This window comes from Paraburkholderia diazotrophica (assembly GCF_038900755.1).
Taxonomy (GTDB): domain Bacteria; phylum Pseudomonadota; class Gammaproteobacteria; order Burkholderiales; family Burkholderiaceae; genus Paraburkholderia; species Paraburkholderia diazotrophica_A.
Genome location: NZ_JBBPEN010000002.1, coordinates 908,880 through 966,550 on the forward strand (window position 1 = coordinate 908,880; position 57,671 = coordinate 966,550).

48 protein-coding genes (1 of these 48 only partly in view) are annotated in these 57,671 nt (G+C 61.3%); 32 read left to right on the plus strand and 16 right to left on the minus strand.

All coding sequences use genetic code 11. The features are described from left to right. Positions 1-330 precede the first annotated feature (330 nt). Positions 331-588 (plus strand): helix-turn-helix transcriptional regulator, encoded by a 258-nt coding sequence (locus AABE10_RS09450; RefSeq protein WP_342932977.1) that lies wholly within the window; start codon positions 331-333, stop codon positions 586-588. An 11-nt stretch (positions 589-599) separates the two neighbouring features. Beyond that, the gene (locus AABE10_RS09455; protein WP_342932978.1) at positions 600-1,175 is read left to right on the plus strand and encodes a hypothetical protein; all 576 of its coding nucleotides are present in this window, start codon (positions 600-602) and stop codon (positions 1,173-1,175) included. A 171-nt stretch (positions 1,176-1,346) separates the two neighbouring features. Here AABE10_RS09455 and AABE10_RS09460 read toward each other — a convergent pair whose 3' ends face one another. Beyond that, a complete protein-coding gene (locus tag AABE10_RS09460; RefSeq protein WP_342932979.1) occupies positions 1,347-1,757 on the minus strand; it encodes a hypothetical protein in 411 nt (136 codons plus the stop codon). Positions 1,758-2,017: 260 nt separating this feature from the next. After that, positions 2,018-2,182: a hypothetical protein gene (locus tag AABE10_RS09465; RefSeq protein WP_342932980.1), complete on the minus strand. Its 165-nt coding sequence runs from the start codon at positions 2,180-2,182 to the stop codon at positions 2,018-2,020. On the opposite strand from AABE10_RS09465, the gene AABE10_RS09470 reads away from it, so the two are divergent. The 10 genes from AABE10_RS09470 (at position 2,181) to AABE10_RS09515 (ending at position 13,305) form a co-directional block, all read left to right on the plus strand. Continuing rightward, positions 2,181-4,103, plus strand: coding sequence for a type VI secretion system Vgr family protein (locus tag AABE10_RS09470; protein ID WP_428983281.1), 1,923 nt, complete (start codon positions 2,181-2,183; stop codon positions 4,101-4,103). The genes AABE10_RS09465 and AABE10_RS09470 overlap by 2 nt on opposite strands. Positions 4,104-4,345: 242 nt before the next feature. Continuing rightward, on the plus strand, positions 4,346-5,266 hold the full coding sequence (locus AABE10_RS09475) for a hypothetical protein (RefSeq protein ID WP_342932981.1): 921 nt from the start codon (positions 4,346-4,348) through the stop codon (positions 5,264-5,266). 13 nt (positions 5,267-5,279) lie between these two features. Further along, complete coding sequence (locus AABE10_RS09480) at positions 5,280-8,453, plus strand: T6SS effector BTH_I2691 family protein (protein WP_342932982.1); 3,174 nt, start codon at positions 5,280-5,282, stop codon at positions 8,451-8,453. Positions 8,454-8,455: 2 nt separating this feature from the next. Next, positions 8,456-9,235 (plus strand): DUF6708 domain-containing protein, encoded by a 780-nt coding sequence (locus AABE10_RS09485; RefSeq protein ID WP_342932983.1) that lies wholly within the window; start codon positions 8,456-8,458, stop codon positions 9,233-9,235. Positions 9,236-9,436: 201 nt separating this feature from the next. After that, positions 9,437-10,117: a DUF6708 domain-containing protein gene (locus AABE10_RS09490; RefSeq protein WP_342932984.1), complete on the plus strand. Its 681-nt coding sequence runs from the start codon at positions 9,437-9,439 to the stop codon at positions 10,115-10,117. A gap of 102 nt (positions 10,118-10,219) precedes the next feature. Continuing rightward, a complete protein-coding gene (locus AABE10_RS09495; RefSeq protein ID WP_342932985.1) occupies positions 10,220-10,999 on the plus strand; it encodes a DUF6708 domain-containing protein in 780 nt (259 codons plus the stop codon). Beyond that, positions 10,974-11,102: a hypothetical protein gene (locus AABE10_RS09500; protein WP_342932986.1), complete on the plus strand. Its 129-nt coding sequence runs from the start codon at positions 10,974-10,976 to the stop codon at positions 11,100-11,102. The genes AABE10_RS09495 and AABE10_RS09500 overlap by 26 nt, the downstream gene beginning before the upstream one ends. Further along, entirely contained in the window at positions 11,102-11,926 is an 825-nt protein-coding gene (locus tag AABE10_RS09505) for a DUF6708 domain-containing protein (RefSeq protein WP_342932987.1), read from the plus strand. The genes AABE10_RS09500 and AABE10_RS09505 overlap by 1 nt, the downstream gene beginning before the upstream one ends. A gap of 67 nt (positions 11,927-11,993) precedes the next feature. Beyond that, positions 11,994-12,251, plus strand: a complete 258-nt coding sequence (locus tag AABE10_RS09510; RefSeq protein ID WP_342932988.1) for a PAAR domain-containing protein — start codon at positions 11,994-11,996, stop codon at positions 12,249-12,251. Positions 12,252-13,014: 763 nt separating this feature from the next. Beyond that, positions 13,015-13,305 (plus strand): hypothetical protein, encoded by a 291-nt coding sequence (locus tag AABE10_RS09515; protein WP_342932989.1) that lies wholly within the window; start codon positions 13,015-13,017, stop codon positions 13,303-13,305. 1,129 nt (positions 13,306-14,434) lie between these two features. Here the strand turns inward: AABE10_RS09515 and AABE10_RS09520 are convergent. The 12 genes from AABE10_RS09520 to tssH form a co-directional block, all read right to left on the minus strand. After that, a complete protein-coding gene (locus AABE10_RS09520) occupies positions 14,435-15,370 on the minus strand; it encodes a hypothetical protein (protein ID WP_342932990.1) in 936 nt (311 codons plus the stop codon). Between the two features lie 698 nt (positions 15,371-16,068). After that, the gene (tssM, locus tag AABE10_RS09525) at positions 16,069-20,070 is read right to left on the minus strand and encodes a type VI secretion system membrane subunit TssM (protein WP_342932991.1); all 4,002 of its coding nucleotides are present in this window, start codon (positions 20,068-20,070) and stop codon (positions 16,069-16,071) included. 29 nt (positions 20,071-20,099) lie between these two features. Continuing rightward, on the minus strand, positions 20,100-21,347 hold the full coding sequence (gene tssL / locus AABE10_RS09530; protein ID WP_342932992.1) for a type VI secretion system protein TssL, long form: 1,248 nt from the start codon (positions 21,345-21,347) through the stop codon (positions 20,100-20,102). A 148-nt stretch (positions 21,348-21,495) separates the two neighbouring features. After that, entirely contained in the window at positions 21,496-22,842 is a 1,347-nt protein-coding gene (gene tssK / locus AABE10_RS09535; protein WP_342932993.1) for a type VI secretion system baseplate subunit TssK, read from the minus strand. Positions 22,843-22,854: 12 nt separating this feature from the next. Further along, entirely contained in the window at positions 22,855-23,367 is a 513-nt protein-coding gene (gene tssJ, locus AABE10_RS09540) for a type VI secretion system lipoprotein TssJ (RefSeq protein WP_342932994.1), read from the minus strand. Between the two features lie 72 nt (positions 23,368-23,439). Continuing rightward, positions 23,440-23,922 (minus strand): Hcp family type VI secretion system effector, encoded by a 483-nt coding sequence (locus AABE10_RS09545; protein WP_342932995.1) that lies wholly within the window; start codon positions 23,920-23,922, stop codon positions 23,440-23,442. Positions 23,923-24,007: 85 nt separating this feature from the next. Continuing rightward, a complete protein-coding gene (locus AABE10_RS09550; RefSeq protein WP_342932996.1) occupies positions 24,008-24,520 on the minus strand; it encodes a hypothetical protein in 513 nt (170 codons plus the stop codon). After that, positions 24,517-24,978 (minus strand): hypothetical protein, encoded by a 462-nt coding sequence (locus tag AABE10_RS09555; protein WP_342932997.1) that lies wholly within the window; start codon positions 24,976-24,978, stop codon positions 24,517-24,519. Before AABE10_RS09555 ends, AABE10_RS09550 begins: the two co-directional genes overlap by 4 nt. Continuing rightward, positions 24,971-25,435 (minus strand): hypothetical protein, encoded by a 465-nt coding sequence (locus AABE10_RS09560; RefSeq protein WP_342932998.1) that lies wholly within the window; start codon positions 25,433-25,435, stop codon positions 24,971-24,973. Before AABE10_RS09560 ends, AABE10_RS09555 begins: the two co-directional genes overlap by 8 nt. Positions 25,436-25,644: 209 nt before the next feature. Further along, positions 25,645-27,138, minus strand: coding sequence for a type VI secretion system contractile sheath large subunit (tssC, locus tag AABE10_RS09565; protein WP_342932999.1), 1,494 nt, complete (start codon positions 27,136-27,138; stop codon positions 25,645-25,647). Positions 27,139-27,199: 61 nt separating this feature from the next. Continuing rightward, complete coding sequence (gene tssB, locus AABE10_RS09570; RefSeq protein WP_342933000.1) at positions 27,200-27,733, minus strand: type VI secretion system contractile sheath small subunit; 534 nt, start codon at positions 27,731-27,733, stop codon at positions 27,200-27,202. Between the two features lie 37 nt (positions 27,734-27,770). Further along, the gene (gene tssH, locus AABE10_RS09575; protein ID WP_342933001.1) at positions 27,771-30,491 is read right to left on the minus strand and encodes a type VI secretion system ATPase TssH; all 2,721 of its coding nucleotides are present in this window, start codon (positions 30,489-30,491) and stop codon (positions 27,771-27,773) included. A gap of 679 nt (positions 30,492-31,170) precedes the next feature. Between tssH and AABE10_RS09580 the strand changes: the two genes are divergently transcribed. The 14 genes from AABE10_RS09580 to AABE10_RS09640 all read left to right on the plus strand — a co-directional run bounded on the left by AABE10_RS09580 (position 31,171) and on the right by AABE10_RS09640 (position 46,933). Beyond that, positions 31,171-31,734 (plus strand): TagK domain-containing protein, encoded by a 564-nt coding sequence (locus AABE10_RS09580; RefSeq protein WP_342933002.1) that lies wholly within the window; start codon positions 31,171-31,173, stop codon positions 31,732-31,734. After that, complete coding sequence (locus AABE10_RS09585) at positions 31,731-32,600, plus strand: type VI secretion system accessory protein TagJ (protein ID WP_342933003.1); 870 nt, start codon at positions 31,731-31,733, stop codon at positions 32,598-32,600. The genes AABE10_RS09580 and AABE10_RS09585 overlap by 4 nt, the downstream gene beginning before the upstream one ends. Next, the gene (gene tssE / locus AABE10_RS09590; protein ID WP_342933004.1) at positions 32,597-33,133 is read left to right on the plus strand and encodes a type VI secretion system baseplate subunit TssE; all 537 of its coding nucleotides are present in this window, start codon (positions 32,597-32,599) and stop codon (positions 33,131-33,133) included. Before AABE10_RS09585 ends, tssE begins: the two co-directional genes overlap by 4 nt. Before the next feature lie 16 nt (positions 33,134-33,149). Continuing rightward, a complete protein-coding gene (tssF, locus tag AABE10_RS09595) occupies positions 33,150-35,039 on the plus strand; it encodes a type VI secretion system baseplate subunit TssF (protein ID WP_342933005.1) in 1,890 nt (629 codons plus the stop codon). After that, positions 35,039-36,160, plus strand: a complete 1,122-nt coding sequence (tssG, locus tag AABE10_RS09600; RefSeq protein WP_342933006.1) for a type VI secretion system baseplate subunit TssG — start codon at positions 35,039-35,041, stop codon at positions 36,158-36,160. The genes tssF and tssG overlap by 1 nt, the downstream gene beginning before the upstream one ends. Next, on the plus strand, positions 36,153-37,253 hold the full coding sequence (gene tssA, locus AABE10_RS09605; protein ID WP_342933007.1) for a type VI secretion system protein TssA: 1,101 nt from the start codon (positions 36,153-36,155) through the stop codon (positions 37,251-37,253). Before tssG ends, tssA begins: the two co-directional genes overlap by 8 nt. A 59-nt stretch (positions 37,254-37,312) precedes the next feature. Next, the gene (locus tag AABE10_RS09610) at positions 37,313-37,726 is read left to right on the plus strand and encodes a DUF3592 domain-containing protein (RefSeq protein WP_342933008.1); all 414 of its coding nucleotides are present in this window, start codon (positions 37,313-37,315) and stop codon (positions 37,724-37,726) included. A 60-nt stretch (positions 37,727-37,786) separates the two neighbouring features. Continuing rightward, on the plus strand, positions 37,787-38,287 hold the full coding sequence (locus tag AABE10_RS09615; protein WP_342933009.1) for a glycoside hydrolase family protein: 501 nt from the start codon (positions 37,787-37,789) through the stop codon (positions 38,285-38,287). A gap of 56 nt (positions 38,288-38,343) precedes the next feature. Continuing rightward, on the plus strand, positions 38,344-38,703 hold the full coding sequence (locus tag AABE10_RS09620) for a lysozyme inhibitor LprI family protein (RefSeq protein ID WP_342933010.1): 360 nt from the start codon (positions 38,344-38,346) through the stop codon (positions 38,701-38,703). Positions 38,704-38,866: 163 nt separating this feature from the next. Continuing rightward, positions 38,867-39,307 carry a contractile injection system protein, VgrG/Pvc8 family gene (locus tag AABE10_RS36395; protein WP_428983292.1) on the plus strand — a complete coding sequence of 147 codons (441 nt, stop codon included), beginning with the start codon at positions 38,867-38,869 and terminating at the stop codon, positions 39,305-39,307. After that, complete coding sequence (locus AABE10_RS09625) at positions 39,283-40,788, plus strand: type VI secretion system Vgr family protein (RefSeq protein WP_428983282.1); 1,506 nt, start codon at positions 39,283-39,285, stop codon at positions 40,786-40,788. Before AABE10_RS36395 ends, AABE10_RS09625 begins: the two co-directional genes overlap by 25 nt. A gap of 74 nt (positions 40,789-40,862) precedes the next feature. Beyond that, positions 40,863-41,291 (plus strand): DUF1795 domain-containing protein, encoded by a 429-nt coding sequence (locus AABE10_RS09630; protein WP_342933011.1) that lies wholly within the window; start codon positions 40,863-40,865, stop codon positions 41,289-41,291. 57 nt (positions 41,292-41,348) lie between these two features. Beyond that, entirely contained in the window at positions 41,349-46,055 is a 4,707-nt protein-coding gene (locus AABE10_RS09635) for an RHS repeat-associated core domain-containing protein (RefSeq protein WP_342933012.1), read from the plus strand. Positions 46,056-46,669: 614 nt separating this feature from the next. Then, positions 46,670-46,933: a hypothetical protein gene (locus AABE10_RS09640; protein ID WP_342933013.1), complete on the plus strand. Its 264-nt coding sequence runs from the start codon at positions 46,670-46,672 to the stop codon at positions 46,931-46,933. A gap of 93 nt (positions 46,934-47,026) precedes the next feature. On the opposite strand, the gene AABE10_RS36400 is transcribed toward AABE10_RS09640, so the two are convergent. After that, a complete protein-coding gene (locus AABE10_RS36400) occupies positions 47,027-47,131 on the minus strand; it encodes a SymE family type I addiction module toxin (protein WP_428983283.1) in 105 nt (34 codons plus the stop codon). A 469-nt stretch (positions 47,132-47,600) separates the two neighbouring features. Between AABE10_RS36400 and AABE10_RS09645 the strand changes: the two genes are divergently transcribed. From AABE10_RS09645 to hutG, 5 genes are all read left to right on the plus strand, one after another. After that, positions 47,601-48,353: an IclR family transcriptional regulator gene (locus AABE10_RS09645; RefSeq protein WP_342933014.1), complete on the plus strand. Its 753-nt coding sequence runs from the start codon at positions 47,601-47,603 to the stop codon at positions 48,351-48,353. A 107-nt stretch (positions 48,354-48,460) separates the two neighbouring features. Next, positions 48,461-49,216 carry a transporter substrate-binding domain-containing protein gene (locus tag AABE10_RS09650; RefSeq protein ID WP_342933015.1) on the plus strand — a complete coding sequence of 252 codons (756 nt, stop codon included), beginning with the start codon at positions 48,461-48,463 and terminating at the stop codon, positions 49,214-49,216. A gap of 15 nt (positions 49,217-49,231) precedes the next feature. Next, complete coding sequence (locus AABE10_RS09655; RefSeq protein ID WP_342933016.1) at positions 49,232-49,900, plus strand: amino acid ABC transporter permease; 669 nt, start codon at positions 49,232-49,234, stop codon at positions 49,898-49,900. Continuing rightward, positions 49,897-50,664: an amino acid ABC transporter ATP-binding protein gene (locus AABE10_RS09660; RefSeq protein WP_342933017.1), complete on the plus strand. Its 768-nt coding sequence runs from the start codon at positions 49,897-49,899 to the stop codon at positions 50,662-50,664. Before AABE10_RS09655 ends, AABE10_RS09660 begins: the two co-directional genes overlap by 4 nt. Continuing rightward, entirely contained in the window at positions 50,661-51,599 is a 939-nt protein-coding gene (hutG, locus tag AABE10_RS09665) for a formimidoylglutamase (protein WP_342933018.1), read from the plus strand. The genes AABE10_RS09660 and hutG overlap by 4 nt, the downstream gene beginning before the upstream one ends. A gap of 834 nt (positions 51,600-52,433) precedes the next feature. Here the strand turns inward: hutG and AABE10_RS09670 are convergent. Further along, positions 52,434-52,724, minus strand: coding sequence for a DUF3303 domain-containing protein (locus AABE10_RS09670; protein ID WP_342933019.1), 291 nt, complete (start codon positions 52,722-52,724; stop codon positions 52,434-52,436). A gap of 804 nt (positions 52,725-53,528) precedes the next feature. On the opposite strand from AABE10_RS09670, the gene uvrA reads away from it, so the two are divergent. Beyond that, positions 53,529-57,671, plus strand: partial view of an excinuclease ABC subunit UvrA gene (gene uvrA / locus AABE10_RS09675; protein WP_342933020.1) — the 5' portion only. 1,782 nt of this gene lie beyond the right edge of the window; the window shows 4,143 of its 5,925 coding nt (coding positions 1-4,143); its start codon is at positions 53,529-53,531; the stop codon falls past the right edge of the window.

Genomic DNA, 57,671 nt, shown 5'->3' on the forward strand with positions numbered 1-57,671 from the left:
CTTTCGCGCCACTTCACCAAAATCTGTTGTTCTGTGCACCATCGACCACGATCTGGTCATGCAACTAGTCCTTTGCCTGTTCATAAAAAGCAATCTTTCAGTGGCAGGCGGCTGAGGTGAGCAATGTTTCTCCATACCGGTGGGGCGCTTAGTCCGTCGTTATCCGCACAGAGTTGCATTCAGTCGCATGGGGTTGCATGAACCTGCCCCGCTTGCGGGGCGCTTGCATTTTATTGCGCGTGGAGCGTTTGTCATCGTTGCGAGCAGTGCCGTAAATTCCAACTAAGCCCCGCGAAACGCCCGGGGATCGTGATCGTCTTAGGGGGCGATATGGAAGAACGTCTGCTTTCGATGGTTGAGGTGCGCGTCGACGCGCTTGGTCAATCGACAATTTACCGGCTCATCGGCATGGGCCGGTTTCCCACGCCCGTCTCGTTGGGTGTAGGCGCACGGGTCGCATGGAAGCAAAGCGACATTGAATGTTGGATCGCAGAACGTATCGCTGCTGCCCAGGCAACTGACCAACGCAGCGCGCATGGACATCCGAAAGCTCGCCCCGCGGTCAAACAAGATGCAGACCCGGTGTAATGAGGGCCACTATGAGCGTTCCCGCGTTTCCTGAAACGTTCGCAGAAGCTACTTACAAGGAGAAGAGCGACTCAAATCGTAAGTCGCGATTCTCTTCACCGCATGCCTTCGAGTGGTTCGAAATGCGTATCAAGCGCGAGCTCACGCGCCGCGAAGGTCCGATGACGCCTGAAGAATGGTCCGAATGTCGCGACTTCATAGAAGAACACGCACGCGCATGTCTGCGCGCGGGGCAATCGAACTGTTTGCCGCTCGGGGGCTGCTGTGACTGGCGAAACGGATGTGCAGGGTTCTGTGGCCCCTCGTGGTATGCCGACCTGATCGAGCGCAATGCTACGCGCCGCGAACAGCGAGTACAGGCTGAACAGCGCGCGGCGAAGGCCGTCGCGAAGGCGAACGACCATGTCGCCGATGTCTCAGGCAAGGGCGTAAAGCTATGGGAGCCGGCGATAATCATGACCGAAGCGCTGATTGCGACGCCACCAGAGCGGCCGAAATTCGTAATCGATGGCATATTGCCGACGGACGTTGTCTTCCTTGCAGGTCGTCCGAAAGGTGGCAAGAGCCTGCGCGCAGCTTGTGCGTGAACTTAGTGCTGTGTCGACTCCTGCCGCCGACCGGGCAGCACGCAAGGCGCTCGATAGCGCCCACACTTCGCCGCATGGACCAGGAACAGACCGACGCGACGCTCGGCGCCTGCGTCCGTGCGATGGTCGTGACGCCGACGGTAACACCATCAACGTATGTCGCATGGTCGTTCACGAACGCGCTGTCATCGTTGCACTCGACGACGGCATACGCGGTACGCTCCAGGCGCGAATCACGGTCCCGATTGAGAGGACATTGTGCGGTTTCGGCGGCGTGCGTGCATGGTGGCGATGTCCGCTATGCGGTCGACGTGCGGCGATCCTGTATTTGGCGGGTGCTGTCGGCTGTCGCCGCTGTTTCGCTTTGAAGTACTCCTCGCAAAGCGAAAGTTCGATGACGCGAACATGGCGGCGGCAACAGAAGATCGAGCGCCGACTTTCCGGCAATACCGGCCAATGGAATGGCTTGGACAGACCGAAGGGGATGCATTCGGCGACTTTCGGTATGCTTTGTGAACAGCTTGAGGCAATCGAGGCTAAACCTGCGCTGCTTTGCACCCATTGCGCTGCGGACTTGTCCATGGAGGCCACAACACCTCCTCTAGCAGTCGGTGCAGGATCACGCAAACCCGAGAACGCACGCGCTGATGATTCGTGCAATATCGATCCAATACCATGCCTTGAAAAGTACGTCCATTTCCTCGCGAACCTGTGCCGCGACTAGGCGAAGTTTCGAACTTCCCCGATACCGCGGCGGGTACCCTATTGAATCCAATAGGTATCCTGATCGGGTCAGATGTCCAAACCGGATCGGGTGTACATGTCCGCTTCTGTTTGAGTCGTCAGATGCGTTTCGGCCAGCCCCCCATTGACCATCTTCGCTCTGCATCAAGGTCGTAGGGTTGACAGAAAAATCCCGCGCAGATTTCGAACTCGCCTGATAGCGCGCCGCGACGGATTGTGCTCCAATCGGCAAGATTTGGATTACCAAGGTCGTCGTTAGTCATGCTGAAGTTTCCGCAAAAACGAACCATCACAATAAGCGGTCCTGCTCTTCCCCTGTTGCCCGATGGCACGCCGGCCTTAATGTTGAGCGCGATCAGGGGTGAAGAATCACTCTCCACGATCTACAGGTACGAGCTGTCCCTGACCACCCCGCTGGACATGCCCGATGCCGAGGCGTCCGCAATCGATCTCAAGGCGCTGGCGGGCACTGAACTCACCGTCACCATGCAGCTTGACGGGATGGGAACGTTCGTTGAGGGTAGCGAAGGACTGGCGGGCACAGCGAACATCGGTGCGGGTACGCGTGAAATCAGCGGCCTTGTGATGGAAGCGGGCTTCGTCGGCCAGCTGAACCGGCAGTATCGCTACCGTGTGCTCCTGCAACCTTGGATAGCGCTCTTGGGCCTGCGTTCGGACTTCCGGATTTTCCAGCGCAAGACGGTGGTGGAAATCCTCGAAGCGGTCTTCGGAGCGTATATGTACTCGTACGACCTGCGTCTGAGCGGCACGTATCCGGTGCTTGACTATCAGGTCCAGTATGGCGAGACGGACCTCCATTTCGTCCAGCGCCTGATGGCCGAGCACGGCATCTATTGGTTCATCGAGCACTCGGACACCTTCCACCGGATGGTGCTGGTGGACCATCTCGGTGCGCACAAGCCCGTCGGGAGCGCCGCCTACCAGACCCTGTGGTACTACCCGCCGGGCCATAAGATCGACCGTGAGTACATCGATCACTTCGACACCACCGAGCGCATCCAGACGGGCATCTGGACCACGAACGACTACCACTTCAAGAAGCCGAACGCGCAGCTTCAGGCGCAGAACGAACTGCCGCAGGACACCGCGCACAACCAGCTCGAACGCTACGAGTGGCCAGGCGACTACACGGAACCGGCCGACGGCGAACAGTTCGCGCGCGTGCGCATGGAGGAACTGTACGCTCAGGGCGAGCGGGCCTCGGGCAAGGGCAACGTGCGCGATGTCGTATGCGGCACGACGTTCACGCTCGCGGGCCACCCGCAGGCGAGCGCGAACTGCGAATACCTGGTGCTGCGCTCAGCACTGGAGGCCGAAGAAGTTGGTGAGTCCAGCGGCGCCGCGGCACACTACCGCATCGCCACGACGTTCGACGTGCAGCCCGCCACCATCGTATTCCGGCCCGAACGGAAGTTCGCGAAGCCGCGCACCACCGGCCCGCAGACGGCCATCGTCACAGGCGCGCCGGGCAGTGAAATCTGGACCGACCAGTACGGGCGCGTGAAACTCGCGTTCCACTGGGACCGGAACGGGTCGAAGGACCACAACTCGTCGTGCTGGATACGCGTGTCGTATCCGTGGGCGGGCAGCAACTTCGGCGGCGTCCAGATTCCGCGCGTGGGCACCGAAGTGATCGTCGACTTCGAGAACGGTGATCCGGACCGGCCGATCGTGATCGGGCGCGTCTACAACGCGATGACGATGCCACCGTGGGACCTGCCCGGCAACGCGACGCAGAGCGGCATCCTCACGCGTTCGTCGAAGGATGGCGGCTACGGCAACGCAAACGCGATCCGCTTCGAGGACAAAAAGGGCGCGGAGGAAGTGTGGATCCACGCAGAAAAGGACATGCGCGTGGAGGTGGAGCACGACGAGTCGCACACGGTTGAGCATGACCGGATGAAGACCGTCGAGAACGATGAAAGCACCACCATCGGCCACGACCGCACGGAGACCGTGGGCAATAATGAGCAGGTCGACATCAACGAAAACCGTCGCCACAACATCGGACGCAACGCATTCCTGACCGTCGGTCGCAACTATGCAAGTCAGATCGCCAAAGACCGCATCGACGAAGTCGGCAACCACCGGCATGACAAGACAGGTGCGAACCACATTGTCGAGACAGGCGGCAATGTCGAGCAGACGGTGCAAGGGCAGTAGAGACTGCAGGCGGGGCAAGGCATCCAGCACAAGACGCGCACGTTCGAACTGGACGCGGCGGAGCGCATGGTGATCAGGGGGCCGGGAGGCACGATTACGATTGACGCAAGTGGTGTCACGATCGAGGGGGCCGCGATCCGCCTGAAAGGCGCGGTTTCGCAGTCCAGCGGAAGCGGTAATTCACTGGGCATCAGCGGTGCGCCGTCGATCGGAGAACTGGTCAGTTGCGTGGAGCGTGCACGATGAGCGCGACGTCTGCGCAAAACAGGCTGGCTGACATCCACAATCCCGCTGAATACTTCTACCTGCTGGTTGATCCGCTCGCCGGATATGACGAACACGCGAGGATCGGCATACCGGGTCTTCAGGCAACACTCGGTGATGACGCGCTGGCTATTGTTCGGCGCGCCGATCTGGCTCACGAGCCGGACCTGTGTCCGCGCCTCGTGGTGCTGGCCGCGCCGGGCACGTCGCCCGATCCGGATCTCGTCGATGCGTCGATACGTCATGCGGAGCGGGAGGCGGAATATGACCGGCGCTACGTCTGCGGGTGGCTGAGCAGCGCCACTCAGCCCGACCGGCTCGCTTCCGGCATTGCAGAACGCTGCATCGTTGAAGCCGGCGCAGAGAGCCGCTACGTCCCGTTCTATGAGCCGGTGCGCGCGGAGCTGCTTGCCTCGACGTCTATCGAGGATGCGAACGTCTGGCGAGGGCCGGTGAGTGACTGGCTCTATCCCGATGCGAGCGGCGTCGTGACGCGCTTGCCGCGCGCGAAGACCAGCGCGCAGCGTATCTCGGACTACGGCGTGTCCGTGCAGGCTGGCGTGCCCTGGGTCGTGCGCCTGCTTGCCGCGTGGCGTACGGCCCAGATGGATGACCTTTCCTACGCACCAGCGCGATGGCGGGGCGCCCACCTGCTGCCGCCCGATGCCGCCGCACAGGCATACGGACAACTGCTCGATGCGAGCCATCTTGGCCTGAGCGACCTGACGGATCAGCTTGTCTTCGCCTTGCATCGGCTCTTCATTCATCCCCGCCTCGATACGCATCCGCAGGTACGCAACGCAATCGCACGCACAGCGACTGGCGAGACGTCTCTCGCAGAGCAGTTCGACAAATTCAGCGACGCCATGTGGGCGCAGATCGTCGCGACCCTGACATAAGGAAGCATCCTCCGTGGCCGACTCCCAGAAACTGAACCAGACCGCGCAACAGACCGCACAATGCCAGCCAGGGCAATGCAAGGCATGTGAGCGCCAGGGCATCCCGGTGCTGCCGTTGCGCTATGCGCCAACACCTGCCATCGGTGCAAAGTACAACAAGGGCATTGAAGCGCAGTTCCAGGACAACAACCTGCGCGTGTTGCGCCAGGGTTATGTGTATGTACTATTCGATCGCAAGGTGTGGCAGGCGTACCAGGTGACGCCCGAAGGCGCATTGCGTCAGTTCGATCCGTTGCAACCGCCGCCGGGCCCGGCCCAGCCGCTGTCGAAGGCCTGTATCAGCGAAGACCATGACATACCGGCATCGTTCATCAACCTCGATAGCCGGTATTCAGTCGCGCAGATCGCGTTTGCCAATGACCCCTGGCCAAAGAAGGTGCTGGATGACTACCGCACGGGCAAGTCGCCGGCGACACGCTTTTCGACGTACAACATTGCACAGTTCAGGACGGACCCCTCGAAGGCGGGTGTCGCGAAGACGGATGAGGCGATGGGCCTGACCGACACGCAGCAACTGGCAAAAAAGGTGTGGGAATACGCGCCGGGCACGCAGGATTTCCAGAGCGTGCATGGTTTCTATTCGCGTGCGCGGCGCCTGGCTGCGATGCAGGCGTTTGTGAAGGCGGGCATCACGAAGTACCAGCTGAAACAGGGTGTGCCCGTCGTGCTGCTGCCCGACCCGATCGGCACGGTGCAGGAGTACAACTCGCTGCGCAACCTGTGCGTGCAGGAACGCAACGTCTGGGCGTCCGAGCCGATGCGCCGGTATCAGTACTTCACCTCGCAGGCGCTACTGGGTCTGAAGGACCAGGAGGCCAGGATGGCCGCCCAGGAAGCGGCTTCGGCGGTCAAGGCAGAAGTCGAAAGCCGCAAGCGCTGGAACGAGAACCCGTATCTCGCGGCTAAAGCCCCCTTGCCGTCCGTAGACGTCAAGGATGCCACCGCGCGCGAGACTGCGAGCATGACGAAGGACATGCACGGTCGCCTCGAAGAACACTACCATGAAAACGATCGCAGGAAGTTTCAGGACGGGTACGACGGGACGATGGCGTCGTACCAGAAGCGCATCGACCGGTTTGGAAAAAGCTGGGCGCAGTGGTGTGACTCCCCAGGCTGGCCTGAGGTGTGCGAGCACGACTACGACGGCGATAACGTGAAGTCGGGCTCGGGCCGTGCGTACACGGGCATGATGTCGTTGTGCCTGGCAGGCGGTCCGAGCGAAGCGCCCGAACCGTCGGACCCGAAAAAGGACCAGCCCCCACCACTGAAGGGACCCACGCGCATCCTGTGGAGCAAATGGCTGAAGGATAAAAACAGCCCGCCGTACAAGGCGCTGCTGGCGAAGAACACGAACTTCCTTGCAGGGCTTGCGCCGAGCTTCGATGAAAATAGCAAGCTGACCCTGAACGACTCGAGCAAGCTGTACGAAGCCTTCAAGACAGTGCTGACGAGCAAGGACGCGGGCGAAGCGTACATGCAGCCAGCTTTGCAGCAGTCGGTGGGGGTGCTGCTGATGGCGGTGAACAGCGCGGCGGGCAGTCTGCATGCTCACATCGGCGATGGTGTGAAGCACGCGCAAAGGCATCTGAATATGGGAGTGGCGTGGCTGTACCAGCGCCAGCACGTTACCCTGGTGACCGTCCAGTTGACGGTGTCGGAGTACATGCAATTGCTCAGCGGGCAGTTGCATGACGCGATGGGTCAGGCCGGCAGGAAGGTGCGGGCGCTGATTCTTGGGGGCATGGTTTCGCTGCCCAACGCCGCGGTAAGAAACAAAACAATTTCCATCAGGCTGTGGGCACTGGAGAGCGCGGAGTCGGTGAAAAAGCGGCTGCTGGAGGCACAGGGCACCGCGTCACAGGGTATCCACGACGCGTTCGGCCGGATGGTCGTGGGCGTGGAGACGCTGGAGCCGGGCGCCATCAGGGTATTGAAGAGCGTCGAGGTGGGTTCGCGCACGGCGTATACCTTCGCCAGGGCAACGGCGAACAACCTGCGCATGGCGGCCGGGGGAAAGGAGGTGCTGCTGGCATTCGTGTCGCTGTACGGCCAGTGGGACAGCCTGCAAACGAACATGAACACGCTGAAGACAACAGTGGGCGCGGCGTATACGGAGACACTGATCGGGGTGTGGTCGGCTTCGGTGGGGGTGTTCGCATCGGCTGCGGAACTGACGGGCAAGTCGGCTAGAGCATTCGCTGACGGTGCGAAGGTCGCGGCGGAGCAGGCGGGCAAGACCGCGGCGGCAGGTGTGCTGGAGAGCGCGGCGGGTGTTGCGAAGTTTGTGGGTGAAAAGGCCGGGGTCGTGGCGGCGGCGTCCAGTTTTGTCGATGCCGCGCAGGATGGGTTTATGGCGGCGAGGGCATCGAAGCAGGGAGATGCTGCGGCTGAGCACCGCTATATTGGAGCAGGCGTGCTTTCAACACTTGCTGGAGTGGCTGGCGTGTTTGGAGCCGCTGCTCCTGAGGCGATACTGCTTGGCCCGTTAGGCCTCGCGGTGGTGCTGGGTCTCGCTGCCTATGCGGTTGTGCAATGGGCCAAGGATGCCGAGTCAACGCCCATGGAAATGTGGGCGCGTCGCTGCTTTTTCGGCGATCACAAGGGCGCCTCGGTTGCCTGGACCAAAGCCGAAGATGCTGACGAGGCGATTGCCGCTCTCAACGCTGTACTGCTGGGGATGAGCGTGGATGTGGGCTTCGAGGCTTCGCTGCGCCCCATGACGGGTACGGCGGCGCTGGGCGACGGCATGGCCTTCGATCTGGGACACACGCTGGCCTACCGCATCGTGCTGCCAGACTACAAACCGGCTATTTCAGCCTACGCATTTGCGCTAAGTGTGACCCGGCATGGCGGGCGAACCCAGGTGCTGGTGGCCCGACAGGAGAACACGTCGTCACTCGGTACCGCACAACCTGCACCGAAGGGAAAGGTTGACTATGATGCCGCGACACTTGCGCCAGCGGTATTCACGAAGGATGCACCTCAGGTCATCAGCGGCGCGATTGTCCTTAACAGCGGGGATGAAGGCGGTCACGACGTCGAGATGGCGTCGGTACATGTGAAGTACTACCCCGACCGGCTGGATGAGTACGGTTTTGCGGAACTGACGGTACAGGAGAAACTGTGATCGTGAGCAAACAACCGCTGCTCAATCCCCCCGCGCGCGGGTGGCGACGTGACCTGCCCGAACCGAACGACCGGCCGGACGCAACGCCGGGGCTGTTCATGTGCGCGCCGAATCACGTTGATGATATTTATTTGGAGCTGCCGCGGTCCTATCTGGACATGCGTGGGCTCCTCGTATGGCTTGTCTTGATTACGGCCACGTATCCTCTCGCATTGGTATGTCTTCTGTACGACAAGTCTAATAGCGTAACAGTTGAAGACGTACTGTTATTCACCGTAATCGCAGCACTTGGTATCTGGATTTGTTCCGGAGCACTTCGTGCTGATATTTCTCCTCCGCGCGATCTCCCGCTTCGTTTCAATCGTGTCCGTCGGAAGGTCTACGCGTACGAGTTCAAGGCGATCTGGTGGAACCCGTTCACGCGCTGGCCGGTGCGAGCAGTTGCATATAACTGGGACGACGTTCGTGCCGAAGCGTGGTCTCAGGGCGGCATGGCGGGTAGCGGCGTCTATTTCTCGAAGTCTGGCGTGGTGCTGTCGGTGGTCAAACCAGGCACCAACGAAGTAGTGGACCGTTTTCAACTACGAGCCAAAGCCAATGACGAGAAAGCATGGGCGTACATCTGTACGTACATGCAGCAGGGGCCACAGGCCTTACCACCATCAAAATGGAAGCCGCGTGACTGGAACAACGAGCCTACGATGAATCTCGCACGCCTTCTGGCGCCGAAGGTGAAGTGGCCGGAGGAGATGGACGTTGAGTCGAGAACGGCCACGTCATGAAGGCGGTCACGACGTCGAGATGGCGTCGGTACATGTGAAGTACTACCCCGACCGGCTAGACGAGTATGGTTTTGCGGAACTGACGGTTCAGGAGAAATTGTGATCGCGAGCAAACAACCCCTGCTCAATCCCCCCGCGCGCGGGTGGCAAAGTGACCTGCCCGGACCAAATGACACGACAGATGCGACGCCGGGACTGTTCATGTCCACACCGAACCATGTGGACGACGTCTATCTCGAGTTGCCACGGTCATATCTGGATTTACGTGGCTTGGTAATATGGTTCGCTCCCCTCTCCGTCGTCCTTCCTTTTTTAGCATCGTTGCTTATATTCGATGCATTTAGTGGAGTACTAGAGTTCCTCGCATATATGTCGGGTTTTGAATTGCTGGGTATTTTCTCTGCATTCTTATTTTTTAGACTTGATGCTTCCGCTCCCCGAGATCTCCCTCTCCGCTTCAATCGGCTTCGTCGAAGAATGTATGCGTACGAGTTTAAACCGATCTTGTGGAACCCCTTTGCGCGCTGGCCAGTCAGGGCTGCCGCCTATGACTGGGACGATGTTCGTGCCGAGGCATGGTCTCAGGGAGGCATGGCGGGCAGCGGTGTCTATTTCTCGAAGTCTGGCGTGGTGCTGTCGGTGGTCAAACCAGGCACGAACGAAGTAGTGGACCGTTTTCAACTACGAGCCAAAGCTAATGACGAGAAGGCATGGGCGTACATCTGCACGTACATGCAGCAGGGACCGCAGGCCTTACCACCGTCAAAATGGAAGCCGCGTGACTGGAACAACGAGCCGACGATGAATCTGGCACGCCTGCTGGCGCCAAAGGTCAAGTGGCCAGAGGAGATGGACGTTGAGTCGAGAACGGCCCCGTCATGAAGGCGGTCACGACGTCGAGATGGCGTCGGTACATGTAAAGTACTACCCCGATCGGCTAGACGAGTACGGTTTTGCGGAACTGACGGTTCAGGAGACGCTGTGATGACGAACATGCGCCCACTGCTCAATCCCCCCGCGCGTGGATGGCGACGCGACCTGTCTGGCCCGAACGACCGGTCGGACGCGATGCCAGGACTGTTCATGTGCGCGCCGAATCACGTTGACGAAGTCTGGCTCGAACTGCCGCGCTCCTATTTGGATATGCGTGGTTTGTTGTTATGGCTATCTCCGTTGCCACTGCTTGCTCCGGTTGGACTAATTTGGCTGGCTTCGATTACGTTGGATGGTCTTAGTATCGATTTACTGCTGCTTCTTTTCGCCACTTTTGTTGACCTCTGGGCGGGACTCGTTGGTCTGCGAATGGATATCTCGCCTCCGCGAGATTTGCCGCTTCGCTTCAATCGCGCTCGTCGCAAAATCTACGCCTACGAGTTCAAACCAATCTGGTGGAACCCTTTTTCGCGCTGGCCGGTGCGAGCGGTTTCCTATGACTGGGACGATGTCCGTGCCGAGGCATGGTCCCAGGGAGGCATGGCGGGCAGCGGTGTCTATTTCTCCAAGTCTGGCGTCGTGCTGTCGGTGGTGAGGCCCGGCACGAACGAAGTGATAGACCGTTTCCAGTTGCGAGCCAAGGCCAATGACGAAAAAGCATGGGCCTACATCTGCACGTATATGCAGCAGGGTCCGCAGGCACTGCCGCCATCAAAGTGGAAGCCGCGCGACTGGAACAACGAGCCTACGATGAATCTCGCACGCCTTCTGGCGCCGAAGGTGAAGTGGCCGGAGGAGATGGACGTTGAGTCGAGAACGACCCCGTCATGAAGGCGGTCACGACGTCGAGATGGCGTCGGTACATGTGAAGTACTACCCCGATCGGCTAGACGAGTATGGTTTTGCGGAACTGACGGTTCAGGAGAAGCTGTAATGGCAAGTAATCAACCGCTGCTCAATCCTCACGCACGGGGGTGGCGACGCGACCTGCCCGGACCGAACGACCGGCCGGACGTAGCACCGGGACTGTTTATGAGTGCGCCAAATCGCGTCGACGACGTCTATCTCGAATTGCCGCGTTCCTATCTGGATATGCGGGGATTGCTGACATGGCTTACTCCGGCAGTATTGGCCGCATGCGGGTGGGCCCTGTTTGGAATCTTTAGTGACGCAGAGAATTTGCCTATTGGTTTTTTACTAGTCGCCGTTTTCTTGTTGTTATTGAGTGTGTGGGGTGGACTGATGTGGATTCGCATGGACATATGTCCCCCCCGCGATCTGCCGTTGCGTTTCAATCGTGTTCGTCGCAAGGTCTACGCGTATGAGTTCAAGGCGATCTGGTGGAATCCTTTCGTGCGCTGGCCAGTCAGAGCAGCGGCCTATGACTGGGACGATGTTCGTGCCGAGGCATGGTCCCAGGGCGGCATGGCGGGCAGCGGCGTCTATTGCTCCAAGTCTGGCGTCGTGGTGTCAGTTGTCAGGCCCGGCACGAATGAAGTGATCGACCGTTTCCAGTTGCGAGCCAAGGCCAACGACGAGAAGGCATGGGCGTATATCTGCACGTACATGCAGCAGGGTCCGCAGGCACTGCCGCCATCAAAGTGGAAGCCGCGCGACTGGAACAACGAGCCGACGATCAATCTTGCACGCCTGCTGGCACCGAAGGTCAAGTGGCCAGAGGAGATGGACATCGAATCGAGGACTGCCCCGTCACCGCATCACGCTACATGCCCTTCGAGCGGATCCATACGAATGTAAAGCATGCGCCACAATTCAGAAAATCATGCGGTAGCCGCTGCCGCATACCTTAGACACGGAGATCCTTATGCGTCATATCGTCCTGCTCGGTCATCGTCATCAGTGTCCTGAACATGGAGAGGGGGTTGTTACCAGCGCCTCGACCAGCCTGATCATTAACGGCAGGCCGGCTGCGGGTGTTGGCGACACGATCAGCTGCGGGGCGATCATCGAAAGTGGTGCACCGTCGGCTGCGTTCGGTGGCAGGCATGTTGCGCGCGTGGGTGACACGACGAGCCACGGCGGCGTGCTGGTTGAGGGCGACGAAGGCTTCAGTCTGGAATGACGGCGCAGGTCTGAATATGCCGGGCCGCCAACGTGAAGGAACACGACGCCTCTATCTCACTGGCGACGCCGCTTATGATCGCCTCAGGCAGCATGCGACCGCCTGCCGGATGAAGCTGCTGACGAAGCAGTGGGAGGGGCAGCGGAGTGCGTATCTTCTGGAGTGTCCGCGAGCGCATCGATTCACCCGCACTGCGCCTGTTATCCTGCGCGGTACAGTAACCTGCGCGGAATGCGAACGCGAGGCTGCCTGGCAGCGGTTCAACGCCGAGCTTCGGCAACGACGCTTCGTGTGCGAGGAGACGGTGTTTCCTGGCCTGAACGCAGAGTGTCGTCTCAGATGCCCAGCGGGTCACGTCTGGACGACGGCAGCGAAAAGCATCCTGCAAGGCCGTGGCTGTCCGGATTGTACAGACAACCTGCGTGCGCAGAAGCGCTCGGCCGGACTTGACCACTTGCGCAGGATCGCTGCCGGACGTGGTGGACGATGTCTGTCTGTGACCTACCTGGGTGACAAGGGTCTCCATGAATGGGAATGTGCACAGGGACATCGCTGGCTCGCCCGTAGCAAACACGTTGTCCAGGGTACCTGGTGCCGTCAATGTTCAATGCGGCGTTATGGGGACTCGAAACTTGATCCGGATGGACTTGATCGTCTGAAGGCGATTGCTGCGTCACATCTTGGGGTGTGTCTGGACGAGATTTATATAGGATCGCACCGGAAATACCGCTTCCGCTGCCAGAAGGGCCACGAGTGGCGGGCGATGGCCAATCTGGTGATCGTGGGCGGCACCTGGTGTTCACGCTGCGCGAACCTGAATAAAAGAGACACGCTCGAAAGAATGCAGGCCGTCGCACGCGAACGTGGGGGACAGTGTCTGAGTTCTGAATACCTGGGTGGCAAGGTGAAGCTGACCTGGCAATGCGACCTCGGTCATGTGTGGGACGCTTTACCCACCAACGTTGTGAACCGCCGCTCATGGTGCCCGAACTGTGCAAGGCTCCGCATCACGAAGAAGCCGCATCTGCGCCGGCGTTATGACGTCGATGGCTGACGGCATCAACGGCTGGCCGTCCGTGCGCCACACACCCGCGTGATCATGTCGATCGACATGGTCTGCGAGTCCCACGGAACCTGCGCGGTGGCCCTTGGCCAGTCATCAGGTCTTGCTACACCATGATAGGTACATCCCCTGAATTCCTCTTTCGCCTCTTTGCTACGCGTCGGCGTTCCCACGCACATTCGGGACACCAGCTGCCTCGCCATACACTGTTGGCCTCCGCCTTCCAGCGATGCCCTTTCTCGCATTCCCATTCGAGCTTCCCATGCGCGCCTGTATAAGACTCGGAAACGCAAAGCCCACCGCGTGAACAGGCGAGGTCTCGCATCTGTTCAATCGTTCTCGTTCGGACCTTGACGGCGCAGCGATGGCACCATTGGCCTTTGGCGATCCTGAACCAGGGGGCGGACCATGTATGTCCTTGCGCGCACTCCCACCAAAGCGGTGTGTATTTGTCCACGTAGTCTGACAGGCACCGTCCTCCACGCTTTTGTGCCGCCTGCTGGATCTCTTCCTTCTTCGGCTTGATGCTTTCGAAGTGGCACCTTCTGCACCAGTCGCCACGCAAAACACCGTCCAGTGTAGATAGCCACTCGTGACCCTGCGCACAACGCCATTTCATTTTCGTGCGCGTGTTGACATACGATTCGGACAGACAACAGCCCCCTCGCTTCCCGGCGATCGCGCGCGCGTCTGCGAGGCTGTAAATCAGATCGCGGTCATAGGCACAGGCTGGGCACCACGAACCGAGCCGCAGCATACGCATCAGCATCGGAAAGACGTGCCCCTGTTCACAGCAAAACTTGAGTGCTACCTTGTGTCCTTCGTATCGTTCCGACGTGCAGAGTCCGCCCCACGCACGAGCCACCTGCTGGATGCCGCAGTACACATGCTGACGGTAGTCGGGCGAAGATGTTCCTCCTGGCCCTGGGAGCGCTTCAAGGGCCGCCTGTACCCGTTGACGGACGGTCGCGGCGACAAGGGGGGAATTTACAGCGGTCCTGTTTGCTTTGCCTGGCACTTTCAACCGTACTCAATGTTGTGCTGACTATCGCGAGTCTTCCCGGCCATATCAGCGATCGAGCCTGGAATGTTCATGAGAAACGAACCGACGATGTTCGCGTCAACCATCATTACCTGATGCAAGCCGGTCAGCGCGCACGAGGGTAGGCATGACAAAGATCAGCTTGCGTTGCGTGGCGGCCGGGCCATACGGTTGCATGCGAAAGTGTCCGCGTCGCCAGTGCGCCCGGACCTCGTGATCGCCGCTGCCTGTACCGCGACAGGCAAGGTCGCCAGTGAGCGCGGGAGGGCCGATCACGTAGCGGTCATATAGCTGTTCGATTGCTGCAAGCCGTTGCGAACGTTTGCGTTTGCCCAGTCCCGCGAACGTGCGGGGCGCCGTGGTATAGGGGCGTTCGTGCGTGATCCGTACAGAGTCGAGCGAGAGATACAGCAACATCTTGATCACATAGTCGAGCCACTGCTGCCAGAGCTTTTGCTGATTCGGGGAAAGGCCAGGCAGCTGCATCACCGCCTGCCTGATCGACGTGGTGCTATCGCTGGCGTCGATGCGTACGTACTCGATCAGCGCCGAATGCGACGAGATGGGGTCCTTGTGCCATACCACACAGGTCAACCAGCGCTCCGACGGAAGGCCGTGCTTCGTATTGCCATGTTCGAAGACGAGCATGGATTCGAAACCATCGCTGCGTTGCTGCATGGAGGGTTCCGGTACGATGCACAGCGCTGGTGTCGGCAGACGCAACTGGCCGAGGGGCACATCGGCGGCGACATCGGACGCGTCGAGCAGCTGATGTAATGCTGCTGTGGGCTCGTAGAGCGCGCCGTTGCGCAGCCAGAAGGCCTGGCTGTAGATGCTGTTACGTGCCACGCCCACGATCAGGGCGCCGGTACCCATCGCGCCGTCGAATTTGCAATACCGCGCGATGAAGTTCTCCAGTTCATGCGCGAGCTTCGTGGGGCTGTACTGTAATCCGCGAGTCTTGCCGACAGGAGGACACCATCGCCGCCGGCGGCCCGGCGTGCGGTGGCCCATGCTTCGATGGCGCCCGTTGCCCGATAACGTACGGGGACAGGCATGCGTTCGTACTGGATATCGATTGCCTGCAGCGATCGATACATGGCGTCTTCGATGGCCAGATCAACAGCAGTCCGTGAACGGCTGTCCAACGTATCGGACGGCCAGATGGGCGCCGGTGCGTTGCACGTGATGCACTCAAGCGCCGACGACCTGTTGGCTGATGCGTCCAGCAGGATATCCACCATGTCGATCCGCATCGCGCCAGGCAGCCACGCGACCAGGTGATCCCAGGCCAGATCTACGCGAACTCCGCCCAAGGTCGCGGTCATGATGCGGGCGTGCTGTGGCTCGATCGCGCACCACTGTTGCAGATGCGGCCAGATCGCACGCCACAGATGGTCGAGCACCCCTTCTGCGTGATCGCCTGGATTGCCGACCTCAGGCGTATCGAGCAACATCGATACGCCCGGCAGGAACCCGTTGCACCGGACGGGACATCCACCAAGACTCCACGAACTGGCCAGCGCCATCTTGAAGAGTATCTCGGGGGTGTGCCGGTCGCGATCGTGCAGCACGATATGCGCACCTTCACGAATTTCGAAGTTGCCCGGCTGGCTGAATGTATTCCGTGCAACATCATCGCGGCCGGGACCGGGTCGATCAAAAGCGGGGAGCGTGCTCATCGTGTCTGGAGCCGGATGGTGGATAGGGCGTCACTGAGCTGTGTTCGAAGGCGCCGCAGCGGATCGTGCCGCCGGCGGCAATCCCGGCGGCGGGCCGCTGTCGGGCAGACTGAACATCGGCATCGAATTCGGGCAGTGGAACGTGCTCAGCACGTCGCCCGTGAGAGGATTGGCGACGCTCCCGGCACTCGCGATATCGAGCACGGCCTTGCGCCCGTCGAAGTCGAACGCGACGCGCGTGCGGCCGGGCGTGGCCGTCTGGATGATTTGCCCTTTGCGCAACAGACGCATTAACGCCCAAGGACCGTCACTCGCGACCGTCGAGGTCTCGAGCTTGATGCGCGGGCTCGCGGTGAGTTCGGCATGCACGCCGCCGCGCGGGCCCGGCCAGTTCACCGGGAACGGTGCGACGGGTCCGTGCTGGTACTGCGTGCTCTGGCCATCGATGTCGATCGCGAGTGTGGTCACGGTCGGATCGAGTTCGGGCACCCGGACATCGGCTTTCCACAGGAGCTGCTTGCCCTGATCGCCGAAGAACACATCGCGGATCTGCTTCGCGTGCTGGAACGGTTCGAGATCCGGACCCTGGACAGGCTCCGTCGCGCCGGGCAGGGTCCTGTAACGCCAAGGTTTGGCCGACGTATCGACGAATGGCGCGAGGTTCTTCGTGAAGAAATCGTCGATCACGCCGCCCTGGGCAAACACACGCGTGAAGTCGTCGATACTCACGTCGCGTGCACTTTCCGGTGCGAAGGGGTAATTGCCCTCGACGGTCAGCCGGCAGGTATCACTCACCACGGCCTGCATCTGGCGCGACAGCAACTGGCCGATGCCCTGATTGACCTCGTGCGAACCCTGCACCGAAAGACCGAGCAGCACCTCGCGAAACGGTGCGGGCATCGTATTTGCCGCCATTTTCAGCTTCGCCGCGGCGTCGTTCGCAGGCGGCATGCTGTTGTTCGTGATCGCATTGTCCGCGACCGTCAGCGCCGTGTAGTAGTCGTTGAGCAGGCTCGTCACGCCATCGAGCCCGCTCTTGCCGGCTTGCGCGTTCGCCTGCTGGTTTGCTGTCGATGTGTCGCCGTTGCCTGTCACCATTTCGCGCAGCGCGGCGAAATGGCTGTCGACGAGTTCCCGCTCGATACGTTCTTCGGCGCGGATGCCAAGCGCCTTGTCCGCTTTCTGGCTGAGCTGGTCGGTGGTCTTCTGCAGGAGCGAGCCATCACTGGTCGCCATCGATTGCGTGAGCGTCGTTTCATGGACAGCCGCGCGGGCGAGCCGGGCCAGGGGCGAATCGGGCGCCGCGAACTGGCGCAGCACCTGCAGGTTAAACGCGAGGCTCGTCCCCGCGACAGTGCGGATGTCGCCGAGATACGCATCCCACTGTTGCGCGTATTCCGTCAGGTAGAGCCGGCGGATGGCCTCCGTCAGCGGATCGTCGGTGCCCGTCACCGTGCTCACAATTTCAGCCGTTTTTTTTTGAGCCTCGCCCAGATACGAACGTCCCATCACCCAGGCGTCGTCGTCGCGTGCTGCCTGCACGAACTCCGGCAGCCGCTTGTCGAACAGGTTGCGATAGCCGTCGAATGTGAAGAGGCCGGGCACGCCGCGCGAGAGCGGGGCGCCGCTTGCCCGCGTGAAGACGGTGCCCGCCTGCGGGCCCACCGCACGCAGTAGCGTGAACTCGTCGGGCGCCTCCTTCTGCATATCGGCCTTGGCCCGGTCGTAGAGACGCTGCGTGGCATTGCTGGCATCGAGAAAGGCACGAGGCTGCTGGATCAACGCGTCATTGCGGATCAGCGGCGACTGGACGACGCGCTCGCCCGAGAAGAGCTGCTCGACGTGCTCGATCATCGATGCGCGTCCCCCAAAGATCGATGCGCTGTCGTTCTTCGCCCAGTCGTCGAGCACCCACGCCTTGATGTCGGTTGCGTTGAACTTCGCCTTGTCATAGAGCATCAGGTACACGCGCAGCGCGTCATACGCGGCTTTGGCATCCTTGTTCGCCATCGACTGCGCAATGACATCTTCCAGCCGATGGACGATCGATGGCAGCAGCAGGTTGTCCTCGAGCGCACGATACGTTTCGCGGCTCGCGTCGACCACGCCCGGCGCGCTGTACAGGCCATAGCGGAAGCGGCTGTCCGGGTCGGACAGGTCGAGGCCCGTCCAGGTCGGCAGATAGCGCGATTCGCTGAGCGTGTCAGGGACGGCCTCCGGCTTCGGGTCACGATAGAGCTGCGCGACCTTCGCGGCGAGCGCCTGTGTCTTGCGCGCGATAGCGTCCAGATAGTCGCTGTTGTTGCCGAAACTCAGGCGCATGCCGATCGCGAGCCACACAAACAGCAGCAAAGCGAGCGCATGACCGAGCAGACGCAGCAGACGGAAGCGGTATTCCCAGCGCAGGTTCGGACGTACCAGATGGGCTTCGGGAATGACGACCCTGGTAAAGAGGTCATGCAGGAAATAGCCCTGATGGCTGTCCGACTCGTTGACGGCGGGCCCCAGCGAACGCTTCAGGCCGGTCGCAAGGCGCTGAACGATCGTGCGCGGTTCGGCCGTGACTTTCTCGCCGTGCTGCAACGCGCTCGTGAAGTACACGCCGCGCAGCGTCGTCTGAAACTGGGTGTCGTCATAACGGGAATCGAGCACCAGTTGCGCAAGCAGTTCGGCCAGAGGCGCGGTGAGTGCCGCAAATGCCTCGGGCAGGACGGCGAGGCGCCGGCGCCGGTCGATGTCGTACTCGTCTTCCAGTCGAGTGTTAACGCCGCTGGCCAGACGCGTCGTAAGCTGCCTGAGTTCATCGTCGCAGCGGGTGGCGAGACTGCCTTGCGCGCCAGCGTCGGTCAGCGGCAGCGTGAAACCCCACATCTGCGCGCGATGCTCCTCGGTCAGCGATCCGAAGTAATCCGCGAAGCCGGGCAGACGGTCCATCTGCGTGATCATCAGATAGACCGGAAAGCGGATGCCAAGCGTGCTGCGCAGGTCAGCCAGCCGTTCGCGCAGCGCATCGGCCTCGGCCGCGCGGACTGCGGGGTCCGGCGCCGTCAGAACGTTGACGCTGATCGCAAGCACGGCACCATTGATCGGCGCGCGCGGGCGGTGGCGGCGCAGCAGACCGAGAAAGCCCTGCCATTCGTCTTCATCGATACACTGACGCCAGTCCGCTTCACTGATCGGGGCTGTGCTCGAGCTGGCAGATGCGCGTGCGCTCGCACGATCCGTGACCTTCCTTTCATCGGTTTCCTGTGTTTCGACGGGAGCGGGCAACGCTTGCGTCGAAGCGCCGTGACGGGTGTAGTAGCCGGCGGTGTCGATCAATACCGCATCGTTGGTCAGCCACCAGTCGACATTCTTCGTGCCGGGTGGAGCGCTCGTCGTTCGCGGCGCCGTTCCACCGACCGGAAACGCCAGTCCCGCGTTAAGCAAGGCGCTGGTTTTGCCGGAGGCCGCCGAGCCGAGCGTGATCACCCACGGCAGTTCGTACAGATAGCGCGTACCCTGGAAGAGCCGCCCGACGCCGCGCGCGCCCGTACGCATGGACCTGAGGCGCGCCAGCACACTATTGAAGCGTGCCTCGATGTCCTTCAATCGTCCAGCGGCGGGCGACGCCTTCTTTTCGCCGCCGAACGCGAGCGCCTTCTTGAGGAAATCGTCGTCGTCGCGCATTCGCTGCCATAGCCAGTACAGCCCGAATGCTGCAAAGAGCGCGATTACGACCGCAATGGCGATGACACGTGCCGCGACAGACGCTAAAGGCTCGACGTGCCCGAAGCTGAGCAGCGGCCCCGCGTACCAGATCAGCAGGCACAGCAGCGCGACGAACACAACGATGGTCGACCGGCCCTTGAGCCAGAGCAGCACGCCAACGAGCAGCAGCGCAATCACGAGAATGCGCATGCCCACACTCGCGAGCGGCTTGAGTCCGCCGAACGCAACAAAGGGTCCGAGAAACCAGATCACGAGTCCGAGGACCACCAGCGCCAGGAACGCGAGGAACCAGCGCGATACCAGAAACGACAACTTCTTCATCCTTGAATCCCGATGGGCGTAGGGTTAGGTCAGGGCGTGACCGTGATTTCGACGCGGCGGTTCCGCGCACGGCCCTGCGGGGTGGCGTTATCGCCGATAGGGTTAGCCTCTCCCTTGCCGATGGCTTCGAGCCGCGCTGCCGGCACGCCTGCCGCCTGCAGCATCTGCATGACCTGCGTGGCGCGTTCTTCGGAGAGCGCATCGTTCGATGCGAACTGGCGGCTCCTGATAGGTCTGTTGTCGGTATAGCCGGTGATCGCGACCTTGCCCGGCACCTTGACGACCTCGTTGGCGATCTTCGCAATCAGCGGTCCCATCGATGCATTGACGTTGGCGCCGCCCGGCAGGAACATCGAGTCGCCGCGGAACGTGACCGAGCTGTGGCGCACGTCCTCGTCGACGCTGACCGTGCCGGCCGCAATCTCGTTCTTCAGCAGTTCCTTGAGATGCGGCAGCCGTGGCGCAGGCGGTGGCGTCAGATGGCCGATGTCGGCGATCTGTTTCTCGACAGTCGCACCGTGGTTGAGCAACTGGTACTTGAACCAGCCAAACAGACCGAGCAGGATCAGCCCGAGCACGGCAAACGTGATCCAGACGGGGAAATCGTAGAAGGACATGCGCCGCCCCCGTGCGTCAGACTGCACATGCGGGGAGAGCGCGATCGGCACGACGCCGCGCTGCGTCTGGATTTCGTTGTAAAGCCGCTGCCGCACGGCGTCATGCTTGCGGGCGCCGTCGGCTTCATGCCGGTAGCGGCCCATGAAACCGAAGCTCAGAATCCGGTAGATCACTTCGAGCAGATCGAGGTGTTCATGCGGCTCGTTCATCAACCGCCCGATTAGCAGATAGACCTTGTCGCCACCCTGACGGTCCTCGTGGAACTCGGTGGCGAGGCCCTTGCGCATCCACTCGACGCCGGTTTCGCGTTGGCCCCAGGTGGTTCGTGTGGCGGCGTCGTCGAGTGCCGTGCACAGGCAGTAACGGGCGCCGATCATGTGATCCCGCCGGATGTTGGCCTGCTCGCACAGCCGCTGGAACATGCGCACTTCCTGCTTGAGCAGCAGGTGAAGCTGATCGATGGCCTGCAGATCCAGCTCGTTTGGCATGTCGGCGAGCGCGCGCAGCAAAGGTCGCGCAGCTTCCAGTAACGGATTCTTCGCCTCTTCGACGGCGCGAAGGCGCATGGCCTGCGGTTCGCCCGCCGGGATGTTCGCGAGTAGTGTGGACGGCAGATCCTGTTTCGTACCGGATGCGGGTTCGCTGGGTGGCCTCTGCATGCCGCTGGGCCCGGTACGATCGTCGGGCGCGAAGGCTGTGCCGAATGAAGGCAGTCCTCGGTCTGGATTCACTACGTTCCCCTGATGTCATGATGAGCGGGCGCTTTTGATGGGTAAAAGGCCCGCTTTTTTGTCACGTGCGGTTTCGTTATCCGCGCACGCCCCACAGTTCCAGCTTGAGTCCAGGGAAGTCGCCCGCCACGTGCAGCGCGATGCCGCCATATTGCGCAACCGTCTCCCACAACGGTCCCGTACGCGAGAGTTCGTAGTAGACGTATCCCGCGTTGAACGGAATCTGGCGCGGCGGCACGGGCAGCGCCTGCAGCGCGATGCCCGGCAGGTGCGAGCGCACCAGGTCCGGCAGGCGTTCGGACGGTCCCATCTTCGCCTGCGTGGCGAACTGCTGGACCAGCGTGTCGGCCGGCATCTGGGCCGAGACGGCCAGGACCAGCGAATTGAAACTGCGCATCTCGGCGGGATCCACCACGGCGTTGCGCATGCCGTAGCCTGCGTCGGCGAACGGAATGCTTTGTGCGCTGCGTACCAGCACGGCGTTGAGGAGCCAGTGCGTGTCGTCGACGATCGGCTTCAGGCAGACGTGAGGTTCGATGTGCTGATACGGCGGATGGGATTCGAGCGGCCGGCGCGTCTCCGGGCGCACGTAGGTCGACAGTTCACCTGCCATGCTGAGCAGCAGCGCGTACAGGTCAGCGGGCGACGTCGTTGGCACGCGCCGCAGATGCTGCAGCAGCGGTTCGTAGCGGTTAAGTGTTTGCAGCAGCAGATAATCCGAGACCTCGGCCACCGTGCCGGCCTGGCCATCGCTGCCTGTCAACCTCTTGGCGAGCGCATCGGCGCGCAGCCGCGTGAGATCGTGGACCTTCGCCAGCCAGCTGGTGAGCAGCGTGCTTGCGCCGTAGCCCGACACGGGCGGCACCAGCGTGTCATCGAGTTCGATGCTGCCATCGGCGCGTAGCGTCTTGACTCGCGTGAGGGGTAGTCCAATCCACGCATCGGTCATCTCTTTCTGCGGCACCAGCCGCAACCGCAAACTGGACAACTGGACCGTCTTCGGACCTTGGCCGATCGAGTTCGTATCGCGCAGGTCCGTGTCGAACACAGCATAGCGCGCCAGCGAATGCGAGGACTCGTCGAATGTGGTCTCCTCGGCGTTGGGCACGCGGATCGGCACGGCCAGATGGATGACCTGATCCAGATGCTCGGGCCGGATCGTCAGCGGTGCGGGCGGCGGTGTGTTGCCCGGTGCATCGAATGGCGTGCCATCCGCGAACACGCCGCTCGCGGATTTGACGATCACCTTGCCGAGCGCCAGCGCTTCGTTGTCGATCGCGTAATGGGAGAAGCCGAAGAAGAACGGCGACAGGGGCGCCGCGCGCTTGTGCACGAAATGCTCGATGTAGCGCTCCTGCTGCTGGAACAGCTGCGGGCGCAGAAACAGCCCTTCACTCCAGGTGACCTTGTTATACCAGCTCATGCGTGTGGTCCATTACTTGTTCTGTTGTTGTGCGTCGGTGATCCGGATCGCACTGGTATCGAGATTGATCGTCAGTTTCAGCTTCGGCGCGAAGCGATACCACCCGGCCGGGGGGGAGGGCGGCAGTGCCCATGTCGCGCGCCACACGGAATTCGGCAGATCGCGGTAGGCAGCGATCACACCCAGCATGGTCGTGGGCTGATCGGCGGTACGCTGGATGATTTTGTTTTCGCCAGGACGGAGCTGGAACTGGTCGCGTGTGACGAGGTCATCGGCGAGAACGGTCTTGTCCTTGTCCTGCAGCGAGAAGAAATCGGCGGTATTGAACGCGTCGGCGTTCCTGAGTTCATAGATGCGCACGACGATCGGCGCGGCGCGCTTCTGGTCGTCGGGATTGACGCTGGATGAGGCCGTCACTGTCAGGTCGAGCTTGACGGCTTCATGGACAGCCTTGGGATCGTTGCTCGCACATGCGGCGAGTCCGAGCGCGCAGACAAGTGCAACGACGTGAGTGGACGGGCGCATCGGCAGTGAACAGGTGAAAGTGAAGCGTTGAAAAGGTCCGGCGCGTGCACCGGACCTCGCTGGACAAGGCGCTTAGGCTTCCTTGTTGAGCTTGATGTCGTAGCCTGCCGTCACGGCGCCACCGCTGCCGCCCTGGGCGTTTTGCACGACGTATTCCTGCTTGACCTTCGCGAACGACAGGCGCACGTGTTCACGAATGCCATTGTCCGCATTGCTGCCCGACGGATGCACTTGCGTGACGATCACGTCGTTCATCGTGATCTTGAGGTATTCGAGCGGGTTACCGCCTGCCTTGCGCACGGTCAGCACTGCCTGGTCGATGTGCTTGCCGGTCAGGCAGTACTTCATCAGGTTCGGGCTTGCACGGTCGAGCAGATGTTCGAAGGCCAGATCTTCGACGGTCGCCTTGCCGGCGCCGCCGCCCGAGCCGGCATGCATGCTCGACTGCTGCAGGATCTGCCAGCTCCAGTTCGACACTTCGATTTCGTTTTTGTGCGCCGAATCCTGCGATTCTCCGTCGATGCCGTTGATCTTGATGAAAATATCTTGTGCCATCTAAAACTCCTTGAGTGGTAAACGTACTTCCTGTTTTACGGACCTGTTGCCGTATCTTTGATGTGTTCTCTTGTGGCTGTTGTTCTTACGACGGATGTGCTGCTCTCTGTTCTGCGATGCGCTGCAAAGCCTTGAGGCAGGCCGTGCGGTGCGGCAGGCGATCCGATTCGGGCACGCGTTCCACCGCAGGAATGGTCCGATCAAGATAGCCATTGATCTCGCGCTGAGTGGGTTCGATAAACGAGACGCTGCATACAACGGCCGACCCCGTGACAGGCCCGTCATCGAGCACAGCCAGAACGGTTTTGGGGTTTCTTGGGAGCGCGTGCGCAAGGGCAACGCTCAGTCCCGTCGAATTCCCGGCGTCGGAGCCTTTCGCCAGATCAGATGCGAGTCGGACCCACGCTATGTTTCCCGAGGCAATCTTGTTGAGGACAGCGTCCATGCGTCCGGTGCGATTGAGCGATTGCACTGTGGTCTGCGCGCCATGCACGTGAATCTCTCGTGCGACCCGTGACGGCGTCAGCGGCTGTGCGCTGGCACACGCGTGACCTGCGAGAACAAGCAAAGCAACCCCACAGCAGAGATATCGCTTCATTGAGTTGTCCGTTCAGCCTGCGAAACAGCATTCGTCAGTGCCTTGCATAGTGTTTCCATGCCTGAGGGACATGACGACGTGGAAAGTGCCTTGATCCTGTCGAGGTCGCCCGTATCGAGCGTGCTGTCGATATGACGCAGCACGAAGCCTTTAAGCGGCGGATTGCGTCTGATCAACATACCAAGCCGAGGCAACGTATGCCACTGGTCAACAAGTAGTCGTGCGATCGCCTCTGAGTAGCCCTCGGCGATTTCCCCGTCGTCGCACTGCTTGTACTTCGTGAATACGACGTTCGCCGCATTCCAGGTGCTGATCCGGTCGACCATTTCATCTGCGGCAATCGCGTCGTGTTGCGTGCAAGCCTTGCTGTGGGCCGGTGGTACCGACAAGAACCCCAGCGCCGCAATAAGGCACGTGATTCGCTTTGACGCACTGCGACGACTTGCGGGCCTAGCCATGACTGCGTCCATGTAGGCTAGCGTTGCGGTTGCGCCGGGAGGCGGTGTGGGCACTTACGGAGTCGTTGCTGACGACTTCAATGGTGGTCAGCGCATCCGTCCTCATCAGACTGCTGATAGCGCTCATTGCGTCGTCGTTGGTTCGAATGCAGCCCATCGTGGCATGTTGTGGACCGGGCGAATGGCGTGCATTGGCCCGTCCCGAATGCACGCCGATGCCGGGGTGACCGGGAGCGTTGAAGCGAACAATGCCATGAAGCCCGTAAGGACCATTTGCCGACGGGGCGTGAGGGTGAGGTATCACCCTGTCCTGAATCGTATAGACGCCGTTCTGGATGTGCCGAATGGTGGCATGACTGTCGACGTTGTTGTAGGCAGCCCAACTGCCAGTGGTATTTCCTGCAGAGTCACTTAGCGCAATCTGATGTGTGCGTCCATCAAACCGTAGTGAAGACATCTGAAACACCTCTTATCGGTAATGGTCAATGCGTTTAGGAATGACCGTCGAGTTTTCTGTAACGTGACGTTGCCAACTGGCTTTTCCATTTCTACATGCCGCCATTGAAGCGACGCTCGCCGTGAGCGTCGCTTCCTGTCATCTACACGGGAGACAGCGATCGAGCGGCTGACGCATGCGGCAGCCGGCTGACTCTGAACGGCTAACGGTCAGGCGGCTTCCTTGATCGACGGCAGTTTGGCGACCAGACGCAGCGACACGGTCAGGCCTTCAAGCTGGAAGTGCGGGCGCAGGAAGAACTTCGCCTGGTAGTAGCCAGGATTGCCTTCCACCTCTTCGACAACCACTTCGGCAGCCGCCAGAGGCCGGCGCGCCTTGGTTTCCTGCGACGAGTTCGCGGGGTCCGCATCGACGTAGTTCATGATCCATTCGTTGAGCCAGCGCTGCATGTCCTCGCGCTCGCGGAACGTGCCGATCTTGTCGCGCACGATGCACTTGAGGTAGTGCGCGAAGCGCGAGCACGCGAACAGGTACGGCAGACGTGCGGAGAGGTTCGCGTTTGCCGTCGCATCCGGGTCGTAGTACTCGGTCGGCTTCTGCAGCGACTGTGCGCCGATGAACGTTGCGTGGTCGGTGTTCTTGCGGTGGATAAGGGGAATGAAACCGTTCTTCGACAGTTCGGCCTCGCGACGATCGGAAATAGCGATTTCCGTCGGGCACTTCATGTCGATGCCACCGTCATCGGTCGGGAAGGTATGGCACGGCAGGTTTTCGACGGTACCGCCCGACTCGACGCCGCGAATCAGCGAGCACCAGCCGTAGAGCTTGAACGAACGGTTGATGTTCACGCCCATCGCGTAGGCTGCGTTGGCCCATGCGTAGTTGCGATGATCCGAGCCCTGCGTGTCTTCCTCGAAATCGAACTCGTCGACGGGATTCGTTTGCGCACCGTAAGGCAGGCGCGAGAGGAAACGCGGCATCGCCAGACCGATATAGCGCGCGTCTTCCGTGTTGCGCAGCGAATTCCACGGCGCGTACTCGAGATTCTGCGCGAAGATCTTCGTCAGATCGCGCGGGTTCGCAAGTTCCTGCCACGACTCCATCTGCAGCACCGACGGCGATGCGCCCGAGATGAACGGCGTATGCGCGGCGGCGGAAATCTTCGCAATCGAGGCGAGCAGGTCCACATCCGGCGGCGTATGGTCGAAGTAGTAGTCGGCAACCAGACACCCATACGGTTCGCCACCAAGCTGGCCGTACTCTTCCTCGTAGATCTGCTTGAAGAGCGGACTTTGGTCCCATGCGAGACCCTTGTAGCGCTTCATCGTGCGGCGCAGTTCTTCCTTCGACACGTCCATGAAGCGGATTTTCAGGCGCTCGTCGGTCTCGGTGTTCGAGACGAGGTGATGCAGACCGCGCCACGCCGATTCCAGCTTCTGGAAATCGTTGTGATGCAGGATCAGGTTGATCTGCTCGGAGAGCTTGTGGTCGATCTGCGCAATGATCGCTTCGATGCTCTTGTATGCGTCGTCGCTGATCGTGATGGACTGCTGCAGCGCCTGCTCGGCGAGCGTCTGGACTGCAAACTCGACGGCTTCGCGGGCCTCATCGGTCTTGGGACGGAATTCCTGTTCGAGCAGTTGCGAGAAATCGGTGTGCGCATGCTTCGCGGCGCTGGATGCCTGTACCTGCTGTGTTGCCATGATGTTCCTCTGTCGTCCTTGATTCGGTTCTGGCTGGGTGCCGTTTATCAATCGCCTGTCGTCAGTTCAGCGATTTGGCGTCGTTCTCGTCAGCCGCTTTCGGTTTCGGCGCCGCAGCGAGCGACTTCAGCAGCGCGGGATCAGCGAGCAGCTTGTTGACCAGCGCTTCGGCGCCGGACTTGCCGTCCATGTACGTCTGCAGGTTGGCCAACTGGGTACGGGCTTGCAGCAGCTGATGCAGCGAGTCGACCTTGCTGGCCACCGCGGCCGGCGAGAAGTCCTCGATGCTTTCGAAGGTCATGTCGACCATCAGCTGGCCTTCTCCCGTGAGCGTGTTCGGCACGGCGAACGCAACGCGCGGCTTGATCGCCTTCATGCGCTCATCGAAGTTGTCGATATCGATATCGAGAAAGCGGCGATCGGAGACGGCCGGTAGCGGCTCGACAGGCTTGCCGGACAGGTCGGCCAGCACACCCATCACGAACGGCAGTTCCACTTTCTTTTCGGAACCGTAGATCTCGACGTCGTACTCGATCTGGACGCGCGGGGCACGGTTGCGCGCGATGAACTTCTGCGAACTGTTTGAAACGGACATGCATGGACTCCGTGAGCGTGGGAAAGGATCGGGAGTTTTATTGGGTCTCGCCGACAGAAACTGGGGAAACAGCGTCAACAGTGACCGCCATCGCGACAGGCGAAAAAACGATCGCAGTGGACGGCGCCGCATTGCCATCGATGATGTCGATAGCGATGCCCGACAACGTGCGCTTCGACGAGAACGCATCGAGCCAGAGCGCGGACAGCCGCGGCAGGATGTGCTGTTCGATAAACCCGATCAGCACGCGCGCGCCGGTTTCCTGCACAAGGCAGCGTCCGACGACGTAATCGACAACGCTCTCGCTGTAGCGAAGCGCGATGCCGTGACGGTCGGCCATGCGGCGCACGACGCGATCCAGATGCAGACGCACGATGCTCGCGAGCGATGCGTGGGCCAGCGGACGGTACGGCACGACGGTCACGCGGCCCATGAAGGCTGCGGGGAACGTCTTCAGCAGTTCCGGTGCGAGCGCTTCACGCAGGCCGTCCTGATCGGGGACGAGGGTCGCGTCCGCGCACAGACTTGCGGTCAGTTCGGAACCCGCGTTGCTCGTCAGCAGGATCGTCGTGTTGCGAAAGTCGATGTAGCGTCCGTCGCCGTCTTCCATGTAGCCCTTGTCGAACACCTGGAAGAACATCTCATGGACGTCGTGATGCGCCTTCTCGATCTCGTCGAGCAGCACGACCGAATACGGGCGCCGGCGTACGGCTTCCGTCAGTACGCCACCTTCGCCATAACCGACGTAGCCCGGTGGCGCGCCCTTGAGGCCGGAGACGGTATGGGCTTCCTGATACTCGCTCATGTTGATCGTGATCAGGTTCTGCTCGCCGCCGTAGAGTGCTTCGGCCAGTGCGAGGGCCGTTTCGGTCTTGCCGACCCCCGAGGGGCCCGCCAGCAGGAACACACCGAGCGGCTTCTTCGGATCGGCGAGACCAGCACGCGCTGTCTGCACGCGCTCGCCGATCTGGTGCAGCGCATCGGTCTGGCCGATCACGCGCGCAGCAAGTGTTTCAGGCAAGGTACGCACGGCCGCGATTTCGTCCGTCACCATGCGGCCCACAGGGATGCCCGTCCAGTCGGAGACGATTTCCGCGACGATCGCTTCATCCACTTCGGGAAAAACCAGCGGTGTTTCGCCCTGCAGATCGCGAAGCACGTGTTCGAGTTGGCGGAGCGTGTCGAGCGATGGCGCGTCGTCGCCATGTTCGGCACGGTCACTTGCCGTGACGGCCACACGCGCATCGGCAAGTGCCTTTGCGGCGGCGAGCTGGGTTTGCCAGTGCGCGTCGATCGCGGCTTCCTCGGCCGACAGTGTGCTGATGCGCGCCTGCGCTGCGGCCATGGCCTGGTCCGCATCGAGTCCGATGCATGCTTCCTGTTCAAGCAGATCGCGTTCGACGCGAGCCGCCTGAAGGCGCTGACGTACGTCCTGCAGTTCGCGTGGCGGTGCGTGCTGCGACAGCGCCACGCGCGCGCAGGCAGTGTCGAGCAGGCTGATCGCCTTGTCGGGTAATTGCCGCGAGGGAATGTAGCGGTGCGACAGCGTGACGGCTGCGCGGATCGCTTCATCGAGAACGATCACGCCATGATGTTTCGAGAACGCGGCGGCGAGTCCACGGACCATGTCGATGGCGGCGGCCTCCTCGGGCTCGGGAACCTGCAATACCTGAAAACGGCGGGTGAGAGCGGGGTCCTTCTCGATGTGCCGCTTGTATTCCGACCATGTCGTGGCACCGATCATGCGCACCGCGCCTCGCGCGAGCGCGGGCTTGAGCAGATTGGCGGCGTCACCCGTTCCAGCCTGGCCACCCGCACCGACGAGCGTGTGGATTTCATCGACGAACAGGATGACGGGCACGGGCGACTTGATCGCGGCCTCTAGCACGCCTTTCAGCCGTGACTCGAACTCACCTTTCATACTGGCGCCGGCCAGCAATGCGCCGACATCGAGCGTCATGAGCCGCACGTCGGCCAGCGTGGGTGGCACATCGCCTGATGCAATGGCGAGCGCGAGCCCTTCGACGACAGCCGTCTTGCCGACGCCCGCCTCACCGGTCAGGAGTGGATTGTTCTGACGCCGGCGCATCAGGATATCGATGATCGTGCGGATTTCCGGCTCGCGACCGCTCACGGTATCGATTTCGCCGGCGCGGGCGCGTGCCGTCAGGTCGGTGCAGTACTGGTCGAGCAACGACCCCTTGCCCGTGGTTGGCAGAGCCTGTGACGCTTCGCCCGGTACGGCGGGTGAAAAGTCGCTGTTGTCGTAAGGCGCATCGGCGGATTCCGGCGAACCGTTGATCCAGACAACCAGCTGGTCGCCCAGTCCTTCGGCAGGAATCCGCCCGAACGCCGGCGAGATGGAAAGAAGCACACGCCGCAGTTGTGGCGTGCCGGCGAGCGCGGCCATCAGCCATGCACCTCGCACGCGCCGGTCGCCGAACTCCAGGGTGGCGAGCACCCATGCACGTTCGATGGCGAGTTCAATGTAATGCGAGAAATCGCTGATCGAGCTCGCGCCCGCTGGCAGCGCAGCAAGCGCGCGGGCGAGATCGCGTTCCAGCGTTTCAGGTTCGATGCCCGCATGCCGGACAATCCGGTGCAGATCGCTATCGGACAACTGCATCAACTGATGCAACCAGTGGACGAGCTCCACATAGGGGTTGCCACGCAGCTTGCAGAACGCGGTTGCGGATTCGATGCTGCGAAAGAGGGTGGCACCGAGCTTGCCGAACAGTGCCTGGCGGGAAATCGTCATGAACCGGTCGCTACGAATACTGATTTGGACTGCAAAGCAAGCTCATCATCGTCTGCCATGCAGTGTTTGCATATGGAAAATTCCTGTCCGTCTGACATTGTCAGGAAATTTCCTCCCCGTGATTCCAGCGCCGCCGCCTGATTTCAGATTCCCTCCATCATGACGGGCGCTTTCTGTTTTTTTTGTGGCGCTTGGCGAATTATTGGCAGCTATACCCTGGCCGTCAATTGGGGTGTTGGTTACTCAATTTAATGGGATGTTCATCGCGTATGCAAAAAGCATGGAATGAGTATGCAATTTGAGATCGGGATTTTTGGGTATCAATTCATTGATATATAAACGAATTTGTAATTCTATGGCATGAATTTTCGCAGATGTCGCGCGACTGTAATCGTAAAATTGGGAATTGTTCGTAGGATTAATTTGATATTTTCTGTCGGATCGATTTGTAAATAAGTTATATCTCGAATTAAACTTCTAAATTCAATGATCGGCAAAATAATTTAATGTGGACGGAAGTTACCTGGTCGTGCGTTAATCCGAATCTGCTACCCGGTTAAAACAGTATCGATGTAAATAGTATTCGCATCGCAAAATGGCAATCTCCGTTCACATTCCCAGACTCTTCGGCAAGAACCTGGCCGGCGCATTGGATGATCAGCGGGCCAATGCGGCCGCCATGTCCGGTTCTGACGCTCAGGCGGCGTTATTGCGCGGCAGCGAGGCCATCTACGATCTGCTCGGCACCTCGTCCGATGCGGGTCACGATTCGGCGACGCGTGCGCAGGATGAGACGCCAGCGACAACCGGCCCGGATGACATCATCCGGCGTCTGAACGATCAGTATTACCAGGCGATTGCTTCATCCCGTTTTTCGCTGACGGGTGAATGGGTCGGCTCCGGTTTGCGGGCGGAACACGCTTCCACACGGCAGCCGTGGGAAGAGCACGACGGCAATGATCGCGCAACCGGGTCCATTGCAGATCTGCTGTCCGATATCGAGGAACTGGAGGAAGCGTTCGGTCCGCTTCGCCACGGCGAGTCACCGGAGCCCGTAATGCCAGAACCGATGCCCGAGATTCTTCAGCTGTTCGCGCCACCTGAGTTTCATGCGACGGCGTCGCAACGTTCCGTATCGCTGCCGCCGTCGCTAGCGCGGCGCGAGCATCACACGTTGGCAATCGATAGCCCGATGGCTGCATTCAACACCGCTTCTCTCGCGCATAACGGGTCGACCGAATGACCGTCCAGCCAACACTGCCCGCGCAGGAGCGGGCTCGTCTTTTTCCTGCAGCAGAGATCGAGGCCGCCGAGGCCGCGATTCGAAGTCAGCCGGCCCAGGCCGTTCACCGTTGGCGATTGTTCCAGTGGCTATGCGTCACCTGTGAGTGGGAACGGGCGGTGCAGCAGCTTCAGGTATACGCGCAGCTTGATCGCGGGCAGACACCCGTCGTGCAGGTCTGTCGCGATCTCATACGTGCCGAACGCACGCGTGCCAGGGTGATGGCCGGTCAACAGCAGCCGGGTTTCGTCGTGGACGATATGCCCTTGTGGATGCGGGCGATGCTCGCCGCGTTAGAGTTCACCGGGCAGGGGCAGATGGACGCGGCGGATGACGCGCGCGAGCGTGCGCTCGATCTGGCGCCGCTGGTCGCCGGCCATAGTGGCGACATCAAATTCGAATGGATCGGCGACAGCGACACGCGGCTGGGGCCGATCTGTGAGTTCATTACGGCAGGGCGTTATCGATGGCTGTCGCTGGCCGACATCGCGGCATGGCAGATCGAACGCCCCGCGACCTTGCTCGACCTCATCTGGGCGCCGTGCATGCTGACACTGGGCGATGGCACGCAGATGCGCGGCTTCATGCCGGCGCGTTATCCGGACAGCGGTGATACCCAAGGCGACGATCGTGATGCGTTGCTACTGGCCCGACGCACGGCATGGCGCGAACTCGGGCGCACCGGCGTGATCGCGTCAGGTCGCAAGACGTGGGCAACCAGCACAGGCGATTTCGACCTGCACGAACTGGCTCGCTGCTCGTTCACTCTGCCTGCCGAAGGTGCTGCGGTCCGGCATCAGGATACGACGTCGGGAGCACCGCTGTGAGCCGCAAGCCACATGACCGGAACCAGACCGTATCCGCGCCGCGAAGGGCCGATACGCACCTGCTGCCCACATTGCTGGACCGCCTGCGTGATGACGCGCCGCACCGGCAGACCGAGGCGCCGGGCGAATACGCTGTCACCCGCGCGCAGATGCGCGACATCATCCAGCGCGATCTCGCGTTTCTGCTCAACGCGACCAGCATCGAGGATCTGATCGACCGCCAGCGTTATCCGCAGGCGGCGGCGTCGACGATCAACTTCGGTGTGCCGCCGCTCGCGGGCGCCTTCATGGCCTCGCGCAAATGGACCGATATCGAAACGATGATCAAGCGCGCGATCGCTGACTTCGAGCCTCGCCTGATTCCGGATTCGGTGAGGGTCGTGCCACTGACGGCGATCGACAGTCAGGGCCGCTACAACCATCTTGCGTTCGAGATTCACGGCATGATCCGTATGGACCCGTATCCGCTCGAATTCATGGTGCAAAGCTCGCTCGATCTCGAAACGAGCCGTCTCCAAACGACCGCTCGGTGAGCGACAGGAACTTCGCATGGACCCGCGACTGCTTGACTACTACAACCAGGAACTGATCTACCAGTACGAACTGGCAGGCGAGTTTGCGAAGGCGCATCCAAAGATCGCGCGGCGCCTCGGCATGCAGGCCGGTGAGATGACCGACCCGTACGTGGAACGGCTGATCGAGGCATTCAGCTTCATGGCCGCGCGCATGCAGCTCAAGCTCGACGCGGAGTTTCCGCGTTTCACCGGGCGTCTGCTGGAAGTCGTCTATCCGAACTATGTCGCGCCGACGCCGTCGATGGCCGTCGCGCGTTTTTACCCGAGCCCGAAGGAAGGCAACCTTGTCGAGGGCTTCCGGGTGTCGCGCGGAACGACGCTCAAAAGCCGGATACCGCCGGGCGAGCAGACGGCGTGCGAATTCCGCAGCAGCCAGGATGTCACGCTATACCCGCTGGAGATCGTCGATGCGCGGCTGACGGGCATTCCGCCGGACATTCCGATGCTCGACCGCTATGTGCCGTCCCATACCCAGGTGCGTGGCGCATTACGGTTGCGCCTGCGTGCCACGGGCGAGTCGAATATCACCGATCTGCGCGGGCTGGATCGCCTCCCGATCTATCTCGCCGGTGACGAACAGGTGGCCTCGCACCTGTTCGAACTGCTCCACGCGGCCGGTGTGGCGTCGATCACGGGTGAGCCCGGCGCGTTCGGTGATGCAGACCGGCCTTTCGCGGCGGTGACGCGCGGCGCGGTCGTTCACGAGGGGCTGGGTATCGATCAGGGGCTGCTGCCGCTCGTCTGGTCGAAGTTTCACGGACACAACCTGTTGCATGAATACTTCGCGTGTCCGAGCCGCTTTTACTTCTTCACGCTGACGGGACTTCAGGAGGGCCTGAAGAAGGCCAAAGGTCGCGAGGTCGAAATCGTCGTGCTGCTCGACCAGTCGCCGGACCGTCTGGCAGGACTGGTCGATGCATCGCGGTTCGCGCTGTTCTGCACGCCCGTGATCAACCTGTTTCCGCGCAAGGTGGAGCGCATCGAGCTGAAGGAAGCCGGCACCGAGTTCCATCTGGTGCCCAGGCGGCTCGCGCCGCTCGACTACGAAGTGTTCGCGGTCGATGCGCTTTATGGTCAGGTCGGCAAGGAGTCGGCGACACTCGAATTCCGGCCGCTGTATCAGACCCTGAACAACGACGAGGGCAATCACGGCCGGTATTTCTCGCTGCGCCGGGAGCGCCGTCTGCTCTCGGATTCGGCGCGCCGCTACGGCACGCGCACGCCCTATGTCGGCACTGAGGTGTTCGTCTCGCTGGTCGACCAGCATGAGGCGCCTTATCACGAAGGCATGCGTTACCTGTCGGTCGATGCGTGGCTGACCAATCGCGATCTGCCGAACCTCGTACCGCGCGATGGGGTGAACGATCTTGAGGCGGCCGAGAACACGCCCGTCAGAAGCGTCGGGCTGATCCGCGCGCCGAGTACGCCACGCGCACCCTTCGCGGAGCGTGAGACGGCATGGCGACTGATCCGGCAACTGAACTTCAACTATCTGCCGCTCGAAGACATCGACCACCGGCCGGGCGGGCAGGGCGTGCGCGACATGCTGCGGCTGTTCCTCACAGGCGAGGACACCACGCACCAGCGCCAGGTCGAAAGCCTCGTGGGCGTGAAGACGCAGCCCGTGGCGCGAAAGCTTCCGGGTGGCGGTCCGTTGGTGTTCGGGCGCGGCATCGAATGCCAGTTGACCGTCGACGAGAACGGGTTTTCTGGCGTTAGTCCGTACCTGTTCGGGTTGATTCTCGAACACTATCTGGCGCGGCACGTATCGATCAACTCGTTCACGCAGACCGAACTCCACTCGATGCAGCGCGGTCGCGTGATGCGCTGGCCGGTGCGCATGGGCACACGCGGAGTGGCCTGATGAAGCGCGCACCGTTCACCTCGATGCTGCGCGATGCGGCGCTTTCGCCCGAAATGGTTGAGCGCCTGCAGGCCGAGCCGTGGCGTTACGGATTCTTCTCGCTGATGCGCCGCATTGGCGCCGATGTCCGTATCGATCCGATCGGCACGGCGCGCCGTCCGCGTGCCGAACCGTTCCGCTTGGGACAGAAGCCGAGTCTCATCTTTGCGCCACGTGAGATTGCGAGTGTCGGCGAGCTGGATGGACGTATGCATGTGCGCCTCTTCGGGCTCGGCATGCTCGGGCCGAATGGGCCGCTGCCCATCCACATGACGGAAATCGCGCGAGAGCGCGAAGAAAGCCGGCGCGACCGCACGCTGGTGAGTTTTCTCGACATTTTTCACCACCGTTATCTGACGCTGCTCTACCGCGCCTGGGCAGGCGCACAGGCGACCGCTGGGCTCGATCGCGCCGGCCCCGACAGCGAGCGGTTCTCGTTCTACATCGCGAGTCTGAGCGGGCAGGATACGGGGGAAATTGCGCAACGCGCGCTGCCTGCACATGCGCAACTGGCCGCGTCGGCCAATCTCGTGCGCGAGGCACGCGATCCCGATGGCTTGCGCATGACGCTCGAGCGTTATTTCGGGGTGCCGGTCGCAATCGATGAATACGTGTTCCACTGGATCGATGTCGCGGCCGAGGATCACAGCCTTCTCGGCAATCCCGGTGCGGCCGCAACGATGGGCGATGGCGCCATGCTCGGTGAGCAGGTGCCCGACCGCCAGCATCGTTTCCGGATTGTCATCGGCCCCGTCGATATCGACGAGTATCTGCGCTTTACGCCGCGCGGCGCGGATCTGCCAAAGCTGGTCGACTGGGTACGCAGTTTCATTGGTCGCGAATTCGATTGGGAACTGGAGCTGCGTATTCGCGCGCAGAGCGCACCGCCCGCCGTGATGGGCGGGCCACAGCAGCTGGGCTGGTCGGGGTGGCTTGGCCGCTCGCCCAGCGGTGAACCGATTACGGGGATGCGCTTCGAACCGGAACGGTATGTGAACCAGTTCGCGAATCGGGGCGTAGAGGGTGGCGATGGCGGCAATGGACGTCGCGCAACGTTGCAGGTCAAGGGACAGAATGAGTAACAGCAGGAAACAGGGTGCGTCGAAATCTTCAACGGCGAATTCCGCAGTGCCGGCGCCGCACGACTGGATGACGCCCGTCGATACGAATGCCCCGTGTGGAGCCGACCTCGAATACGATCCGGAATTCGTCGTGCTGTCGGCGCAGATGGCCGCGAAGATGGACGCGCAATATGGCGATTTCGTCGGCTCGCCCGAACCAGTGAACTGGAACGAAGTCGATCGCGATTGCCGGCGGCTGATGATACGCAGCAAGGACATGCGTCTTGCCGTACTGTTTGCGCGCAGCCGTACGCGGCTCGCGGCATCGGCCGGACTCGCGGAAGGTCTCGGACTGCTGGCGGGGTGGCTTGCTGCCTTTCCCGACACGATTCACCCGCAGCCGGGCGTCGATGACGATCGGGAGGCAGCGCTCGAAATCCGCATGAACGCGTTGCAGACACTGGCCGACACGGAAGGACTGCTGTCCGATGTGCGCGAGATCGCGCTCACGCGTTCGACGGCCACGCGGCTCCAGGTGCGCGACGTCGAGCGCGCCTTTGCGCATCCGCGGCCGACCGATGCGCTTGCGCCCGAATCGGTCACGCGACAGCTCGAAGATCTGCGCATGCAGCAGCCGGACATGCTGGCCGGATTCGACAGGGCGCTCGCAAGCCTTACGTCCATCGATGAATGGTCCAAGGCGCATCTCGGCGTCTATCAGCCGGACCTGTCGGCCTTGATCCGGCTACTGCGGCGGGTGGTGGGCGATGGGGTGCGCGTGGCTGCGACGCCGGCTGTGCCAGAGATTGAAGACGTGCCGCCCGTTAATGCGGAAACAGCGGCTACGTCGATCGACGATGCATCCGCAGAGCATCGCGATGTGGCACAGCAAACCGCCGCCGAAACAGACGGACCACGCGTCGGTGTGGCGGTGACGGGGCGGGAAGGCGCACTGGAGCGTATCCGTGAAGCGCGTCACTGGTACGAGCAGCATGAGCCGAGCAGCCCGATTCCCATGCTTTTGCGGCGCGCCGAGCAGCTTGTCGGCAAACGCTACGCGGAAGTGGTCAGTGCCATCCCGGTGGAGTTGCTTGCGCAGTGGGAAAGTGAGTGATACAGGGCGCGTTGTGTCTACGCGCGAAAAACCGGACTGCCGCTAGAGAGGCGAACCCGATGTTCAGATTTGTCATGTCGCTTGTGCTTGGGGCTGTGTTCCTCGGTGCCGCACTGGTCAACGCCCTGTCCACGCGCCAGTTCCTGCAGGAGTCAGTGGTTGTACCGGGAAAGGTCGTTGCCCTGAATGCCGGAGGAAGTCATCCGCAGATCACCTTCGTGACGAAAGAAGGCGAGGTGATCTCGTACCCGCAAGGCGGCTTTATTTACGGCATGAAAGTAGGACAGGACGTAAGCGTCCGGTATGTGAAGGGGCGCCCGCAGACGAGTGCCAGGATCGATGCCTTCGGGGCGATCTGGGCGACGGCGATCGCCTTTGCGATCATCGGTGGCGGCGCCATCCTGACGGCCCTGACTCACTGGCCGAGCAGCAACGAGGACAGTTCGTCGGCAAGCGGTATTCGGACGTTATGAAAGCGATTCCGGCGGAGTCGCTGGGTTCAATGTCAAAGGGAAAGCGAGGAGGGAGCAACTGTGGCCAATGAGACGAAACGCACGAGTGCGGCAGGCCTGAACGCATTGAGAACGCGAGAGGGAGCCGTTCTTCACTACTACAACGACATTGCCAACAACTGCACTTTCGGCGTGGGCGGACTGGCACATCACGGTCCGTGCACGGACGAAGAAATGCGTCGTCCCGTGAACGCCGCGGACGTTAATTCACAGCTCGCGGTCAGCGTGCGGAGTGCCGAGGCGGCGGTGCGGCGGCAGGTGTCGCGACGCGAACTGAATCAGGAGCAGTTTGACGCGCTGGTGAGCTACACCTACAACGCCGGGCCGACGGGGGCGCATCCGGTGCTTTCGGCAGCAAACGCCGGGCAAGACGCTCAGGTGGTGACCCACATGAGCCGGAACGTCAATGTGTATCCGCGAGATGCGCATGGCCGGCGTCTGCATCCTGTCCGGTCGGCGGGACTGGTCAACAGGCGCCGCGAAGAAGCGGCGCCTTTCCAGCCACAGGCGCCGGCGCGATGAAACACAGAATCCCTCTCTTCGCTGGCCTGGTTTGCACGTCGCTCCACGCAGCGGCCATGAACCCCGTCGATGAAATTGCCACGCGCAGCGGATTGCCCGCGAGCGAGATCACCGCGCTCCTCGTGAATTGCGACGCCAGCCAGACCAGCATGAATTTCTGTGCATGGCGTGATCAGTTGGTGGCCGAGCAGAATCTTCACCTCGCCGTATCGAGCAAGGAGACGCAATTCCCGGCATGCAGGAACCGCCTGGAAACGCAGATTGCCGGATGGGCGAGACAGCGTGATCGTGCCTGCCAGAGGGGAACGCAACAGGAGTGGGGGAATGGATCGATGCATCAGGCGGCACAGGCCATCTGTGTAACGAAGGAAACGGAACGGATTACAGGAAAGGTGAAAGCCTTCCATTGCCGGTAATTGAGGGTGCCGGCGCGAGTGCCTACCTACGGAACAGGCCTCTCGAGATCGCAGATTGAACCAACGCGCAGGTATAACGGGACGGAAGATGTCGTCGTTTCAGTCATAAAACTATGGAGTGTATTTAGATATGCTTAGGTTTTCAACGAGCCGTACGGTGACGATGAGCGGTCTGGCCTTGCCGGAATCGCCGCTCGGCGGGCCGGCCCTTGAACTCAAGGGGATCGCGGGCGAAGAAACTCTGTCCCAAATCTACGCATACACGCTGGCGTGCCGGACGCCCATTGAGATTCCCGCCGAGGTCGCGGCCAACATCGATCTGAAAACGATGATCGGGAAGGAACTGACGGTCACGGCCCAGTTGGACGGCATGGGAACCTTCATGGCGGGAATCGAAGGCATGGCGGGGGCGGCCAACATCGGGGTGGGCACGCGAGAAATCAGCGGCATTGTGACGGAAGCGCGCTATGTTGATCAGTCCAACCGGCAGAGCAATTATGAACTGGTGCTGAGACCCTGGATCTGGCTGGCAAATCAGCGGTCCGATTTCAAAATATTCCAGCGCAAGACGGGAACTACATGTACTCGTACGACCTGCGCCTGAGTCGTTCGTATCCGGTGCTGGACTATCAGGTCCAGTATGGTGAAACGGATTTTTTCTTCATTCAGCGTCTGATGGCCGAGCACGGCATTTACTGGTTCTTCGAGCACTCGGACACATTTCACCGGATGGTGCTGGTCGACCACCTCGGCGCTCACAAGCCGGTCCTGAGCGCTGCCTACCAGACGCTGAGATACTACCCGCCAGGACACAAGATCGATCGGGAATATATCCACACGTTCGATACCGGTGGTGCGCTTCAGTCGGGACGGTGGACAACGAACGATTACGACTTCAAGAAGCCGAAGGCGCAACTGGTCGCGCAAAACGAACTGCCACAGGAAACGGCACATAACGATTTTGAGCGCTACGAGTGGCCAGGGGACTACACCGACCCGTCGCACGGCGAGGAATTTGCTCGGTTGCGTATGGAAGAAGTCCGCGCGCACGGTGAGCGTGCGTCCGGCAGTGGCAACGTACGCGATGTGGTATGTGGAACGACCTTCCACCTTGAGGGCTATCCACATCAGGCATCAAACCAGGAGTACCTGGTGATCAGCGCCTGGTTTTCTGCGACGGAGATTGGTGACGCCAGTGGTGCGGGCGATTACTCGATCGATAGCTCGTTCGTGGTGCAACCGGCGACGACAGTGTTTCGCCCATCTCGTTCGCGATACCCGAAGCCACGCACCAGCGGTCCACAGACGGCGATCGTCACTGGCCCCGACGGACAGGAAATCTGGACCGACCAGTATGGGCGCGTGAAACTTGCGTTCCACTGGGACCGCCACGGTTCGAAGGACCACAACTCTTCGTGCTGGATACGTGTGTCGTATCCGTGGGCGGGAGGCGGTTTTGGCGGCGTCAATATTCCGCGTGTAGGCACCGAAGTGATCGTGGACTTCGAGAACGGCGATCCGGACAGGCCGATCGTGGTCGGGCGACTCTACAACGCGGCGACGATGCCGCCGTGGGATCTGCCGGGTAACGCGACGCAAAGCGGACTGCTTTCACGCTCCATGAAAGGTGGTGCAGGCAATGCCAATGCGATCCGCTTCGAGGACAAGCAGGGGGCGGAAGAACTGTGGTTGCAGGCCGAGAAGGACATGCGCACCGAAGTCGAACATGATGAAACGCACACTGTTCACCACGACGAGACACATAGCGTCGGACATAACCGGACCACGACCGTCGGACAGAACGAAAAAGTCACGGTTGGTGGCACGCAGACTCACACGATCGGCGGCGATACCACGCTCAAGACGACGGGCCCTCAACCCGGCGGTACGGGAACGATAGGCGACATCCAGGTGGAGTCCAGCCAGGGAAAGATTCATCTGAAGGCTGCAACAGAAATCGCGTTCGAGGTCGGGCAGAGCGTGATTCGCATGACCGCCGACGGAAACATTTTGATCTCCGGTCCGACACACGTGAATATCAACCCTGATGCGCCAGATCCCGCCCCACCTGCGTCCGGTGGATGAGGATCGTTTGGCGGCGGGCAAGTCACAACTGGTAATGCCGTTGTACATCAATCAGTAAAGTAATGGGATACACGATGCGTTATTTCACTAACGAGGGATTTCTGGATTTACCCGACAACTGGCACGACCGTAGCGTTAATGTGTTACTTCCAACGATACCGGACGTCCCCGGCTGCAATCTGGTCTTGACGCGGGACGATCTGCCCTATGGCGCTGAGTTCTCCGACTACATCAACGTCCAGAAAGCGAAGTTCAAACGTGAACTGATTGATCTGCAGATGCACGTCGATCAATCGTGCGAGGTCGACGGGCGCGTGGCCCATTATCTCGAATTCAACTGGCAGAACGATCGAATGCGTGTGTATCAACTTGCACTCATTGTTCTGGACGCACCCGCGGTACTGACCTTTACGTACACCAGTCCCGGACAGCTACCCGCGCACATACGGGACGCCGTCGGGCACGCGGTGATCAATTTTCGTTTTCGTCAGAAAGATGATTAGTAATGCGAATGTATCTTTATAAATATTGATCGACCTTCAAACATTTACCTTGATGCCATGAGTGACGTACTGGGGAGCAGCACATCGGGCAGTCGACAGAAGCTTGATGCGCTCGCAAAGCGGGATAGCAATGCTGACACTGTCAATGCCATTTCCGAAACGGGAACGATGATCAATGCCGCGCAGGTTGGCGCGGCAGGCGGTACCGCTCTCGCGGGAGGAACCCTCAGTTGCTTTTTGGGACGTGTTATTGCGCCGCTTGGCGGAGCGATGGCTGGCGCCTGGCTGGCCAGTGCGGTCGGAGCAGACCGCCCTGTTACCTGGTTGATGAATGAAGTGGGATTACCAACTGTAGCGAAACCGGGTAAGGCACCTGCGCATGTGAAGCACAAGATCGTCCATGAGAATGCATTCTGGGGCGCGCTAGCTGGCCTGGCGGCTGGCATTGCCGTCGGGGTGGCCATCGCGGCCGCAGCGGCGGCGATCGTTGCGACGGGTGGAGCGGCAGCCGCTGTCATCGCAGCGGCTGGGCCGTATGCAGTCGGCTTTGTCGCGGGTGTAGTAGGCGGTTTTGTGGGAGGCGCCGTAGCATCAGGCGTCAGTAAAACCGGGTCGGTGACGGGTGAGATCGCCGACGGTTCACCGAATGTTTCATTCGAAGGCAAAGCCGTTGCACGGGTCACGGACCCCGTCTCCTGCAGCAAGGATCCAGGTGAACCGCCACCCCAGATCGCACAGGGCAGCAAAACCATCTCAGTGAACGGCCTTCCACTCGCGCGGATCGGCCACAAGATCACCTGTTCGGCCACGATTCAGGAAGGCTGCAACACCATTAGCGCTGATGAGACGACGGGTACGTATGGAAAGATCAACGCGAACGTCTCGATTCTTGAACAGTTGGTCCTGACGACCGCGGATGTGTTGCTGATGCGTTCCGCCACGAAAGAAGGCGGACTGCTAGACGGCGTGCTGCGCGAACTGCTGGGCGAGCCGATCGACATGGCGACCGGGGACTATGCGGATTATCGAACCGACTTCACATGGCCTCATGTTTTACCCCTCACGCTGCGTCGCGTTTACGCAGGGCGTCAGCCTGTCACCGGGCTGCTAGGGGAACGATGGATTTGCAACTGGTCGCAACGCCTTGAATACAGGCAGACAGAAGACGGCCCTGCAACCATCACGTTTTTCGATGCAGACGGACAGCAACTGGTCTACCCGGTACCGCAAGATGAATTCAATGCGTTCAATCTGTGGGCGCCGCATTACGCGTTGCGCGGCAGCCGCCAGCAGCCGGAGATCTTCGATGAACGCAGCCAGCAGTCGTTGATCTTCGAGTTTGCCGGTATTCAATCCAGCATTGCGCGTCTGAGCCGGATCGAAGATCGCAATGGCAATGCGATTGCGTTTTCCTATAACGCGCTCGGCCATCTATGTCAGGTGCGTCATAGCGCCGGGTTTGAGTTGTGGGTCAACTGCAACGCGAACGGCTTGCTACAAAGCGTATCCAGCCATTCGGGCGGCAAGGATGTCCTCGTCAGCTACCACTTCGACCACGGACGTCTGAGCGACGTTCACAGCCGGTTCTACGGAGAATTTCACTTCCGTTATACGGCAGAAGGATGGCTGGACCACTGGCGTGACAGTGGTGCGACATCGGTCCGGTTGTCGTATGACCACCGTGGGCGCGTGATCGCAACCCGCACGAATACCGCGCTCTACGACGATCGCTTTGAATACGACGATGACGAGCGACGCGCAACCTATGTTGACGCGCTCGGCCACCGGCATGAGCGCTGGTTCGACGCTGAAAACCGGCTGATCCGTTTACGTGACCCGCTGGGGCGGGTCACCAGCATTGCGTACGACGAGTACGGCTGGGTCCGATGCCGCAGGGATCCACTCGGACGCGATAGCCTGTACGAACATGATGCCCGAGGCAGACTGGCGCAGTTCACGAACCCATATGGCCAGGTCCAACGGTATCGCTGGAACGACGACGGCCTGTTGCTCGAACAGCGTGCTGACTCCGGTACGGTGCAATGGCACTACAACGCTGAAGGCAATGCCGTTGCACGGTGCTCACCCGACGGTGAAACCCGCTGGCGCTATAACCTGCAGGGGCAGGTTACGCATCGGACGGACCCTGACGGGGTAACGCGCAGTTGGGCATACGATGGTTATGGGCGGCTTGCCACGTCGACGGACCCGTTGGGCCGGCAGACACAGTTTAGCCATGACGTGTTCGGACGGCCGGCCAGCCGGACCGATGCCGCCGGCCACCGTACCTGCTATGCGTATCAGCCCGGCCCGGACAATCCACGGGAGGCGCTCAGTCATATCGAGTATCCGGATCGGAGCGTCAGGCAATGGCGCTACGACCACGAGGGGCTGCTATCGGAGTCCATCGATCCACTTGGCAACATCACGCGCTATACGTGGGGGGCGTTCGATCTGCTTGCCAGCGTGACGGATGCCACACAGGCCATCACACAGTATCACCGCGACGGTGCAGCGCGCCTGCTCGGCGTCACTAATGCAGCCGGGCAACAGTGGCGGCTGGAGCGCGATGCGGCGGGGCAACTGGCCGCTGAAACCGATTGGAGCGGTCGCATAACGCGTTACGAACGCAACGTACTGGGCCAGATCACCGCGCGGCATCTGCCCGATGGTGGCACGTTGCACTACGACTACGATGAACTGGACCGGCTGGTCGCCATTTCTGGCGCAAGCCGGCGGCACACGTTCGAGTGGAATAGTCGCGACCGTCTGGTTGGGGCGCAGGTCTGGCTGCGTGCCGCGAGCGGCGAATGGCAGTCCGACAACGACGTGCGGTTTGACTATGACGAAGCGCACCGCCTCGTTGCGGAAAGTCAGCACGATCAGCGTCTGGAATATGGCTACGATGCTCAGGGTCGTCCACAGTCCCTTGCCACACCTGGCGGCATGACACGGTGGCAGTTTGATAGTGCGGGTCAACTCGAAACGCTTGCAAGCAATGGCCACCGCTTCGATTTTGCGTATGACGGGCTGGGTCAGGAGACGCAGCGTCGCTACCGTCCGCACAAAATACAGGACGATGTGCAACCGGAGCTTGCCGCGCTATATCCGGAAGGGTATGTCCAGTTCCAGGACTACGATGAGATGCGACGGCTGGCATCGCAGGCGGTGTGTGGCCAGTCGTGGGACCAGGCGCTGCAGCCCGAATCCGTAGGCCAGCGCAATCTGCGGACCTATGGCTGGGACGCGGCCGGCCGTTGCACGCAGATGCGCGAAACGCGAAGCGGTGTCGCGCAGGAAATAAACCAGTGGCGCTACGACGCGCGTGACCAGATTGTCAGTGCGACGCACTGGAGCGGCACCAGCGCAGGCGGACAGGCGCACGACGAGCAATACCAGTATGACGCGCTGGGCCATATCGCCCAGCAGGAGCACGACGGCGTCATCGAGTCGCATCGCTATCAGGGCGACCAGCTCATCAGCGCCGGGCCCGGCATCTATAGCTACGATGCATGCGGCCGTGTCACCAGCCGTACCGAGCATCGACGGGGCTTCCGCCCACAACAGTGGCTCTACCGGTGGGACGAGTTTGGCCGGATGTGCGAGGCGCTCACGCCTTACGGGGAGCGCTGGCGTTACCGTTATGACGCATTCGGCCGGCGCATCAGCAAGGCGTGCGTGGAAGGGGGCAGACGCCGGCGTGCGCGACGCGTCGACTACCTGTGGCAAGGCAGCCGGATGATCGAGGCGCGGCGCGATTATGGCGCGCCAGCCGCAGACGAGGCACAGGCCCGACCTGCCCGCCCCCGCTACGAACTTCAACGCTGGCATTACCGGCCCGGCACGCATGCGGTACTGGCGCAGGAGCGGTTGCGCTACGACTCGGCGCCCGACAGGCCATGCAGCGACTGGCATCCCGTGGCGTGTGATCCGAACGGTGCACCCCATACGTTGTACGGCAGTGATGGCCGGGCCGTGTGGCGGGCACGACGCCGGCTGTGGGGCGAAACGGAACGCGATACAACAGCCGACCAGCAACGCGAGACTCTGGATCACGTGGTTCCCGACCGCTGGCTGGCGCAACAGCTGTGGGGCGGAGATGATACGCCTGACTGTGAACTGCGATTCGCCGGTCAGTGGGACGATGAGGAGACGGGGCTACACTACAACCTGCAGCGGTACTATGACCCGAAGACGGGGCAGTATCTTAGTCCGGATCCGATCGGACTGGCCGGGGGGCTAAGGACGCATGCTTATGTGCATGATCCGGTGCAGTGGTGCGATCCGTTGGGATTGGCGGCTTGCTTTGACGCCAAAGCGAACCGATGGCGCGATAGTGATACCGGGCGTTTTGTTAAGACCGCCGATGGCATTGATGCGCATTTGGCTCAATTTAGGGATGGCGCGTCGTATATCACCCCGACGAAAGCACTTGATACTTACGGGCGCGATCCTATTGGGCGTCCTGACGGGCAATTTGTCATGCCGTCCTCGTATTTAGATGACCTCATGCTATCAACTCGCGGTGATGTAGCTAAACTTGAAGACGCACTTGGAATTCCATCTGGATCATGGCAAGGAAATCCTCTGAGCCGAATTGACATTCAAGACCCCTCGTCTGTTGGTCTTCGTATGGCAACAGGCAGCGAGTCCGGAGCGAATAGCCTTTGGTTGCCTGGAGGGTATACGTCTGGAGGTGTTCCGGAAGCAGTTGTAAATCAAATTCCTGCCGGAAGTTATACTGAGAGTCCTATTGGGAAATAATTTTAAATGGCTGAAATGGAAGAATTTAGTGAGCCGTGGTTATATAGAGTCTTCTTCAGGGAGGGGCAGCCCATCATGGCTGTCTTAATGGGAGGAGCAGCTCAATATGAAAAGGAAATAATTCTAACGGAGGTGCAGTACGAAACATTTTGCAAGGATCGGGATGCTGCGCGGAGTTACGCGACAGCTATCTTGAAAGGACGAATCAATCCCTAAATGGTGAACCTACACCGCTATCACTACGATGAAACCGACAAACCCGACGGCCTCGGTATGATGAAGTGGTGATAGCGTGCCGCACTACAACCTTCATCGGTACTATGCCAGAGACCGGGCGCTATATCAGTGCGGACTCGATTGGCATTGCGGGCGGGCGCAATCTCTGACAGTACGCCAATGGCAGCCCGCTTGCGTGGATTGATGCGCTGGGGCGAGTCGATATCCCAAATCCACAAGATTATGGCTTAGAACGCCATCAGAAAACGAGGCGGGTGCAAATCCTCAGTGGATGCCAGGCGGGAAATTGCCAACCGGCGCTAGTGAGCGCTGTAATCGATGGTGGCGGCATGCTTCCATCGCAATATTCTGTAACTCCACTGAGTTTGAGGTGAGTGATGGCATTTAAAGATATTGTGGTAAACAAAAAGGAAAGATATTCCATTGGCACTGAAGACATTTCTGGGGGGCACTATGTCGCCGTTCCAGTTAGCAATAGCCTTGTTGACTATGATGAGTATTATGAAATCAGCAAAGAGGAATTTAATAATTACCTAAATGACGAAAATTTGGCACTGGAGTTTGTTGAGAAATGCCGGCGTAGAGAGCAGGATAATTTACTCTTTTTTCAGCCTGGTAGAGATCGAGGGTGGCCGGTTTGAGATAAGGAAGATTGCAGAACACTCCTCTAGCTACTGCCCGAATTGGAGACAAGGCCGAATTCAAGCAGGGACGGTCTGAGCGGCCCCTGCTGCTCAGACGGCGGTAATGGTCAGCCGGCCGTGTTCGACGTTGATCTTTACGCGCTGCCCCGGTGTGAATCTGGCGTGCTCGATCCACCGCTCGCGAGCTTCATCCACGGAAGAGCGGCTGCTCGGCGCGCAGGTGGTAGGGCTTGTTCCAGTTGCGATTGAACCGCCGCGGCTGCTGAATGGTCACGAAGCGTTCCGTGAGGCAAACCTGAGCCTGCTCTGACACGCTAGAAGTCGACGGATGAACACAACGCGCGCGGCCAGCCAAGATGGTTGTGAACGCAAACACATTGGAGATCGCACAAACGAAATGACACAGATAAGGGGGAGCCCGCCATTACGCGGGCACGACCCACAAGGACCCTTGATGCGACGTCCCGGATACTGACGAATATGCAGGCGGCGGGCAGAACCCATCTGCTCTGATCGGTCGCCCCGCAAAGTTCTCCTCCCTGCACAGCCGACAGAGACCCTCACCTCGGGAAAACCCTCCCGCCCCATTCCCATTGAACGGGAATCCCGATTTCGAAATATGAGAATGTCATGGCATCCTGCATGTATGAAAAGCAGGAATGCGATGGTGGATCAGGAACAGAACATTACGGGGGCCGAGCGTGTCCTGCTCGTGCTGGCTGCGCTCGCGGGTCATGGCAAGGCCATAGCGGTCAAGGATCTTCAGGCCGCCACCAACCTCGCGCAAAGCACTCTCTACCGGCAGATCGCGTTACTGAAGCGCTGGGGTTTCGTCGCCGAAAACGAAGGGCACTATATGCCGGGGCCAGTCAGCCTGCAGCTGGCGCTCGGCTTTGACGGCAACTCGGCGCTCATCGAAGCGGGCCGCAGTGAAATGCAGCGCCTTGCCCGAGGGTGCGGCGAAAGCGTCGGTCTTGTCGTCGCGGTGAGGCATCAGGTGATGTGCCTGGAAATGGTCGAGAGCGAGCATTCGTTGCGCTGCTCGTTCGAGAAAGGGCGGGCGGTCCTGCTCAAGGCGGGCGCATCGGCGAAATCCCTGCTGGCGTTCATGGCCGATCGGGCACGCACGGAGGTCCTCGACAGCGTGTTCGCCAGCGAACCTGACGGGCGCGCCTTGCTGGAGACTGAACTTCAGGTCATTCGTGCGCAGGGCTATGCGGTCAGCGACAGCGAGGTTGACCCCGGAGTCTGGGGCGTGAGCGTGCCGATCTTTCATCGGCGCGCACGCACCGCGATCTCGAGCGCGTCCCTCACGCTGATGGCGCCGTCGACCCGCGCTGCTGGCCGTGAAAGCCTGTTCATCGATGGCACGCTTCGCGCTGCCCGCGCCATTTCCGAACGTATGCAGACCGGCTGATTGCAAGCTCCAGGATCAGTCCGCTATCCGCCGTCAATTTCTTTTTTGGACTGCTTTTGCCGTACTGGTTCAACGCACATCCATATTTCCCCAAAGGAGACGCCCTCATGAAGCTTCACAGACTGTTCTCTGCCGCATGTATCTCGCTGACCGTTGCTCTCGCCGGTTTTTCAGTTTCCGCCACGGCGCAGACGCCGGCGGTGCTGCACGTCGCCACCGATGCGACGTTCGCGCCGATGGAATTCACCGAGAACGGCGCGCGTACCGGCTTCGACATCGACATCATGAACGCGCTGGCCAAGGCGATGGGAACCCGCGTGGAGTGGACGGACATCGACTTCAAGGGGCTGGTCCCCGGCCTGATCGCACATCGTTTCGATGCGGCGATTTCGGGCATCTACATCACGCCTGAGCGTGCCCAGGTCGTCGATTTCACCGAACCGTACTTCTCCGGCGGACTCGTCGCGCTGGTGAAGGACGGCTCACCCGTCAAGACGGCAGCCGACCTGAACGGCAGGAAAGTCTCCGTGCAGGTCGGCACGAAATCCGTGAACTTCCTGCGTGACAACTATCCGCAAGTCACGCGCGTCGAAGTGGAAAAGAACCAGGAAATGTTCGACCTGGTGGGGATCGGCCGCACGGACGCAGCCGTTACCGGCAAGCCCGCCGCGTATCAGTTCGCGCGGACTCGCGCCGGCTTCCGCGTGCTCGACAAGCAGCTCACCACGGAAGCGTATGGCATTGCCATGCGTAAGGACGAGCCGCAGCTCAGGGCCGCGCTCAACGCCGCGCTGCAAAAGATCCGCGCCGACGGCACCTATGCGGCAATCGTTCACAAGTGGTTCGGCGCAACCGCGCAATAACGGATGGGTGCATCGATGGAACTCGATTTCACGCCTGCGATAGCAGGCCTGGGGGACATCGCACGGGGCGCGCTCGTTACCGTCGAGGTGACGGGCGCGGCACTCGCGCTCAGTTGCGTGCTGGGCCTGCTGATCGGGATTGGACGGCTGGCGCCGCAACGCAGAATCCTGTACGGGTTCTGCACCGCGTACCTCACGTTCTTCCGCGGCACGCCGCTGCTCGTGCAACTGTTCCTGCTGTTCTTCGGCTTGCCGCAGTTCAACATCCTGCTGCCGGCGTTCGTGTGCGGCATGCTGGGGCTCGGACTGTATTCGGCTGCGTATGTTTCGGAAATCGTGCGTGGTGCGATCCAGTCGGTCGATCGCGGCCAGATGGAGGCGGCGCGTTCGATCGGCATGTCGTCGGGTCAGGCCATGCGCGCGATTATCCTGCCGCAGGCCGTGGTGCGGATGATTCCGCCGCTTGGCAATGAGTTCATCGCGCTGATCAAGAATTCCGCCCTGGTTTCGCTGCTGACCATCGATGACCTGATGCATGAAGGGCAGAAGATCATCAGCGTGTCGTACCGCTCGCTCGAGGTGTATCTGGTCATCGCGCTGGTCTATCTGGTGCTGACCCAGGCGACGAATTACGCGTTGCATTGCGCCGAACGGCGGCTGCGCGCAGGAGGCATGGTGCAATGAACGAAGTGTCCCAACCGATCGTCCAGATTCGCGGGCTCAGCAAATCGTACGGGTCGCACGTCGTGCTGAACGGCATCGACTTCGACATCCAGCCACGCCAGGTTGTCGTCGTGATCGGTCCGAGCGGTTCCGGCAAGAGCACCTTTCTGCGTTGCTGCAACGGACTGGAGCAACCGGAGAGCGGAACGATCGACATTTGCGGGCGGCGTCTCGTCGACGACGGCGTGATGCTGAAGGACCGGCCGCTGAACGCGCTGCGCACCGAAGTCGGCATGGTGTTCCAGTCGTTCAACCTGTTTCCGCATCTGTCGGTGCTGCACAACATCACGGTCGGGCCGCGCATGCTGCGCGGCGCATCGACGGCCGATGCCGAAGCGTCGGCGCTCGCCTTGCTCGACAAGGTCGGCCTTGCCCACAAGGCGCATGTGATGCCCGCGAGCCTGTCGGGTGGCCAGAAGCAGCGCGTGGCGATCGCCCGCGCACTCGCGATGCAGCCGCGCGTGATGCTGTTCGACGAACCAACATCAGCACTCGATCCCGAACTGGTGGGCGAAGTGCTGCAGGTGATGAAGGTCCTCGCAAGCGAGGGCATGACGATGGTTGTCGTCACGCACGAGATGGGTTTCGCGAAGGAAGTCGCCGACGTCGTGGTGGTGATGGACGGCGGCAAGATCGTCGAAGCGGGCCCGCCCGCGGACATTTTCTCGGCGCCTTCGCAACCCCGCACGCAGGCCTTCCTGCAGGCGGTGCTGTCCCGGTCATGATGCTTCCATTCGATAAAGCGATATGGACGGGGCGATCCGATCGCGGTGAGCCGGGTGATACGCGGCGTGTGTTCGACCAGGTGGCGCCCGTTGGCGACGAAATGTTCGCCGACGCTACGACGGTCATCATCGGCTTTGCCTCGGACGAGGGCGTGCGGCGCAATCAGGGTCGTGTCGGTGCTGCGCAGGCGCCGAAGGAACTGCGCCGCGCGCTCGCAGGACTGCCAGCCAGACAGGGTGGCACCGTACTTGATGCAGGCGACGTGGTCTGCGACGACGGCGACCTCGAAGCGGCGCAGGACGAACTGGCGCACGTGGTCGGCACCGTGCTCGCGCGTGGCGGCAGGCCGCTGGTGTTCGGCGGCGGACACGAGGTCGCGTGGGGATCGTACAGTGGATTACGCCGGCACCTGGGCGCCGCGTGTCAACGCCGGCTGCTGATCGTCAACTTCGACGCACACTTCGATCTGCGTCAGACCCGTCCGGCAAATTCGGGGACCCCGTTCGACCAGATTGCCTGCGACTGCGCCGCGCATGAGGTTCCGTTTCAATACGTGTGCTTCGGGATCAGCGATCTGGCCAACACGGCAGCGCTCTTCGCACGGGCACAACAGCTTGGCGTGCAGTATGAACCTGACGTCAACATGCAGGAATCGCAGATACCCCGATTGCTGGACCGGCTGGGGCGACTGATCGACACCGCCGACGACATCTATCTGACCATTGATCTGGACGTGCTGCCCGCCAGCACGGCGCCGGGCGTTTCCGCCCCTGCTGTGCTCGGCGTGCCATTGTTCGTGGTCGAGGCGATGGTGCAATGCATTCGCGCATCGGGCAAGTTGCGTGTTGCTGACATCGCCGAGTACAACCCGTCGCTCGATGAGGACCGGCGTACGGCACGCGTCGCTGCGCGGCTCGCGCATCGGCTGCTGTAGTGACCGGGGGGCCTGCAGGAGCGCATCAGAAGTATTGGCCCTGCGTAGCACGATGCTCGCTTCAACGTGCGGAACGATTTACCGGATGACCGTTCTTCTGAATCCTTAGTCGTCCCGTGAGAGGCCGCTGTGCCGGCATCGGCCTGGTTGAAGACCGACCTCAAATGCGATGCGATGGCGCGCCTTCATATCGTGCGGTGCGTCCACGTTTCGGCCGAAAGTATGGAATCGGCCGCGTTGACCTGTGCCCCGCGCGAAACAGCCGTGCCGTTGTCAAGCACTTGCGGAGGATTGAAGGTTGCGCGGCGGCACGTGCATGTTCAGGCCGCGTTGGCATCTTGCTAGTAGCGTGCGCTCTGGTACGTCTGAGCAGTCCGGGACAGTCGTAGCCAGCGATGAATGCGGGTACGCGCTTGCAGCACATCGACGTCGTCCATCACTGGCTTGAATAGGACCTAGGGCTTGCTCACGCGCTTTCATCGAGAAGGATCGGCGGCGCTATCGAGTAACACGCGCGCAGCACGAACATCTGCGAGAGAGTCACGGGGCCATGTGCCGACCGCAAGGATTCGCTTTTTTCCTTCGCGCTTGTACTCGAAGGCGAAGTTCAAATCCTCTCGCCCCGACCAGATGGACAAAAGGACTTACGGTGAAAGCCGTAAGTCCTTTTTTCTTTGTATCGTCTGCGCGGCGTTGGACGGCATCTGTAGAGCAAGACGACGGAGCAGGACGACGAAGGTGAATCGGTATCCTGATTAACCAGCCAGCCCGGCCACCGCCGCCGGACCGCGCATGCCCTCGAAGCAAGCCGTCGGCAGGCAAGGCTTCGTCACCTCACTTTCCCGCCTGGGCCTGATACGCCCCCAGCGCCGCGCCGAGCTCCTCGTCGGTGACAGCGGGCGAGATGGTGAACTCGAAGATATCGCCCCACTGCAGCATCCACGCCGCCATGGGGGCGGTGCTGTCGGCCTCGATGATCGCGCACCCACTCAGTTCGCCGATCGTATGCCATCGTCCGAGCATCTTGATGCCATCGGGTGGCAAGGCGCCACCCGTTTTCATGAAACGCTCGATGGCGGATTGCTGCGCCGTCGGTTGCCCGTTCCACTGAACAATGAACTTCATCGGAGACCTCCATTCGACTCGTGACGATGCCGGCCAGTGGCAAGCCGTCACCGTGACGGACGCCGCAGCGCGCGGCGCGTGGGAGCCTGCATCGGGCGCGGATTCGTCCTACCTCATCCGACATTCCGTGCCGCCACCGTGGCGCTCTAAAGCTCGCAGAAAGAATAATAGGCAGCGTCTAGGCAACTTCCATCGGCGAAGCAGCGAATCCACTCGAACTCTGTACGACATCCCGCACTCGACTGGGCGCATCCCGCTGCTTTAAGTTTCCGTTAAGCCTGAGCTCATAGAGTATTCGGGCGCTCGGACGATGCTGTAGGTGCTGCGAGGAGTCGTCCGACGCTTCTTGGTCCGCCGGGGGGCGAACCTGACGAAGACCATCGTCGATGCGCATTCGACCGCCGCAAGGGTGCCAGATGGCGTGTGGTAAGCGGCCGATCAGCCTTCGCCCGAGGGCTGTGGGGGACGGCCATTGGAACCCGGTGCTTCACCGGGTTTTTTCTTTTTCGACGCGGTGCGGGCTTCGCAAACGCGCGGATCCGGCTTTGAACAGCTCTAAGCCGAGCCGAGCCGCGCTCGCGTGCGTCGGAATACGGTCATTTGGCCTATACCATTTGCCGTCGCGAACGTCGTGCAATCGCCGTGCAAAACTGTATAAACATACAGTATAGTGTTCACCTATCCGGAACCGCGGAAGACAGTTCGAGAACAGGCCACGCGCCTGTTTCCGACTCGCGATGCGCAGCCGTGGCCGCAACCCTGCGGCCGGCATGCCCCGGCAACTCATTCAGACGGACAGTCAAATTGTCATCTAACGGAACGATCCGAATTCGAGGCGCACGCCAGCACAACCTGAAGAACGTCGATCTCGACTTGCGCACGGGCGAAATGACCGTCGTGACGGGACCGTCGGGCTCGGGCAAGTCGAGCCTCGTCTTCGATACGTTGTACGCCGAAGGGCAGCGGCGCTACGTCGAAACCTTCAGCGCATATGCCCGCCAGTTTCTCGACCGGATGGACCGGCCGCAGGTCGACCGCGTTGACGGCGTGCCGCCTGCTATCGCGATCGACCAGACGAATCCGGTCCGCAGCTCGCGTTCGACGGTCGGCACGATGACGGAGCTGAACGACCATCTGAAGCTGCTCTACGCGCGCGCGGCCGAGCTGTTCGATCGAAAGACGGCGCAGGCCGTTCGCCACGATTCGCCCGAAACGATTTACGCCGACCTGAGTGCGCGCACGGCGGGCGACGATCCGCGCATCGTCGTCACGTTCCCCGTCGAGTTGCCGGACTCGACGAGCGAAGCGGAAGTCGAGCAATGGCTTTCCGCGAGCGGCTATACACGCGTCCAGGCGCAGCGCGAAATTCCGTCGCCAACGGGCATGCGCAAGGTGCTCGACGTCGTCGCCGACCGCTTCCGTCTCCATCAGGTCGAAAAGACGCGCGTGGTCGAAGCGATCGAGGCATCGCTCAAGCGCGGTGGCGGGCGCGTGAACGTCTATGTGCTGGGGCAGGAAGGCGCGCGAGGCGAGCCGGCGGGGCAGCAGATCTGGCGTTTCTCGACGGGCCTGCACAACCCCGACAGCGACTTGCGCTACGCCGATCCGCAGCCCGCGTTGTTCTCGTTCAACTCGGCCTACGGCGCGTGCGACACCTGCCGGGGCTTCGGTCGCGTGATCGGCGTCGATCTGGGCCTCGTGATTCCCGACGAGCGCAAGACGCTGCGCGGCGGCGCGATCAAGCCGATGCAGACCCCCGCGTGGAAAGAATGTCAGGACGACCTGATGCGCTATTCGGCGAAAGCGGGCATTCGCCGCGACACGCGGTGGTCCGAGCTCACCGAAGCCGAGCGCGACTGGGTCATCAACGGCTCGCCGGATTGGGATGGTGATTGGCAGAAGCAGTGGTACGGCGTAAAGCGCTTTTTTGGCTACCTCGAATCGAAAGCGTACAAGATGCACATCCGCGTGCTGCTGTCGAAATATCGCAGCTACACGCCGTGCGAGACTTGCGGCGGCGCGCGTCTGAAAACGGAGTCGCTGCTGTGGCGCCTGGGCTCGAAGCAGAACGCGGACGCCGTGCTGGAACCGGCGCGGCGCTTCATGCCGCGCGGCGTCGACTGGAACCGCGCGCAGCTCGAAGCGTTGCCGGGCCTGACGGTTCATGATCTGATGCTGCTGCCCATCGAGCGTATCCGCCGCTTTTTCGACGAGATCACGCTGCCGAGCGCACTGCTGGACGACGCGCTGAAACTGCTGCTCGCCGAAGTGCGCACACGCCTCAAGTATCTGTGCGATGTGGGGCTGGGCTATCTGACGCTCGATCGCCAGAGCCGCACGCTTTCCGGCGGCGAGGTGCAGCGGATCAACTTGACCACCGCTTTGGGCACGTCGCTGACCAAAACCCTCTTCGTGCTCGACGAGCCGAGTATCGGCCTGCACCCGCGCGACCTGAACCGGATCGTCGAGGCAATGCAACGTCTGCGCGATGCGGGCAATACGCTTGTCGTCGTCGAACACGATCCGTCCGTGATGCTGGCCGCCGATCGTCTGATCGACATGGGACCCGGACCGGGCGAGCGCGGCGGCACGATCATCTACGACGGCGCGCCTAACGACATCCGTTCGGCCGGCACGCTGACGGGCGAGTACCTTGGCGGACGCAAGCACGTTGCAGACGCGGCGCACTGGGCGCGCCGCCCCGTCGACGAAAGCACGCCGCGCATCGTGCTGGATGGCGCGCGTCAGCACAATCTGCGCGACGTGACGGTCGACATTCCATTGCAGCGGCTCGTATGCGTGACGGGCGTTTCGGGCTCGGGCAAATCGACGCTGATCCAGGACGTGCTGAGTCCGGCGCTGTCGCGGCAACTCGGCAAGGCCACGGAAGCGCCTGGCGCGCACCGAAGCCTGACGGGCGTCGAGGCGATCAGTGACGCCGTGTTCGTCGACCAGTCGCCCATCGGCAAGACGACGCGCTCGAATCCGGCAAGCTACGTCGGCGCATTCGACGAAATCCGCAAGGTGTTCGCGAAGGCGCCCCTCGCGCTGCAACGCGGCTATGGCGCAGGCGTGTTCAGCTTCAATTCGGGTGATGGCCGTTGTCCGACTTGCGGCGGCTCAGGCTTCGAACATATCGAGATGCAGTTCCTGAGCGACGTCTATCTGCGCTGCCCCGACTGCGACGGCAGCCGCTACAGGCCAGAAGTGCTGGAGGTGAAGATCGAGCGCGAAGGGCGCGAGCTGAGCATCGCCGACGTGCTCGAACTGACGGTGCATGAGGCCGTCGGCCTGTTTGCCGGAGACGGCGAAGTGTTGCGCGTGTTGCAGCCCATCGTCGACGTCGGTCTCGAATACGTGAAGCTCGGGCAGCCGGTGCCGACACTGTCGGGCGGCGAGGCGCAGCGGCTCAAGCTCGCTGGCTTTCTCGCGGAAACCGCTCAGGCGCGCGCGACCCGCGGCGGTACGAAGCAGGCGAGCGCGGCGCGTCTCTTTATGTTCGACGAGCCGACCACGGGTCTTCATTTCGACGACATCGCCAAGCTGATGCAGGCATTCGGCAAGCTGCTCGCGGGCGGTCATTCGCTGATCGTGATCGAGCACAACCTCGACGTGATTCGCACGGCCGACTGGCTGATCGATCTCGGCCCGGAAGGAGGCGACGGTGGCGGCCTCGTCGTGTGCGCGGGCACGCCCGAAGACGTCAAGCGATGCCCCGATTCGCACACGGGCGCTGCGCTCGTGCAATACGACAGCGCGATAGGTCTCGCCATCGAGCCGACGGAAGCAGCCGAAAAAGCCGAAGCCGCAACGCAGGGCACGCCGCTGCAAACGGCGCTGAACGCGGCGCGCGCACGGCGCGCAGTGGAAGGCGAGGACGTCGTACGCATCGTAAATGCCCGCGAGCACAACCTCAAGGCGCTCGACGTCGACATTCCGCACGGCAAGTTCAACGTGATCACGGGCGTTTCGGGTTCCGGCAAATCGACGCTCGCATTCGACATCCTGTTCCACGAAGGGCAGCGCCGCTATCTGGAGTCGCTGAACGCATATGCGCGCTCGATCGTGCAGCCGGCAGGGCGTCCCGAAGTGGACGCCGTGTACGGCATTCCGCCAACCGTCGCAATCGAACAGCGTCTGTCGCGCGGTGGCCGCAAGAGCACGGTCGCGACCACATCGGAGGTCTGGCACTTCCTGCGCCTGTTGTATGTGAAGCTCGGCATTCAGCACTGCATCCATGACGGCGCGCCCGTCACGTCGCAAAGCGTCGAATCGATCGTCGCGCAACTGATGCGTGACCACAAAGGCGAACACGTCGGTTTGCTCGCTCCTCTCGTCGTGAACCGCAAGGGCATCTATACCGACCTCGCGAAGTGGGCGAAGGCGCGCGGCAACACGCATCTGCGCGTCGATGGCGAGTTCGTGTCCGTCGATCCGTGGCCGAAGCTCGATCGCTTTCGCGAACATACGATCGAGTTGCCCGTCGGCGACATTGTGGTGTCGGCGGACAAGGAAGCAGAACTGCGCCGCCTGCTCGAAGAAACGCTCGAGGCAGGCAAGGGTGTCATGCATCTGCTCGCGCCGCTCGATGGCCTCGAACATGCAATGACCAGCAACGGCACGACCGCTCATGTCGGCGAAGTGAAGGTGCTCTCCGTCAAGCGGGCGTGCCCCGTGTGCGGCACCAGCTACCCTGAACTCGATCCGCGCATGTTCTCCTATAACAGCAAGCACGGGTGGTGCACGACCTGTGTCGGCACCGGACTGGCGTTGACGCGCGAGCAGCGCGCGGCTTACGACGACACCGTGCTCGTCGACGACAATCGCGGCCGCGAACAGACCTTGCCGTCGGACGAGCAGGAGCCGGAGGGCGTCGGCGAGGAGCCGTGTCCGGATTGCCACGGTACGCGCCTCAATGCGTCCGCGCGCGCGGTGACGTTCGACGAA

Excerpts from the sequence above, each read along its gene's own strand:
- AABE10_RS09450 (WP_342932977.1), top strand. The coding sequence starts at position 331 with ATGGAAGAACGTCTGCTTTCGATGGTTGAGGTGCGCGTCGACGCGCTT.
- AABE10_RS09455 (WP_342932978.1), top strand. The coding sequence starts at position 600 with ATGAGCGTTCCCGCGTTTCCTGAAACGTTCGCAGAAGCTACTTACAAG.
- AABE10_RS09460 (WP_342932979.1), bottom strand. The coding sequence starts at position 1,757 with ATGGACAAGTCCGCAGCGCAATGGGTGCAAAGCAGCGCAGGTTTAGCC.
- AABE10_RS09470 (WP_428983281.1), top strand. The coding sequence starts at position 2,181 with ATGCTGAAGTTTCCGCAAAAACGAACCATCACAATAAGCGGTCCTGCT.
- AABE10_RS09465 (WP_342932980.1), bottom strand. The coding sequence starts at position 2,182 with ATGACTAACGACGACCTTGGTAATCCAAATCTTGCCGATTGGAGCACA.
- AABE10_RS09475 (WP_342932981.1), top strand. The coding sequence starts at position 4,346 with ATGAGCGCGACGTCTGCGCAAAACAGGCTGGCTGACATCCACAATCCC.
- AABE10_RS09490 (WP_342932984.1), top strand. The coding sequence starts at position 9,437 with ATGTCCACACCGAACCATGTGGACGACGTCTATCTCGAGTTGCCACGG.
- AABE10_RS09495 (WP_342932985.1), top strand. The coding sequence starts at position 10,220 with ATGACGAACATGCGCCCACTGCTCAATCCCCCCGCGCGTGGATGGCGA.
- AABE10_RS09505 (WP_342932987.1), top strand. The coding sequence starts at position 11,102 with ATGGCAAGTAATCAACCGCTGCTCAATCCTCACGCACGGGGGTGGCGA.
- AABE10_RS09510 (WP_342932988.1), top strand. The coding sequence starts at position 11,994 with ATGCGTCATATCGTCCTGCTCGGTCATCGTCATCAGTGTCCTGAACAT.
- AABE10_RS09515 (WP_342932989.1), top strand. The coding sequence starts at position 13,015 with ATGGCCAATCTGGTGATCGTGGGCGGCACCTGGTGTTCACGCTGCGCG.
- AABE10_RS09520 (WP_342932990.1), bottom strand. The coding sequence starts at position 15,370 with ATGGGCCACCGCACGCCGGGCCGCCGGCGGCGATGGTGTCCTCCTGTC.
- tssM (WP_342932991.1), bottom strand. The coding sequence starts at position 20,070 with ATGAAGAAGTTGTCGTTTCTGGTATCGCGCTGGTTCCTCGCGTTCCTG.
- tssL (WP_342932992.1), bottom strand. The coding sequence starts at position 21,347 with ATGCAGAGGCCACCCAGCGAACCCGCATCCGGTACGAAACAGGATCTG.
- tssK (WP_342932993.1), bottom strand. The coding sequence starts at position 22,842 with ATGAGCTGGTATAACAAGGTCACCTGGAGTGAAGGGCTGTTTCTGCGC.
- tssJ (WP_342932994.1), bottom strand. The coding sequence starts at position 23,367 with ATGCGCCCGTCCACTCACGTCGTTGCACTTGTCTGCGCGCTCGGACTC.
- AABE10_RS09545 (WP_342932995.1), bottom strand. The coding sequence starts at position 23,922 with ATGGCACAAGATATTTTCATCAAGATCAACGGCATCGACGGAGAATCG.
- AABE10_RS09550 (WP_342932996.1), bottom strand. The coding sequence starts at position 24,520 with ATGAAGCGATATCTCTGCTGTGGGGTTGCTTTGCTTGTTCTCGCAGGT.
- AABE10_RS09555 (WP_342932997.1), bottom strand. The coding sequence starts at position 24,978 with ATGGCTAGGCCCGCAAGTCGTCGCAGTGCGTCAAAGCGAATCACGTGC.
- AABE10_RS09560 (WP_342932998.1), bottom strand. The coding sequence starts at position 25,435 with ATGTCTTCACTACGGTTTGATGGACGCACACATCAGATTGCGCTAAGT.
- tssC (WP_342932999.1), bottom strand. The coding sequence starts at position 27,138 with ATGGCAACACAGCAGGTACAGGCATCCAGCGCCGCGAAGCATGCGCAC.
- tssB (WP_342933000.1), bottom strand. The coding sequence starts at position 27,733 with ATGTCCGTTTCAAACAGTTCGCAGAAGTTCATCGCGCGCAACCGTGCC.
- tssH (WP_342933001.1), bottom strand. The coding sequence starts at position 30,491 with ATGACGATTTCCCGCCAGGCACTGTTCGGCAAGCTCGGTGCCACCCTC.
- AABE10_RS09580 (WP_342933002.1), top strand. The coding sequence starts at position 31,171 with ATGTCCGGTTCTGACGCTCAGGCGGCGTTATTGCGCGGCAGCGAGGCC.
- AABE10_RS09585 (WP_342933003.1), top strand. The coding sequence starts at position 31,731 with ATGACCGTCCAGCCAACACTGCCCGCGCAGGAGCGGGCTCGTCTTTTT.
- tssF (WP_342933005.1), top strand. The coding sequence starts at position 33,150 with ATGGACCCGCGACTGCTTGACTACTACAACCAGGAACTGATCTACCAG.
- tssG (WP_342933006.1), top strand. The coding sequence starts at position 35,039 with ATGAAGCGCGCACCGTTCACCTCGATGCTGCGCGATGCGGCGCTTTCG.
- tssA (WP_342933007.1), top strand. The coding sequence starts at position 36,153 with ATGAGTAACAGCAGGAAACAGGGTGCGTCGAAATCTTCAACGGCGAAT.
- AABE10_RS09610 (WP_342933008.1), top strand. The coding sequence starts at position 37,313 with ATGTTCAGATTTGTCATGTCGCTTGTGCTTGGGGCTGTGTTCCTCGGT.
- AABE10_RS09620 (WP_342933010.1), top strand. The coding sequence starts at position 38,344 with ATGAACCCCGTCGATGAAATTGCCACGCGCAGCGGATTGCCCGCGAGC.
- AABE10_RS36395 (WP_428983292.1), top strand. The coding sequence starts at position 38,867 with ATGAGCGGTCTGGCCTTGCCGGAATCGCCGCTCGGCGGGCCGGCCCTT.
- AABE10_RS09625 (WP_428983282.1), top strand. The coding sequence starts at position 39,283 with ATGTACTCGTACGACCTGCGCCTGAGTCGTTCGTATCCGGTGCTGGAC.
- AABE10_RS09630 (WP_342933011.1), top strand. The coding sequence starts at position 40,863 with ATGCGTTATTTCACTAACGAGGGATTTCTGGATTTACCCGACAACTGG.
- AABE10_RS09635 (WP_342933012.1), top strand. The coding sequence starts at position 41,349 with ATGAGTGACGTACTGGGGAGCAGCACATCGGGCAGTCGACAGAAGCTT.
- AABE10_RS09640 (WP_342933013.1), top strand. The coding sequence starts at position 46,670 with ATGGCATTTAAAGATATTGTGGTAAACAAAAAGGAAAGATATTCCATT.
- AABE10_RS09645 (WP_342933014.1), top strand. The coding sequence starts at position 47,601 with ATGGTGGATCAGGAACAGAACATTACGGGGGCCGAGCGTGTCCTGCTC.
- AABE10_RS09650 (WP_342933015.1), top strand. The coding sequence starts at position 48,461 with ATGAAGCTTCACAGACTGTTCTCTGCCGCATGTATCTCGCTGACCGTT.
- AABE10_RS09655 (WP_342933016.1), top strand. The coding sequence starts at position 49,232 with ATGGAACTCGATTTCACGCCTGCGATAGCAGGCCTGGGGGACATCGCA.
- AABE10_RS09660 (WP_342933017.1), top strand. The coding sequence starts at position 49,897 with ATGAACGAAGTGTCCCAACCGATCGTCCAGATTCGCGGGCTCAGCAAA.
- hutG (WP_342933018.1), top strand. The coding sequence starts at position 50,661 with ATGATGCTTCCATTCGATAAAGCGATATGGACGGGGCGATCCGATCGC.
- AABE10_RS09670 (WP_342933019.1), bottom strand. The coding sequence starts at position 52,724 with ATGAAGTTCATTGTTCAGTGGAACGGGCAACCGACGGCGCAGCAATCC.